58 protein-coding genes and 1 tRNA gene (1 of these 59 only partly in view) are annotated in these 53,661 nt (G+C 71.3%); 37 read left to right on the top strand and 22 right to left on the bottom strand.

The window, feature by feature from the left end; genetic code table 11:
• The 3 genes in view from ABZ911_RS34925 to ABZ911_RS34915 are tightly spaced (each overlapping or abutting the next) and all read right to left on the bottom strand, a layout consistent with a single transcriptional unit that may run on beyond the window.
• On the bottom strand, window positions 1–589 hold the 5' portion of the coding sequence (locus ABZ911_RS34925) for a hypothetical protein (protein ID WP_358066008.1). 254 nt of this gene lie to the left of the window's left edge; 589 of the gene's 843 nt are visible here — the first part of the coding sequence; the start codon lies at window positions 587–589; its stop codon lies off the left edge, out of view.
• Window positions 586–1,221 carry a hypothetical protein gene (locus ABZ911_RS34920; RefSeq protein WP_358066005.1) on the bottom strand — a complete coding sequence of 212 codons (636 nt, stop codon included), beginning with the start codon at window positions 1,219–1,221 and terminating at the stop codon, window positions 586–588. The genes ABZ911_RS34925 and ABZ911_RS34920 overlap by 4 nt, the downstream gene beginning before the upstream one ends.
• Entirely contained in the window at window positions 1,218–1,874 is a 657-nt protein-coding gene (locus ABZ911_RS34915) for a hypothetical protein (RefSeq protein ID WP_358066002.1), read from the bottom strand. The genes ABZ911_RS34920 and ABZ911_RS34915 overlap by 4 nt, the downstream gene beginning before the upstream one ends.
• Window positions 1,875–2,029: 155 nt before the next feature.
• Here ABZ911_RS34915 and ABZ911_RS34910 point away from each other — a divergent pair, with 155 nt between their 5' ends.
• The 4 genes from ABZ911_RS34910 (at window position 2,030) to ABZ911_RS34895 (ending at window position 8,996) form a co-directional block, all read left to right on the top strand.
• Window positions 2,030–3,967 carry a hypothetical protein gene (locus ABZ911_RS34910; RefSeq protein WP_358065999.1) on the top strand — a complete coding sequence of 646 codons (1,938 nt, stop codon included), beginning with the start codon at window positions 2,030–2,032 and terminating at the stop codon, window positions 3,965–3,967.
• A gap of 73 nt (window positions 3,968–4,040) precedes the next feature.
• On the top strand, window positions 4,041–6,971 hold the full coding sequence (locus tag ABZ911_RS34905; protein ID WP_358065996.1) for an ATP-binding protein: 2,931 nt from the start codon (window positions 4,041–4,043) through the stop codon (window positions 6,969–6,971).
• An 89-nt stretch (window positions 6,972–7,060) separates the two neighbouring features.
• Window positions 7,061–8,290 (top strand): MurT ligase domain-containing protein, encoded by a 1,230-nt coding sequence (locus ABZ911_RS34900; protein WP_358065994.1) that lies wholly within the window; start codon window positions 7,061–7,063, stop codon window positions 8,288–8,290.
• Window positions 8,280–8,996: a glutamine amidotransferase gene (locus tag ABZ911_RS34895; protein WP_358065991.1), complete on the top strand. Its 717-nt coding sequence runs from the start codon at window positions 8,280–8,282 to the stop codon at window positions 8,994–8,996. Before ABZ911_RS34900 ends, ABZ911_RS34895 begins: the two co-directional genes overlap by 11 nt.
• A 17-nt stretch (window positions 8,997–9,013) precedes the next feature.
• On the opposite strand, the gene ABZ911_RS34890 is transcribed toward ABZ911_RS34895, so the two are convergent.
• The gene (locus ABZ911_RS34890) at window positions 9,014–9,376 is read right to left on the bottom strand and encodes a DsrE family protein (RefSeq protein WP_358065988.1); all 363 of its coding nucleotides are present in this window, start codon (window positions 9,374–9,376) and stop codon (window positions 9,014–9,016) included.
• Window positions 9,377–9,455: 79 nt separating this feature from the next.
• Here ABZ911_RS34890 and ABZ911_RS34885 point away from each other — a divergent pair, with 79 nt between their 5' ends.
• The 7 genes from ABZ911_RS34885 (at window position 9,456) to ABZ911_RS34855 (ending at window position 14,481) form a co-directional block, all read left to right on the top strand.
• Entirely contained in the window at window positions 9,456–10,208 is a 753-nt protein-coding gene (locus tag ABZ911_RS34885; protein WP_358065985.1) for a metalloregulator ArsR/SmtB family transcription factor, read from the top strand.
• Entirely contained in the window at window positions 10,208–10,996 is a 789-nt protein-coding gene (locus ABZ911_RS34880; protein ID WP_358065982.1) for an SDR family oxidoreductase, read from the top strand. Before ABZ911_RS34885 ends, ABZ911_RS34880 begins: the two co-directional genes overlap by 1 nt.
• 1 nt (window position 10,997) lies before the next feature.
• Window positions 10,998–11,486 (top strand): FABP family protein, encoded by a 489-nt coding sequence (locus ABZ911_RS34875; RefSeq protein ID WP_358065979.1) that lies wholly within the window; start codon window positions 10,998–11,000, stop codon window positions 11,484–11,486.
• A gap of 6 nt (window positions 11,487–11,492) precedes the next feature.
• The gene (locus ABZ911_RS34870) at window positions 11,493–11,789 is read left to right on the top strand and encodes a DUF2470 domain-containing protein (RefSeq protein WP_358065976.1); all 297 of its coding nucleotides are present in this window, start codon (window positions 11,493–11,495) and stop codon (window positions 11,787–11,789) included.
• 103 nt (window positions 11,790–11,892) lie between these two features.
• Window positions 11,893–12,780, top strand: a complete 888-nt coding sequence (locus tag ABZ911_RS34865; protein ID WP_358065973.1) for an NAD(P)-dependent oxidoreductase — start codon at window positions 11,893–11,895, stop codon at window positions 12,778–12,780.
• Between the two features lie 339 nt (window positions 12,781–13,119).
• A complete protein-coding gene (locus ABZ911_RS34860) occupies window positions 13,120–13,533 on the top strand; it encodes a Fur family transcriptional regulator (protein WP_358065970.1) in 414 nt (137 codons plus the stop codon).
• A 9-nt stretch (window positions 13,534–13,542) separates the two neighbouring features.
• A complete protein-coding gene (locus tag ABZ911_RS34855) occupies window positions 13,543–14,481 on the top strand; it encodes a glycine cleavage T C-terminal barrel domain-containing protein (protein ID WP_358065967.1) in 939 nt (312 codons plus the stop codon).
• Here the strand turns inward: ABZ911_RS34855 and ABZ911_RS34850 are convergent.
• Together ABZ911_RS34850 and dtd are read right to left on the bottom strand one after the other, a co-directional pair.
• Window positions 14,474–15,331, bottom strand: coding sequence for a hypothetical protein (locus ABZ911_RS34850; protein WP_358065964.1), 858 nt, complete (start codon window positions 15,329–15,331; stop codon window positions 14,474–14,476). The genes ABZ911_RS34855 and ABZ911_RS34850 overlap by 8 nt on opposite strands.
• 14 nt (window positions 15,332–15,345) lie before the next feature.
• Entirely contained in the window at window positions 15,346–15,771 is a 426-nt protein-coding gene (gene dtd, locus ABZ911_RS34845; RefSeq protein ID WP_358065961.1) for a D-aminoacyl-tRNA deacylase, read from the bottom strand.
• Between the two features lie 59 nt (window positions 15,772–15,830).
• Between dtd and ABZ911_RS34840 the strand changes: the two genes are divergently transcribed.
• Window positions 15,831–16,739 carry an asparaginase gene (locus tag ABZ911_RS34840; RefSeq protein WP_358065958.1) on the top strand — a complete coding sequence of 303 codons (909 nt, stop codon included), beginning with the start codon at window positions 15,831–15,833 and terminating at the stop codon, window positions 16,737–16,739.
• 38 nt (window positions 16,740–16,777) lie between these two features.
• Here ABZ911_RS34840 and ABZ911_RS34835 read toward each other — a convergent pair whose 3' ends face one another.
• Together ABZ911_RS34835 and ABZ911_RS34830 are read right to left on the bottom strand one after the other, a co-directional pair.
• Window positions 16,778–17,362, bottom strand: a complete 585-nt coding sequence (locus ABZ911_RS34835; RefSeq protein WP_358065956.1) for an ankyrin repeat domain-containing protein — start codon at window positions 17,360–17,362, stop codon at window positions 16,778–16,780.
• 250 nt (window positions 17,363–17,612) lie between these two features.
• A complete protein-coding gene (locus tag ABZ911_RS34830; RefSeq protein WP_358065953.1) occupies window positions 17,613–18,212 on the bottom strand; it encodes a heme-binding protein in 600 nt (199 codons plus the stop codon).
• Window positions 18,213–18,360: 148 nt separating this feature from the next.
• On the opposite strand from ABZ911_RS34830, the gene ABZ911_RS34825 reads away from it, so the two are divergent.
• The gene (locus tag ABZ911_RS34825) at window positions 18,361–19,398 is read left to right on the top strand and encodes a sensor histidine kinase (protein ID WP_358065950.1); all 1,038 of its coding nucleotides are present in this window, start codon (window positions 18,361–18,363) and stop codon (window positions 19,396–19,398) included.
• Window positions 19,395–20,015 (top strand): response regulator transcription factor, encoded by a 621-nt coding sequence (locus tag ABZ911_RS34820; protein WP_358065947.1) that lies wholly within the window; start codon window positions 19,395–19,397, stop codon window positions 20,013–20,015. The genes ABZ911_RS34825 and ABZ911_RS34820 overlap by 4 nt, the downstream gene beginning before the upstream one ends.
• Before the next feature lie 29 nt (window positions 20,016–20,044).
• On the opposite strand, the gene ABZ911_RS34815 is transcribed toward ABZ911_RS34820, so the two are convergent.
• Window positions 20,045–21,649, bottom strand: a complete 1,605-nt coding sequence (locus ABZ911_RS34815; RefSeq protein ID WP_358065944.1) for a DUF2207 domain-containing protein — start codon at window positions 21,647–21,649, stop codon at window positions 20,045–20,047.
• A 147-nt stretch (window positions 21,650–21,796) separates the two neighbouring features.
• Here ABZ911_RS34815 and ABZ911_RS34810 point away from each other — a divergent pair, with 147 nt between their 5' ends.
• The 8 genes from ABZ911_RS34810 (at window position 21,797) to ABZ911_RS34775 (ending at window position 32,781) form a co-directional block, all read left to right on the top strand.
• Complete coding sequence (locus tag ABZ911_RS34810) at window positions 21,797–23,710, top strand: hypothetical protein (protein WP_358065941.1); 1,914 nt, start codon at window positions 21,797–21,799, stop codon at window positions 23,708–23,710.
• Window positions 23,703–25,556 carry a TOMM precursor leader peptide-binding protein gene (locus ABZ911_RS34805; RefSeq protein ID WP_358065938.1) on the top strand — a complete coding sequence of 618 codons (1,854 nt, stop codon included), beginning with the start codon at window positions 23,703–23,705 and terminating at the stop codon, window positions 25,554–25,556. The genes ABZ911_RS34810 and ABZ911_RS34805 overlap by 8 nt, the downstream gene beginning before the upstream one ends.
• Window positions 25,557–25,639: 83 nt before the next feature.
• The gene (locus ABZ911_RS34800; protein WP_358065935.1) at window positions 25,640–27,343 is read left to right on the top strand and encodes a SagB family peptide dehydrogenase; all 1,704 of its coding nucleotides are present in this window, start codon (window positions 25,640–25,642) and stop codon (window positions 27,341–27,343) included.
• 85 nt (window positions 27,344–27,428) lie between these two features.
• Window positions 27,429–29,765, top strand: a complete 2,337-nt coding sequence (locus ABZ911_RS34795; protein ID WP_358065932.1) for a lantibiotic dehydratase — start codon at window positions 27,429–27,431, stop codon at window positions 29,763–29,765.
• 52 nt (window positions 29,766–29,817) lie between these two features.
• Entirely contained in the window at window positions 29,818–30,900 is a 1,083-nt protein-coding gene (locus ABZ911_RS34790) for a thiopeptide maturation pyridine synthase (RefSeq protein WP_358065929.1), read from the top strand.
• Between the two features lie 31 nt (window positions 30,901–30,931).
• A complete protein-coding gene (gene ligD / locus ABZ911_RS34785) occupies window positions 30,932–31,885 on the top strand; it encodes a non-homologous end-joining DNA ligase (protein ID WP_358065926.1) in 954 nt (317 codons plus the stop codon).
• Between the two features lie 63 nt (window positions 31,886–31,948).
• The gene (locus ABZ911_RS34780; RefSeq protein ID WP_358065923.1) at window positions 31,949–32,566 is read left to right on the top strand and encodes a DUF2975 domain-containing protein; all 618 of its coding nucleotides are present in this window, start codon (window positions 31,949–31,951) and stop codon (window positions 32,564–32,566) included.
• Entirely contained in the window at window positions 32,566–32,781 is a 216-nt protein-coding gene (locus ABZ911_RS34775) for a helix-turn-helix transcriptional regulator (RefSeq protein WP_358065920.1), read from the top strand. The genes ABZ911_RS34780 and ABZ911_RS34775 overlap by 1 nt, the downstream gene beginning before the upstream one ends.
• Here the strand turns inward: ABZ911_RS34775 and ABZ911_RS34770 are convergent.
• A complete protein-coding gene (locus ABZ911_RS34770) occupies window positions 32,772–33,479 on the bottom strand; it encodes an SGNH/GDSL hydrolase family protein (RefSeq protein WP_358065917.1) in 708 nt (235 codons plus the stop codon). The genes ABZ911_RS34775 and ABZ911_RS34770 overlap by 10 nt on opposite strands.
• A gap of 30 nt (window positions 33,480–33,509) precedes the next feature.
• Here ABZ911_RS34770 and ABZ911_RS34765 point away from each other — a divergent pair, with 30 nt between their 5' ends.
• Window positions 33,510–33,728: a hypothetical protein gene (locus tag ABZ911_RS34765; RefSeq protein WP_358065914.1), complete on the top strand. Its 219-nt coding sequence runs from the start codon at window positions 33,510–33,512 to the stop codon at window positions 33,726–33,728.
• Window positions 33,729–33,769: 41 nt separating this feature from the next.
• On the opposite strand, the gene ABZ911_RS34760 is transcribed toward ABZ911_RS34765, so the two are convergent.
• From ABZ911_RS34760 to ABZ911_RS34740, 5 genes are all read right to left on the bottom strand, one after another.
• The gene (locus tag ABZ911_RS34760) at window positions 33,770–34,138 is read right to left on the bottom strand and encodes a DUF2516 family protein (RefSeq protein ID WP_358065911.1); all 369 of its coding nucleotides are present in this window, start codon (window positions 34,136–34,138) and stop codon (window positions 33,770–33,772) included.
• 113 nt (window positions 34,139–34,251) lie between these two features.
• Complete coding sequence (locus tag ABZ911_RS34755; protein WP_358065908.1) at window positions 34,252–34,659, bottom strand: hypothetical protein; 408 nt, start codon at window positions 34,657–34,659, stop codon at window positions 34,252–34,254.
• Between the two features lie 3 nt (window positions 34,660–34,662).
• Window positions 34,663–35,160, bottom strand: coding sequence for a helix-turn-helix transcriptional regulator (locus tag ABZ911_RS34750; protein ID WP_358065905.1), 498 nt, complete (start codon window positions 35,158–35,160; stop codon window positions 34,663–34,665).
• A gap of 72 nt (window positions 35,161–35,232) precedes the next feature.
• On the bottom strand, window positions 35,233–36,135 hold the full coding sequence (locus tag ABZ911_RS34745; RefSeq protein ID WP_358065902.1) for a M56 family metallopeptidase: 903 nt from the start codon (window positions 36,133–36,135) through the stop codon (window positions 35,233–35,235).
• Window positions 36,132–36,488: a BlaI/MecI/CopY family transcriptional regulator gene (locus tag ABZ911_RS34740; protein WP_358065899.1), complete on the bottom strand. Its 357-nt coding sequence runs from the start codon at window positions 36,486–36,488 to the stop codon at window positions 36,132–36,134. The genes ABZ911_RS34745 and ABZ911_RS34740 overlap by 4 nt, the downstream gene beginning before the upstream one ends.
• Before the next feature lie 55 nt (window positions 36,489–36,543).
• Here ABZ911_RS34740 and ABZ911_RS34735 point away from each other — a divergent pair, with 55 nt between their 5' ends.
• Window positions 36,544–37,050, top strand: a complete 507-nt coding sequence (locus ABZ911_RS34735; RefSeq protein ID WP_358065896.1) for an O-acetyl-ADP-ribose deacetylase — start codon at window positions 36,544–36,546, stop codon at window positions 37,048–37,050.
• Here ABZ911_RS34735 and ABZ911_RS34730 read toward each other — a convergent pair.
• The 3 genes from ABZ911_RS34730 to ABZ911_RS34720 are packed head-to-tail and all read right to left on the bottom strand — an operon-like array spanning window position 37,020 to window position 39,075.
• Window positions 37,020–37,547, bottom strand: coding sequence for a GNAT family N-acetyltransferase (locus ABZ911_RS34730; protein ID WP_358065893.1), 528 nt, complete (start codon window positions 37,545–37,547; stop codon window positions 37,020–37,022). The genes ABZ911_RS34735 and ABZ911_RS34730 overlap by 31 nt on opposite strands.
• 11 nt (window positions 37,548–37,558) lie before the next feature.
• Window positions 37,559–38,341 (bottom strand): class I SAM-dependent methyltransferase, encoded by a 783-nt coding sequence (locus tag ABZ911_RS34725; RefSeq protein ID WP_358065890.1) that lies wholly within the window; start codon window positions 38,339–38,341, stop codon window positions 37,559–37,561.
• The gene (locus tag ABZ911_RS34720; RefSeq protein WP_358065887.1) at window positions 38,338–39,075 is read right to left on the bottom strand and encodes an SDR family NAD(P)-dependent oxidoreductase; all 738 of its coding nucleotides are present in this window, start codon (window positions 39,073–39,075) and stop codon (window positions 38,338–38,340) included. Before ABZ911_RS34720 ends, ABZ911_RS34725 begins: the two co-directional genes overlap by 4 nt.
• Window positions 39,076–39,181: 106 nt before the next feature.
• Here ABZ911_RS34720 and mshA point away from each other — a divergent pair, with 106 nt between their 5' ends.
• From mshA to ABZ911_RS34705, 3 genes are read left to right on the top strand one after another with little or no spacing between them, the layout of a single operon-like run.
• Entirely contained in the window at window positions 39,182–40,459 is a 1,278-nt protein-coding gene (gene mshA / locus ABZ911_RS34715) for a D-inositol-3-phosphate glycosyltransferase (protein WP_358065884.1), read from the top strand.
• Between the two features lie 10 nt (window positions 40,460–40,469).
• Window positions 40,470–40,964: a YbjN domain-containing protein gene (locus ABZ911_RS34710; protein ID WP_358065881.1), complete on the top strand. Its 495-nt coding sequence runs from the start codon at window positions 40,470–40,472 to the stop codon at window positions 40,962–40,964.
• Between the two features lie 10 nt (window positions 40,965–40,974).
• A complete protein-coding gene (locus ABZ911_RS34705; protein WP_358065878.1) occupies window positions 40,975–41,718 on the top strand; it encodes a phosphoglyceromutase in 744 nt (247 codons plus the stop codon).
• Here ABZ911_RS34705 and phoU read toward each other — a convergent pair whose 3' ends face one another.
• Window positions 41,719–42,363, bottom strand: a complete 645-nt coding sequence (gene phoU, locus ABZ911_RS34700) for a phosphate signaling complex protein PhoU (protein WP_358065875.1) — start codon at window positions 42,361–42,363, stop codon at window positions 41,719–41,721.
• 146 nt (window positions 42,364–42,509) lie between these two features.
• On the opposite strand from phoU, the gene ABZ911_RS34695 reads away from it, so the two are divergent.
• A complete protein-coding gene (locus ABZ911_RS34695) occupies window positions 42,510–43,688 on the top strand; it encodes an ATP-binding protein (RefSeq protein ID WP_358065872.1) in 1,179 nt (392 codons plus the stop codon).
• Complete coding sequence (locus ABZ911_RS34690) at window positions 43,685–44,377, top strand: response regulator transcription factor (RefSeq protein WP_358065869.1); 693 nt, start codon at window positions 43,685–43,687, stop codon at window positions 44,375–44,377. Before ABZ911_RS34695 ends, ABZ911_RS34690 begins: the two co-directional genes overlap by 4 nt.
• Before the next feature lie 40 nt (window positions 44,378–44,417).
• Here ABZ911_RS34690 and ABZ911_RS34685 read toward each other — a convergent pair whose 3' ends face one another.
• On the bottom strand, window positions 44,418–44,996 hold the full coding sequence (locus tag ABZ911_RS34685; RefSeq protein ID WP_358065866.1) for a copper chaperone PCu(A)C: 579 nt from the start codon (window positions 44,994–44,996) through the stop codon (window positions 44,418–44,420).
• A 239-nt stretch (window positions 44,997–45,235) separates the two neighbouring features.
• Between ABZ911_RS34685 and ABZ911_RS34680 the strand changes: the two genes are divergently transcribed.
• From ABZ911_RS34680 to ABZ911_RS34665, 4 genes are all read left to right on the top strand, one after another.
• Complete coding sequence (locus tag ABZ911_RS34680) at window positions 45,236–45,718, top strand: CarD family transcriptional regulator (RefSeq protein WP_043624891.1); 483 nt, start codon at window positions 45,236–45,238, stop codon at window positions 45,716–45,718.
• 17 nt (window positions 45,719–45,735) lie between these two features.
• Window positions 45,736–46,200, top strand: coding sequence for a 2-C-methyl-D-erythritol 2,4-cyclodiphosphate synthase (gene ispF / locus ABZ911_RS34675; RefSeq protein WP_358065863.1), 465 nt, complete (start codon window positions 45,736–45,738; stop codon window positions 46,198–46,200).
• Between the two features lie 182 nt (window positions 46,201–46,382).
• On the top strand, window positions 46,383–46,652 hold the full coding sequence (locus ABZ911_RS34670; RefSeq protein WP_358065860.1) for a GlsB/YeaQ/YmgE family stress response membrane protein: 270 nt from the start codon (window positions 46,383–46,385) through the stop codon (window positions 46,650–46,652).
• 98 nt (window positions 46,653–46,750) lie between these two features.
• Window positions 46,751–47,017: a GlsB/YeaQ/YmgE family stress response membrane protein gene (locus ABZ911_RS34665; protein WP_358065857.1), complete on the top strand. Its 267-nt coding sequence runs from the start codon at window positions 46,751–46,753 to the stop codon at window positions 47,015–47,017.
• Here the strand turns inward: ABZ911_RS34665 and ABZ911_RS34660 are convergent.
• Together ABZ911_RS34660 and ABZ911_RS34655 are read right to left on the bottom strand one after the other, a co-directional pair.
• On the bottom strand, window positions 47,014–48,189 hold the full coding sequence (locus ABZ911_RS34660; protein ID WP_358065854.1) for a fumarylacetoacetate hydrolase family protein: 1,176 nt from the start codon (window positions 48,187–48,189) through the stop codon (window positions 47,014–47,016). The two genes, ABZ911_RS34665 and ABZ911_RS34660, sit on opposite strands and share 4 nt — an antisense overlap.
• 194 nt (window positions 48,190–48,383) lie before the next feature.
• Entirely contained in the window at window positions 48,384–50,015 is a 1,632-nt protein-coding gene (locus tag ABZ911_RS34655; protein WP_358065851.1) for a DUF2637 domain-containing protein, read from the bottom strand.
• A 52-nt stretch (window positions 50,016–50,067) separates the two neighbouring features.
• On the opposite strand from ABZ911_RS34655, the gene ABZ911_RS34650 reads away from it, so the two are divergent.
• The 4 genes from ABZ911_RS34650 to ABZ911_RS34635 all read left to right on the top strand — a co-directional run bounded on the left by ABZ911_RS34650 (window position 50,068) and on the right by ABZ911_RS34635 (window position 52,969).
• A complete protein-coding gene (locus tag ABZ911_RS34650; protein WP_358065848.1) occupies window positions 50,068–50,454 on the top strand; it encodes a PPOX class F420-dependent oxidoreductase in 387 nt (128 codons plus the stop codon).
• Window positions 50,455–50,497: 43 nt separating this feature from the next.
• Window positions 50,498–51,889: a cysteine--tRNA ligase gene (cysS, locus tag ABZ911_RS34645; RefSeq protein ID WP_358065845.1), complete on the top strand. Its 1,392-nt coding sequence runs from the start codon at window positions 50,498–50,500 to the stop codon at window positions 51,887–51,889.
• A gap of 21 nt (window positions 51,890–51,910) precedes the next feature.
• A complete protein-coding gene (gene rlmB / locus ABZ911_RS34640) occupies window positions 51,911–52,876 on the top strand; it encodes a 23S rRNA (guanosine(2251)-2'-O)-methyltransferase RlmB (protein ID WP_358065842.1) in 966 nt (321 codons plus the stop codon).
• Window positions 52,877–52,896: 20 nt separating this feature from the next.
• Window positions 52,897–52,969: transfer RNA gene (locus ABZ911_RS34635), tRNA-Thr, on the top strand.
• The last annotated feature ends 692 nt before the right edge of the window (window positions 52,970–53,661 follow it).

The raw sequence follows: 53,661 nt of genomic DNA, 5'->3' as shown, positions 1-53,661 counted from the left end.
GTTTGCCGGTCAGGACCGTGCCATCCTTGTCGACCGCGGTGCGGTCGATGGTGATCTTCACCCATTCCTTGGTGGGCCCGGTCGGCGTGGTTCCCACCGGGTCGTCCATCGGCTCGATGGCGGCCTTCCAGGTGACGTGCTCGAAGGTGTAGCTCTGGCCCGGGGGCACGAGGTGCACCTTGTCGTCGGGGCGGCCGCCCTTGAAGATGAGGTAGCTGTCCACGGTGGGCGCGCCGATGCCGATGAGGAAGGCCGCCAGGGTGCCGAGGCCGTACAGCAGGGTGCGGCGGCGGCGGGGCGGCGGGGTGGCGGTCGGCTCCTCCGGAGGGGCGGGGGGTTTTCTGGGCGGTAGCGGGCCCGCGCTGGGGAGTGCCGGGAGGGGCTGGGTCGAGCTGCCGACCGGCTCTTGGGACTTGGGGACGGGCGGCCAGACCTGCTGGTCGGGGTAGAGCGGCTGGCGGGGAGGGCGGGGCGGTCGCGGTGGCCCGCCCAGCGACGGGCGTGGGCTCCGCCTCGGCCTCGGGGGCGGCGACGGCTCGGAGTTCCGGCCGGTCCGAGGGGCGAACCAGTCGCGGTCGTCGTCGCTCATCGGCTCTTCTTCAGGGAGTGGACGTCCTTGGGGGGCTGCTTGGCCGTCGCCTCGTCGAGGCCGAGATCGATCTCCACCTCGGGCATGAGCGGCTCGCCGTACAGGGGGCTGTTCGGGATCTCGAACACCACCTTGGCGTCCGGGAGGGCGGCGGGCGGCACCTCGAAGAAGAAGTAGCCGTCGTTCCAGAAGCCCGGCTGCAGCCAGCGGTTGGCCAGCGTCGAGGTGGCCGGGATCCGGTCGGTGGCCTGGAACTTGAGCCCGTCGGCGGTGAGCAGGGTCGGCTGGCTGAGCTTGAGCGGTTCGCTCGGCACCGTGCCCATGGCACCGACGACGAGGAAAACCTGGTCGGTCTCGACGGTCTCCTGGTCGGTCTCGATCGATTTGGCGGTGGCGACCGAGGTCACCTTCACGGAGAAGCGGCCGCCGTCGACCGTGTCGTCCCTGTCGCCGACATAGGTCAGCGGGGCTTCCATCGCGTTGTTGTCGAGGGCGATGGACTGGAGCCAGATCGCCCCGGCGGCCAGCGCGAGGCCGAGCACGGCGCTCAGCACCCGGGAGTCCTTGCGGCGCGGCGCCCTGCGGCCGGTTCGGTCGGGCGCGGGAGCGGTCTGCTCCTGAGTGGCCGTCACGCGCCGTCACCCGCCTTGACCGGGATCGTCACCTGGGCCAGCACCTTGCGGACGAGCGGCCCCGGGCTGTCCTCGTAGACCGGCCACCAGCTCTCCCGCGTGTCGATGTGCCCTTCGGCCAGCTCCTGCCCTCCGACTTCGACGACCAGCTTCTCCGGCGGCTGGAAGGTCTGGTCCACCTGGTAGCTGACGATCACGGTGGAGGCGACGCCGGGATGCAGCTGGCCGCTCTGGCTCTGGCCCTTCCCGGCGACGTGGGCGGTGGCGAACTCCGACTTGATCGGGGGCGTGATCTTGAGCAACGCTCCCGCGAACGTGGTGCTCAGCGCCTTTCCGCCGAGGGGCGGCATCCCCACCGGGGTGGTCTGCTCGCCGACGTTCTTCACCTTGAAGGTCAGGTCGAGGAAGCGCTTGTCCTCGCCGAAGCTCGTGGTGGCCCGCTGGACCCGTACCTGCGAGCTCACGGCCTCGGCCTCGAACAGACCCATCTTGATGGTCCTGCCGGCCGCCACGTTCGGCGGCTTCAGGTCCGGCTTCTCGTTCAGGCCGCCCAGCAGGGCCGTGACGCCGAGGCCCGTCGCCAGCACCAGACCGATCACGGGCACGAGAATCGGACGTTTGGGCCTGTCGTCGCTGCCGGAGGGATCCGTCATGGGTAAGGATCGTAATAGGTGACGCTTGCACCATCTGCCGCATTCGTCCCAACAGTGGGGACGATTTCCCCTTGATTGGCGAGAACCCTGCCCCAATGGGCGGTGTAGCTTTTACGCTGTCACGGAGCAACGACATATCGCGGCCGGAGGGTCACGTGGCGGACGTGCATCCCGAGCATGCGCAGCTCCAGGCGGACCGCATCTACCTGGGCTGGCAGTATGTCCTGCTGCACCCGGATCCCGGCCCCCCGCCCAAACGCCCCTCGCCCGCCGAGGAGGACACCGATCCCCGCCGCCCGCCCGACCCGGAGCTGATCCGCCGCGAGCGCATGCAGGAGGACCTGCTCAACCGGCCGGTCAAGATCTTCCGCACGTTCATGGCCGTGCTCGCCGTCCTCATCCTCGTGCTCGGGGTGACCGGCACCATCGGCTGGTCCTTCGCGATCATCGGGCTGGTCGCCGCCGGTGGGGTCGCGATCATCTGCAGCTACGCGGTCATGCAGGGCGACCGGGCCGTGCGCTACCGCGTGCACGAGCAGCAGGCCAGGGACGACCGGCTGCGCGAGGAGCGCGACAAGGAGCTGTTCCGGGCGCAGGAGGAGCACGCGGAACGGTACCGGGCGTGGCAGGAGGTCAAGGACCGCCACGACCGGCAGCTCACCTGGTACGCGGTGGCCGTACCCGACGAGATCGACCGGATCGACGTGGCCGGAGGCACCCTGCCCGGATGGTCGGCGTTGATCACGCTGCTCGGGGCCACCCGGCTGTACAGCGGCGGGCACCTGACCGTGCTCGACCTGTCCGAGGGGGCGATCGCCAAGGATCTCATCGAGCTGGCCCGCCGGGGCGGCGACGACCCGCTCGTCTGGGTGCTGCCCGTGGACCTGCCCAAGCTCGACCTGGGCGCGACGCTCAAGCCCGAGGCGTTCGCCGACGTGCTCGCGCATGTGGTGAGCGTCAGCGAGGAGCACCGCAGCACCCGCGACCTCAGCTTCGACAACGCGATCCTGGAGCGGGTGCTGGAGGTGCTCGGCGAGAACGCCACGATCGCCCAGGTGACGGCCGCGCTGCGGGCGCTGGCGCAGGTCGGCGACCCGCGCGACGACCTGAGGTTCGGGCTGATCACCGCGTCCCAGCTGGAGCGCATCGGCACGCTGTTCGGCCGCGGCGTCAGCGACCGGGTGGTGATCGAGCGCGCCTGGGCGCTGGAGTCCCAGCTCCGCAAACTCGAAACCCTGGGCACCGAAGCGGTACGGCTACCGCCCGCCAGGCTCCGCGTGGTCAGCATGGACCGCCAGGCCGGGGTGTTCGGCAACCGGGTCCTCGGCACCTACGTGGCCACCGCGCTCACCCACATCCTGCGCCAGTCGCCCGCCTCCGACCGCCCCTGGTACCACACGATCATCGTCGCGGGCGCGGACAAGCTCCGCGGCGACGTGCTCGACCGGCTGATGGACGCCTGCGAGACCTCGCGGACCGGCCTGGTGCTGACCTACCGCAGCCTCACCCCGACCGTCCGCGAACGGCTCGGCCGGGGGCACGCCGCGGTCGCGTTCATGCGGCTGGGCAACGCCGAGGACGCCCGCGTGGCCAGCGAGCACGTCGGCACCGAGCACCGCCTGGAGCTGGCCCAGCTCACCGAGACGATCGGCGCGTCGATGGCCACCCTGAACGGCAACTACACCTCCACCATCGACCAGGCCGAGGAGGAGGGCGAGCACGAGCGCGAGGAGAGCCCCACCGACCTGGCCGGGGACATCACCGAGTCCACCGAGTGGGGCAGGACCGCCACCAAGATGGGCGAGACGGAGCGGGTGCTGCAGCGCTCGCGCGAGTTCCTCGTCGAGCCGCACCGGCTGCAGCAGTTACCCACCACCTCGGTGATCGTCACGGACGCGACGGCCAGCGGCCGGCGGGTCAGGCTGGCCGACGCCAATCCGGCGATCCTCACATTTCCGAAGACGACGCTCGGAGAGTTCGAGGATGTCCGCGAGGCCGTACTCGCGCTTGAGCAGACGGATCGGGCCGCGGACGAGCCGCCGCCCAACCTCGGACCGCCGCCGCCACGCCTGGACTGGCGCAAGCAGAGGTAATGACATGGCCAATGCCAGGGTGATGCCTTGATCGTCGGCGGACGTTACATGAAGCCGCCTTTGGAGGGTTGAAATGCAGCCAAGCGTGTCGGCGGGGGCGCCGCGCCCGCTCAACGGCCCCTGGTACCTCGTCCAGTCGATCGCCGCGCCGTCCCGCGGCTCGTCGGCCGAGTGGGACTTCGTCACGGTCCTGCCCGCCGTCCTGTCCGCCGCGCAGCGCGGCCGGTCGTTCGTGATCGGCTGGCTCTCGCGCGGTTCCGGGGCGCCGCTGGAGCTGATCAGCAACTCCGGACCGCTGAGCGCGCCGCACGCCGCCCGTCGGGCCGGGGAGCAGGAGCCGCTGCTGTTCCCCGGGGGCGCGCGGGGCGTCGAGGTGAGCGAGGAGTACCTGACCGAGCTCAACAGCCTGGTCTGGACCCCGTGCCCGGGCCGGCAGGCGCCGCCGCTCGGCCGCCGCGGCGAGGCCGACCCCGACGAGCTCAGGCGGCCCACGCTGTTCGAGTCCACGCTCGTCACGCTCATGTCGCGGCCGTTCGCGTGGCTGGTCGTGGCCGAGCCGACCGACCTGCTCGACGCCGAGGTGGCCCACCTGCGCACCCAGCTCAACGTCCTGCGGCAGTACGGCGACGCCTCCGAACGCTCCCGGTTCGACGCCGAGCGGGCCGAACGCCGCATGCAGGAGCTCGACGCCTTCCGCGAGGCCGGCCTGTGGAACGTCCGGGTGCTGGCCGGCGCCGCGACCCCCGACGAACTGCGGCAGATCGCGCCGGTCCTGGTCGGCTCGGTGGAGCTGAGCCACCACCCCTACCGCCTGCGCAGCGCGCTGACCGCCACCTACACGCTGTCGGAGGTGCTCGGCCTGAGCACCCAGGACCCCGGCGACGGGGCGGCGGCGCCGTTCGCGGCCACGGCGGGCGCGCTGGCCGCGCTGGCGGGGTTGCCGAGGCGCGAGGTGCCGGGCGTGCGGGTGCTGGAGTCCGGGTTCTTCGACGTGACCTCCGAGGCGGGGACGGGCGGGCTTGAGCTGGGCGCCATCCTCGACAGCCAGGACCGCGCCGTGGGCACCTTCAAGGTGCCGCTGTCCACGCTCAACCGGCACGCCTTCATCACCGGGGCGACAGGCTCGGGCAAGTCGCAGACCGTACGGCACCTGCTCGAACAGCTCAGCAAGGCGGATATCCCGTGGCTGGCCATCGAACCGGCCAAATCGGAGTACGCCGCCATGGCCGGGCGCATCGACGCCCCCGTCACCGTGATCAACCCGTCGGCGCCCGACTCGGTGCCGTTCAGCGTCAACCCGCTGGAGCCCGAGCCCGGCTACCCGGTCCAGGCGCACATCGACATGGTCCGGGCGCTGTTCATGGCCGCCTTCGACGCCGACGAGCCGTTCCCGCAGATCATGTCGCTGGCCCTGCAGCGCGTCTACGAGGCCAACGGGTGGGACGTCGTCACCGGCGGTGCCGTACCCGGGTCCAAGGTGCCGCCGAGCGTGCCCACGCTCAGGCAGCTCCAGGAGCAGGCGATGGACGTGATCAAGGAGATCGGCTACGGCCGGGAGGTGCAGGCCGACGTCGAGGGCTTCATCTCGCTGCGGCTGCGCTCGCTGCGGGTCGGCTCGGCCGGGCGCTTCTTCGAGGGCGGCCACCCCGCCGACATCGGCGGCCTGCTGCGCCGCAACGTGGTGCTCGCCATCGAGGACGTGGCCAACGACGAGGACAAGGCGTTCCTGATGGGCACGCTGATCATCAGGATCGTGGAGCACCTGCGCCTGCGCGCCCGCCAGGAGAAGACGGCCGAGCTGCGGCATGTCGTCGTCATCGAGGAGGCGCACCGGCTGCTGCGCGACCGGGGCGCCGGCCGCGCCTCCACGCACGCGGTGGAACTGCTGGCCGGCATGCTCGCGGAGATCCGCGCGTACGGCGAGGGCATCGTCGTGGCCGAGCAGATCCCCACCAAGCTCGTCTCCGACGTGGTGAAGAACACGGCGCTGAAGGTCGTCCACCGCCTGCCCGCCGAGGACGACCGGCGGCTGGTCGGCGCCGCGATGAACCTCAGCGACGAGCAGTCCAGGCAGGTCGTGTCGCTGCGGCCGGGAGCGGCCGCGGTGTTCGCCGACGGGATGGACCGCCCCCTGCGCGTCCTGGTGCCTCTCGGCGAGGACCGGGAGGCCACCAAGGCCAGTCCCGCCCCGCCGATCAGGGGCAGGCGCTCGGCCGCGTGCGGCGCCCAGTGCCGTACCGGGCAGGCGTGCACGCTGTTCGAGCTGCGCGAGGCCGACGTGCTCGCCGACGCGCCCGAGTGGGCGTGGCTGCGCCTCTGGACCGACACCGTGGTGCTCGCCTACGTCAGCAACCGGCCGCTGCCGGGCGTGCCCCGCCTGCTGGCCGCCCAGTGGAACGAGCTGCCCGCCCGGCGCCGCGAGTGCCTGGTCGCGACCCTCATCGAGCGGGCGGTCAGCCGCCGCGCCTGGTCGCTGCGGACCTGGTTCGATCCCGCGCTGCTCACCGAGAAGGCCGCCGAGAGCGCGAGCCGCCTGCTGGGCTCGGTGGAGGGCGGCGGCGAGCGCCCCGGCCCCTCGTGGGTGATCCCGCAGGTCCGCTGGCTGCACGAGGTCGACCGGCTCTTCCCGTACGGCCGCCCCGCGCCCGACCTGCGCAGCCCCGCCCCGCCGATGGAGTACGCCCTGTTCTCCGCACCCGCCCGGCACGCCGTCGAACTGCTCGGCCACCGGGCCAAGGCGCTGCGCCACCACCCGCTGTCCATGGAGGCGGGGCACAACCGGGCGCTGGCCTGGCGGGTCATCCTCGGCGACGACGAGAACGAGGGCGTGCAGCGGGACCTCACCGCCGTGGCCATGGGCGTGGAGGCCGCGGGCAGGGTCAGGCATGTGGGCCAGACCATGGGGGCGGGGTGGCTGGAGGGGGTGCTGGCGTGGCCGCGCCGGTTCGTCCTGCCGTTCGACGGGGACGGGCCCGTGGAGATCACTTTCGCGGAGCCCGGGTAGGGATCGGGCCGCCCTCGTTCGGGGCAGTGATGGAAACAAGACCGCGTTCGCGGAGGGACGCCCGGCCAACCGCGGCTAGGATCCCTCTCATGACCCAGCTTCCGCTGCGGGCTCAGCTCGCGAGTGCCCTGGGGCGCACCGCCGCCACCTTGTCGAGGGTCACCGGGCGTGGTGACGGGTCCGTGATCGGCGGGCGTGTCGGCCTGGTGCTCGAACCCGACCTCCTCCGCCAACTCGCGCGTGACCGCAAGCTCGCCCTGGTGAGCGCGACCAACGGCAAGACCACGACGACGCGCCTGATCACCTCGGCGCTGCTGGAGCTGGGGGAGGTGGCCAGCAACGCGTTCGGCGCCAACATGCCCGCCGGGCATGTCTCCGCCCTCTCGCAGAACAAGACCGCTCCCTACGGGGTCCTCGAGGTCGACGAGAAGTACCTGCCCGAGGTGCTCGACACCACCGGCGCCGACGTCGTCTGCCTGATGAACCTCAGCCGCGACCAGATGGACCGCGCCGCCGAGATCTGGCTGCTCGCCCAGAAGTGGCGGCGCGCCCTGTCCGGCCGGCCCACCCATGTCATCGCCAACTGCGACGACCCGCTGGTCACCTGGGGCGCCTCCACGGCCGCCCAGGTCACCTGGGTCTCGGGCGGGCAGCGCTGGAAGGAGGACTCCTGGTGCTGCCCCGAGTGCGGCGGCCCGCTGGAGCGCAAGGACAACGACTGGGCCTGCCGCGAGTGCACCTTCCACCGGCCGGAGCCGCACTGGGTGCTCGACGACGACGCGGTGGTGGACCCGCGCGGGCAGCGCTGGGTGCTCGACATCCAGCTTCCCGGCCTGGCCAACCGGTCCAACGCGGTGATGGCGCTGGCCGTGGCCGAGGCGCTCGACCTGCCGGTGCAGCGGGCGCTGCCCAGGCTGCGCGAGGTCACCTCGGTCGCCGGGCGCTACACCACGGTGGAGCGCGAGGGGCGGCAGGCGCGGCTGCTGCTGTCGAAGAACCCGGCCGGGTGGCTGGAGGCGTTCGACGTCGCCGACCCCGCGCTGCCGATCATCCTGTCGGTCAACGCCCAGGGGCCGGACGGGCGGGACACGTCGTGGCTGTGGGACGTCGACTACCGCATCCTGCGCGGCCGTCCGGTGTTCGTCACCGGGGAGCGGCGGCTGGACCTGGCCCTGCGGCTCGAAGTGGCGGACGTGCCGTTCCAGCTCTGCGCGACCTTCAGCGAGGCCCTCGCGGCGCAGCCGCCCGGGCGGGTCGACGTGATCGCCAACTACACCGCCTTCCAGCAGATCCGATCGGAGTTCGGTCGTGCAGTCTGACAGCGCCCTTCGCCTTGTCTGGATCTACCCGGACCTGCTGAGCACGTACGGCGACCAGGGCAACGTGCTCGTCCTGGAGCAGCGCGCCCGCCGCAGGGGCATCGAGGTGGAGACCGTGCACGTGCGCTCGGCCGACCCCGTGCCGGAGACGGGCGACATCTACCTCATCGGCGGCGGCGAGGACCGTCCGCAGATCCTCGCGGCCGAGCGGCTGCGCAGGGACGGCGGCCTGCACCGCGCCATCGCCCGCGGGGCGGCCATGCTGGCCGTCTGCGCCGGGTACCAGATCATGGGCAGCACCTTCGGCGGCGAGGAGGGCCAGCCCGTCGACGGCATCGGCCTGCTCGACATCTCCAGCTCCCGGGGGCCGGCCCGCGCGGTCGGCGAACTGGTCGCCGAGGTGGACTCCGCGCTCAACCTGCCCACCCTGACCGGCTTCGAGAACCACATGGGCATCACCCATCTGGGCCCCGGGGTCAAGCCGCTGTCCCGGACGATCGTGGGGACGGGCAACGGGGACGGGTTCGAGGGCTGCTACGCCGGTCACGTCGTCGGCACCTACCTGCACGGCCCCGCCCTGGCCCGCAATCCCGCCCTGGCCGACCTGCTGCTGAGCTGGGCGGTGGGCGAAACCCTGACCATGATCGACGACAGCTGGTACGAACGCCTCCGCCAGGAGCGCCTGGCGGCGGTCCTCCCGCGCTGACCTCGCCCGCCCAGGGGCTAGTAGACCAGCGCCTGGGCGCCGTCGGCGACGGCCTCTTCGACGAACGCGGAGGCCCCGGCGATGCGGACGCCCGAGATGAGGTCGTCGACGGTGATGTCGCGGCGGGCCGCGCACTGGGTGCACACCGTCACCTGGCCGCCCGTCAGCACCGCGTCGAGCAGGTCGCTCAGCGCGGCGGCGTGCGGGAGGCTGAACTCCTTGGCCCGGCCCGGCAGGGCGAACCAGGAGGCTTCTCCGGTCAGCCACAGGGACACGGGAACACCGCTCGCCAGCGCGGCGGCTGCGACCGTGAACGCCTGATTGCAGCGCTCGGGGGCGTCGGCCCCGGCGGTCACCTTGATCACCAGTGATCGTGCCATGTCCGTCAGCCTAGACCGAACCCACACCGTTCGGGCTACCGGGTTGACGGTCGGCCAACATGTGACTAGAAAGTCACATATGCGGGTTGTTCCTGACTCTGAGCCGATCTGGCGGGCGCTGGCCGATCCGACCAGGCGGGCGATCCTCGACGAACTGCGCCGCGGGCCACGCACCACGGGCACGCTCGCCGAGGCCTTCCCGACCACCAGGTTCGCGGTGATGAAGCACCTGGCCGTCCTGGTCGAGACCGGGCTGGTCACGGTGGAGCGGCGGGGCAGGGAGCGGCTCAACCATCTCAATCCGGTGCCACTGCGGCAGGTCTACGAGCGGTGGGTGAGCCCCCACGCGGACGCCGCCGCCGAGGTCGCGCTGCGCCTGGCCGACAACGCGGAGGCGAGCATGAACTACGGGCTGGACGTACGTGCCGTGCACACGGTGAAGGCGGACGGCGGCCGCACCTGGGCGGCGCTGCTCGAACTGCCCGCCTGGTGGCCGCCCTGCTGGCCCGAAGGGGGGCGGCTGACCTTCGAGCCGAGGGTGGGCGGGCACCTGGCCCTCACGTTCGAGGACGGGCCGCGGGGATCGCTGTGGGGAGTCGTCGCGGAGCTCGATCCCGGCAGGGAACTGGCCGTGGACGGCACCATGGGCATGCGCGGCCCGGTCACCGGCCGGTGGACCATGCGCCTGGAGCCCGACGGCGCGGTCACCACGGTCACCGTGGAACACCGCGTGCTCGGCGAGGTCGACGAGGAGATCCGCGCCGGATTCACCAGCGGCTGGGACAACACCCTGACCCGCCTGGAGGCCTACCTGAGCGAAGGAGACGCGTGATGGAGAGGACGGCGGTCGTCACCGGAGGGGCGCGGGGCGTCGGACGAGGGGTCGCGCTCGTGCTCGGCGAGGCGGGCATGACCGTGTACGTCACCGACAAGGAGAGCCGCGCCCGCCGTACCTCGGAGTTGCCCGGGACGGTCGAGGACACGGCCGAGCAGGTCACGGCGCGCGGCGGGCGGGGGATCGCGGTGCCGCTCGACCACGCCGACGACCAGGCGGTGGCCGCGCTGTTCGAGCGGGTGCGCGCCGAGCAGGGCGGGCTCGACCTGCTGGTGGCCAACGCGTGCGACGGCAACGCGCTGCCGTTCGCGAACGGGCCGTTCTGGACGCTGCCGCTCGACCACTGGCACAACATGGTGCACATCGGCGTGCGCAGCCACCTGGTGGCCGCCTGGCACGCCGCGCCGCTGCTGATCGAGCGGGGCGGGCTCGTCGTGCTGACCGGGTACGCCGACACCGACTCCGAGGTGATCGGCGGGCACGTCTTCTACGACCTGGCGATGACCTCGGTCAGCCGCCTGGCCAGGACCCTCGCGCACGACCTGCGCCCGCACGGGGTCACCGCGCTCGCGCTCTCGCCCGGGTTCACCAGGACCGAGGCGATCGTCGCCGCGATCGGTGACGAGATGCCGCCGGGCAGCGACTCGGTGGAGTTCCCCGGCCGGGCCGTCCTGGCGCTGCTGCAGGATCCCGAGGTCGGGCGGCACGCGGGCGGTACGCTGCCGGTCGCCGACCTGGCCGGAGAATACGGGTTCACCGACCCCGGCGGTAATAGGGTTGGGTGACATGGAAGAACCTGAAGTACATCCCGACCTGGAGCCGATCGCCTTCCTGCTCGGCCGGTGGGAGGGCGCCGGGGTGGGCGGCTACCCGACGATGGAGAGCTTCAACTTCGGTCAGGAGATCGAGTTCGGGCACATCGGCAAGCCGTTCCTGACGTACACCAGCCGCACCTGGCTGCTCGACCAGGCGGGGAACCGGGTCAAGCCGCTGGCCACGGAGACCGGCTACTGGCGTCCGCAGCCGAACCGGCAGATGGAGGTGCTGCTCGCGCACCCGACCGGCATCGTCGAGATCTACGTCGGCGACGTGGCGTTCCACAAGATCGAGCTGCACACGGACGTGGTCGCGCGCACGGCGAGCGCGAAGGAGTACACCGCGGGCCGCCGCCTCTACGGTCTGGTCAAGGGCAATCTCATGTGGGCCTACGACATGGCCGCCGTGGGACAGCCGCTGACCTCGCACATGTCCGGTGAACTGAAAAAGGTAGCCTGAGCGGCTATGAGCACCCCTTTCACCCCTGACGTGGTCGACGCGATCAAGCGTCACATGAACGACGACCACGCTGCCGACGCCCTGCTGATCGTGCGGGGGCTCGGCGACCGCCCGGACGCGACCGAGGCGACGACCAGTGACGTCGACGCCGAGGCCATCGAGTTCACGATCGACGGCGGCGAGCGGGTCAGGGTGCCGTGGGGCGAGCGGCTGACCGAGCGGCCCCAGGTGCGCAAGGCGGTCGTCAGGCTCTACAACGAGGCGTGCGCCAGGCTGGGCGTGCCCGCCCGCGGCGAGCACTGATCGTCCGTGCCGGGTACGGCGGGCCGTACCCGGCACCACACTGGGTCTTCTCACTCCGGGCGGGTCGGTGCATGCTAGGGACACCCTGCGGAGGGAGATCGCGGTGAAACCACGGGCCCTGGTGCTCGCGCCCATGCGGGGAGCGGCGTGGGAGCGCTTCCAGGAGCTGGCGGAGGTCGTCTACGAACCCGGCGCGGAGCCGTATCCCGCGCGGGAGCTCGCGGACCGGCTGGCCGAGCTGAGGGCGCGCGTGCTGATCACCGAACGCGACGAGGTCCGCGGCCCGGTCCTGGACCAGCCCCTGCTGGCGGTCGGCTGCCCGCTGGACGACCTGTCCCATGTGGACCTGGCGGCGGCCACGGCGCGCCGCGTCCCGGTGCTGTGCGCGCCGGGGCGTGACGGCGACGCGGTGGCCGAGTTCGCGCTGTCGCTGCTGCTCGCGGTCAGCCGCCGGCTGGTGGTGGCCGACCGGATGGTACGGCAGGGCCTGCCGTACGCCATGGACCACAAGGCCTGGGAGCTGGCCGGCCGGACGATCGGCATCCTCGGCCACGGCGCCGCGGCCCAGGCGCTGGCCTGGCGGATGACCGGGCTGCGGATGCGGGTGGTGAGCCAGGACTCGGGGCACTCGGTGGACACGGTGCTGGCGGTCTCCGACATGGTCGTGGTGATCTCGCCGGGCGTGCCGGTGGACTTCGGGCTGATGAAGCCGGGGGCGGTGCTGGTGCACACGGCGGCGCCGTACGACCTGGAGGGGCTGGTCGGCGCGCTGAAGACCGGGCATCTGGGCGGGGCGGCGCTGGATCGGCCGGTCGAGCCGCGGCATCCGCTGGCCGACATGGACAACGTGGTGCTGGCGCCGGGGATCGGCGGGGCGACCTACGACACCGAGCTCAATCAGTCGCGCATGATCTGTGAGGATCTGGTGCGCATCTTCGGCGGGGAGACGCCGGTGCACTGCGCCAATCCCGAGGCGCTGGCGGGGGAATGAGAAGGGCCCCTGGCGCACTCCGCCTGTGATCAGGCGGGCTGGATGGACCACGGACGGATTCGATGATCCGCCCTCCAGCTACCAGGGGCCCCGGTGGTTGCCTCGTATTCGCCGAACGGCGCGAGACGTCCAGACCAGGTCCGGCATCCGCATCCGGTTAGCGGACAGCCACCTCGCTAGTCCAACTATGAATAACCATTTCTTGGACCACCTCCTTTCGGCGTGCTTGTACGCTATGAAACATCCCGAAGCCGCGCAAACGCTTTTTAGACGCGCTTGGCAGCAAGCTGTCTCATTCTGAACGGGTAACCGATTGATGAGCGGCCGTAGACTCAAGGCATGACCGAGACGTCGTGGCACGAGGAACTCCGCGCCAAGGGGTATCGCGTGACCCCACAGAGGCAGCTGGTGCTCGAAGCGGTCAAGGAGCTCGAACACGCCACCCCGGAGGAGATCTGCGCCAAGGTCCGGCAGACCGCGCGCGGAGTCAACATCTCCACCGTCTACCGCACCCTGGAACTGCTCGAAGAGCTCGCCATGGTGACGCACACGCATCTCGGGCACGGCGCGCCGACCTATCACCTGGCCGCCGACGCCGACCACGTGCACCTGGTCTGCCGGGGCTGCGGCGAGGTGGGCGAGGTCGGGCCGGAGATGGTCGAGGGGCTGGTCAAGGGCCTGGACGACCAGCTCGGCTTCGCCGCCGACGTGCACCACCTGACCGTCTTCGGGCTGTGCCGCGACTGCAGATAGCCTGAGGGCATGCGTAGCCCTCTGCTCGATCTTCCCGGCGCCGTCGCGGCCGACGGTCCGGACGCCGATGTCGCCGGGCACTACGGTGACCTGTTCGCCGAGCAGCGTGCGCTGCTCAAGGACGAGGCGGTCGTCGACCGCAGCAACCGCGAGATCATCCGCGTCACGGGGGCCGACCGGCTGAAATGGCTCAACGACCTCACCTCGCAGAAGCTCGACGACCTCGCCCCCGGGGTGTGGACGCAGACGCTCGTCCTCGACCTGCAGGGCCGCGTGGAGCACCACCTGACGCTGGTGGACGACGGCAGCGCCGTGCTGGCCCACGTCGATCCGGGCACGTCGGCGGCGCTGATCGACTACCTCGACCGGATGCGGTTCATGCTGCGCGTGGAGGTGTCGGCCGCCGACGACCTCGCGCTGCTGTCCACCGCTACCGAGGACCTCTTCGTGCCGCGCGCCGAGCTGGCCGAGCACCTGGGACGGCCGCTGGCGGGGCTGTGGGCGTACGAGGCGCTGCGGATCGAGGGGCACCGGCCGCGGCTCGGGTTCGAAACCGACCACAAGACGATCCCGCACGAGGTGGGCTGGATCGGCGTGGCCGTACACCTGACCAAGGGCTGCTACCGGGGGCAGGAGACGGTCGCCCGCGTGCACAACCTCGGGCACCCGCCGCGTCGGCTGGTCTTCCTGCACCTCGACGGCAGCGTCGACACCCTGCCGCCGCACGGCGCGCCCGTCACCTACGACGGCGTGCAGGTGGGGACGGTCGGCTCGGCGGCCCGCCACCACGAGTTCGGGCCGATCGCGCTGGCCGTGGTCAAGCGGACGGTTCCGGTGGACGCTCCGCTGCTCGCGGGCGGGGTGGCGGCGGCTCAGGAGGTCATCGTGCCGCCGGACGCCGGGCGCAACGTGTCCATCGACCCGGCGCTGCGCCGCCGCATCAAGTAGCCGCCCGCAGGTAGTGGGCCCAGTAGCCCTGCCACGGGCCGTAGTGGTCGGCGAGCGCCCTCAGCCGCTCGTCCGGCAGCGGGCCGTAGATCCGGCTCGCCGACCGCCGCAGCTCCTTGTCCACGAGCGTCTCCTCCATCCTGCCGAGGCCCCTGACCAGGATGAAGGAGGCCGACCAGGCGCCGATGCCGGGCAGGCCCAGCAGGAACGCCCTGACCTCCGGGTGCGGGGCGGTCCGCAGGAACGTCTCGTCGACCTCGGCCCAGCCGCGCAGCGCGGCGTGCAGGCGTTGGGCCTGCCGGGCGTTGCGGACCAGGGCGGCCAGCCGGTCGGCGGGCAGCGACAGGAGCTGCTCCAGGTCCGGGAAGGCGTGGTACGTCACGCCGTCGAGCTCCAGGGAGTTGCCGAACTCCGCGACGATCGACTGCTTGGCCTTGGCCGCGACCGGCAGGGCGGTGCGCTGGCACAGGATCGACCAGACCAGGTTCTCCAGCGGGGAGGGGAACTTGACCTGGTGGTAGCCGTACAGCTCGTCGATCACCGGCGCGAACGCCTCGTCGTCCTTGCCCAGCTCGTAGAAGGCGGCGAGGTCGTCGGCCAGGCTCAGGTGGAAGCTCAGCCGGTCGGCCGCCTCGGCCTCCGGGAACGGCGTGGCGGCGTGCAGTTCGCAGGCCAGGCCGTCCTGGCCGTCGGCGGTGAGCCTGGCGACCACGGTGGTGCCGCCCGCCCGTAGCGCCTTGGTCAGGTCCGTCGTCGTGATCCGCTGCTCGCCCGCGGTCGGGGGGAAGCGGTTGAGGAATCTCAAGGAGGCGGAGAAGTCGAAGGGGGCGGACGCGGGGAGAGTGGTCATCGATCCTCCATCTGTCAGAGGTCGAGGACCAGGGTGATCGGGCCGTCGTTGACCAGGGAGACCTTCATGTCGGCGCCGAAGCGGCCGGTCTCGACGTGGGCGCCCAGGGCTCTCAGTTCGCCGACCACCGCGTCGACCAGCGGTTCGGCGACCGGGCCTGGGGCGGCGGCCTGCCAGGTGGGGCGTCTGCCCTTCCTGGTGTCGCCGTACAGCGTGAACTGGCTGATCACCAGCAGTGGAGCGGAGATGTCCGAGCAGGACTTCTCGCCGTCCAGGATGCGCAGGCCCCAGAGTTTGGCGGCCAGCTTGCGCGCCTCGGCGGGGGTGTCGGTGTGCGTGACGCCGACCAGGACGAGCAGCCCAGGCTCGCTGATCGCGCCGACCGTCTGGCCCTCGACCACCACTGACGCGGAACTCACCCGTTGTACGACTGCTCGCATGACATCCCATTCTGGCGTAGGCGGCGACGTCCGTAGACTCATCGCGAAAGGGGAGTGTTATGTCGCTTGTTGTCGAGGTTGTCCGGTCGGGGTTCGTGGAGTCGACCCATCGGGCGAGGATGCTCACCGTGGACGCGGCGGGTACTCCCGTCCGGGTGCACGGGCCCGTGGACGCCATCGCCTCGCCGCGCTCCTCGATGAAGCCGCTCCAGGCGCTCGGCATGCTCCGTCACGGGCTCGACCTCGACGGTGAGCTGCTCGCGCTGGCCTGCGCGTCGCACGCCGGGGAGGTGTTCCACGTCGAAGGGGTCAAGAGGATCCTCGTGGGGGCCGGGCTGGACGAGGGCGCGCTGCGCTGCCCCGAGGACTACGCCGAGGACCGGGCCGCTTCCGGCAAGGCGCGGATCTTCATGAACTGCTCGGGCAAGCACGCCGCCATGCTCGCCACCTGCGCCGCGAACGACTGGGCCCTGGAAACGTACCTCGACCCGGGGCACCCGCTGCAGCGCGCGATCCGGGGCACCGTGGAGGAGCTGACCGGTGAGCGGGTGGCCGCCACCGGGGTCGACGGCTGCGGCGCGCCGCTGTTCTTCGTCTCGATGGTCGGGGTCACCCGGGCCTTCCGGGCCTTCCCGCTCGGCGGGGGCGAGGAGCGGCGGATCTTCGACGCCATGCGCGCCCACCCCGAGTGGACCTCCGGCACGCGCCGGCCCGAGGCGGCGCTCATGCGGGCGATCCCCGGGCTGATGGTGAAGGCGGGCGCGGAGGGGTTCGACGCGTTCGTCCACGAGGACGGCAGGGCCGGCACGGTCAAGATCGAGGACGGCTCCTCCCGCGCCCGCGTCCCGGTCACGGTCGCCGCCCTCCGCACTCTCGGCCTGACCGCCCCCGGCGACCTCGCCACCACCCCATTGCTCGGCGGCGGCCACCCGGTCGGCGAGGTACGCCTGGCCCTCGCCGACTCCTGAGCCACAGCCGTACGCGAAATCCCGGCCGACAGCCGGGATCAGGCTGCTCGTAGGATCCTGGCGACCTCGGTCTGGCCCTTGCTCTCCGCGTGCTCCAGGGCGGTCACGCCGTCCTTGTCGGCCAGCGCCGGGTCGGCGCCCGCGGCGAGCAGCAGCTTGACGATCTCCTGGTACGGCTCCGAGCCATCTCCCAGGATGACCGCCTCCAGCAGCCCGGTCCACCCCAGGTTGTTGACGTGGTCGACCTTGATGCCGGTCTTGAGCACCTCGCGGACGTAGTCGACATGACCCCGCTCGCACGCCGGGATCAGCGAGATGCCGCCGTAGCGGTTCCTGATCGTCAGGTCCGGCTTGGCGGGCAGCAGTGCCCGCATCATCGCCACGCTGCCCGTCACGCCGGTCACCAGCCACGGGGTGTCCTGCTGGGCGTCCTGGGCGTTGGGGTCGGCACCGGCGGCGACCAGGATCTCGGCGACCTCCACATGGTCGGCGGCGGCGGCCAGCAGCAGCGCGGTGCGCCGCTGGCTGTCACGGGCCTCCAGATCGGCCCCCTCGGTGACGGCCTCCCTGACGGCAGCGGCGTCCCCAAGGGCGGCAGCGGTGAGTAGTTGTCCGTTGAGCACAGTTGATCCTTTCATGCTCGTCCTGACCGCTTCTGCGGGGGGACTGACCGGCCTGCCCGCTTCCTCGGCAGGAGAGGCACACGCCGCCGCGGCCAGAACGAGCGCCACCAGAAGGGCCGCGCTTCGGTACATGCCGCTCCCCTTTCCGTGGTGTGGCCGGGCTGGTCGCCCTTCCATAGTGCGTGGTCAGGTCCACTGCCCGGTCCGTGATAGGGGGTCGGTCCGGCTGCCGCTGGGGTCCGGTTTGGGGTTAGCCGAGTTGTCCGGCGACCGCCTTCAGGCCGGCCTGGGCGATGGTCTCGTCGATGGCGCCGCTGGGCGCGCCGCCGACGCCGATGCCCGCGATCGGCGCGCCGCCGGACACGACGGGGACACCGCCGCCCAGGAAGAGCGTGCCGGGAATGTCGGAGATGTTCGGCGCGTCACCGCTGGCCCCGCCGCTCAGCTCGCTCGTCGCCTTCCCGAACGACACGGCAGTGAACGCCTTGCGCCTGGCCGACTCCTCGGTCTGCGGCCCGGCGCCGTCACCCTTGAGGATCAGGCGGGTCGCCCCCGACCGATCCACGATCGCCACCGTCACCCGCTGCTTCTGCTTGGCGGCCTCCTGCTGCACGGCCTCCGCGATCTTGAGCGCGGCATCGGCGGTCAGGACACTGCTCTGGGTGACGGCGGACGCCGCCGCCCCGGCCTGCGCGACCACGGCCGTCCCACCCTGCGTGGCGGCAAGGGTAACCCCGGCCTGGGCGGCGCCGGGCGTGGCAGCAGTCGCGCCGGTCTGGGTGGCGGTCACCCCGCCGACGACGGCGAGGGCGGCAAGGGCGGCAGTAGCGGTACCGATCTTGAAGTTCATGGGTTACTCCAGTTCAGGGCGTTGTCGGTACCTTCAGGTTGGCGGCCGAAGAGGTGCCCGCCATCGGGCCACCGGTCGACGGGCAGGTCAACCGATCGGTTGATGTGACCCCAGACCGGGCGGGGTATCTCTTGGACGGGGAGGGCAAATGGAACGCATCTGGCTGAACGGCGCCATGCACGCCGGCTTCTTCCTGCTGCTCGCCGCCTCAGCCTCCCGCCTGGTCGTCAGGCACCAGCTCGACGCCAGGACGATCGCCTCCCTCGCCCTCGCGGGCCTGCTCGCCGCGCTCTACGCCGCCGGAGTCGCCCTCTGGGACCGCCTGGGGCACCGGGGACGGCTGGTCTGGCTGGCCATGGTGCTCGCCGGATGGCTGGTGCTGGTCGAGCTGGCCCCGTCGTTCAGCTGGTGCGCGGTGCCGCTGCTGTTCGTCTGCCTGAGGTTGCTCACGTTGCGGACGACGATCCTGGCGGCGGCCGTACTCACGATGGCCGTGATTGTCGCCCAGATCAGCCTCGCCGACCGGTTCGACCCCAGCCTGGTGCTGGCGCCGATCGCGGTGGCCGCGATGACCGTGGTGATCTTCTGGGAGTTGCGCAAGGCGGGCATCCTGCAGGAGCGGGAACGGCTGTCCCGGGAGATCCACGACACTCTCGCCCAGGGCCTGACCAGCCAGCGCATGCTGCTGCAGGCCGCCGACCGGGTCTGGGAGGGCAACCCGGGCCAGGCCCGCGAGTACGTCAGGAAGGCCACCGAGGCCGCCGGGGAGAACCTCGACGAGGCGCGCCGGTTCGTCAGGGACCTCGGCCCGGCCGACCTGGCGGAACGGTCGCTGCCCGACGCGCTGCGGGCGATGGCCGGGGAGTTCCGCCAGGAGGGCAGGGAGTATCCCTTGGAGCCGAAGACGCAGGCCGTACTGCTGAGGGTGGCGCAGGGGGCGCTGGCGAACACGCGGGAGCACGCGCGGGCGGGCCGGGTGATCGTCACCCTGTCGTACCTCGAAGGGGAGGTGACGCTGGACGTGTTCGACGACGGGGTCGGTTTCGACCAGGCTCGGCGCGAGCCGGGACGTGGGTACGGGCTGCGCGGGATGCGTGACCGGCTGGCCGAGGTCGGCGGCACACTGGTGGTGGAGAGTGTGCCCGGTGAGGGCACCGCGGTGGCGGCGAGGATCCCGACGCGATGAGGCTGTTCCTGGTCGACGACCACCCGGTGGTCAGGGCGGGGCTCGCGGCGCTGGTCGGCGGCGAGCCCGACATGGAGATCGTGGGCGAGGCCGCCAACGCCGCCGACGCGCTCAGGGGGATCGCGCTCCGGCGGCCCGACGTGGTGCTGATGGACCTGCGACTCGGCGACGGCCCCGACGGTGTCGAGGCCACCAGGAAGGTGCGCGAGCTGCCGGACCGGCCGCAGGTCCTGGTGTTGACCACGTACGAGACCGACGCCGACATCGTCCGCGCCATCGACGCCGGAGCCACCGGGTACGTCCTCAAGGCCTGCCCGCCCGACGAGCTCTTCCAGGCGATCAGGACCGCGGCCAGGGGAGAGACCGCGCTCTCGCCGAAGGTCGCCACCCGCATGCTGCGCCGCCTGCGCGACCCGGGACCCGCGCTGACCGCCAGAGAGATCGAGATCCTCCAACTACTGGCCAAGGGCGCGGGCAACAAGGAGATCGCCAGAACCCTGTACATCACCGAGGCCACGGTCAAGACCCACCTCGTGCACGTGTACGGCAAGCTCGGCGTCGACACCCGCACCGCCGCCGTCACCGCCGCGGTCGAACGCGGCCTCATCCGCCTATGACGGCACGATGGGCCGCCACCGACGAAGTGCTAAAGCGAGCGGAACTGCCTGGTCGAGGAGATCGCCCCCGAGGTCGTGGTGGTGAACGTGCGCATCGACCCGGCGAACTTCGACAGGTCCCACTCGGCCGGACCGTGGTACCAGTACAGGTTGTCGGCCGGGCGGCCGTTGCCGGTGACCGAGGCCACCACCCGCGACCAGTGCTCCACCCCGTCGAAGATCACCGCGTACGGCAGGTAGCGGGAGAACAGCTCCACCCGCTGCGCCTCGGGCACGTGACCGAGCTCACCGGAGAGCAGGTACTGCCGGAAGCCGAGCGTGTGCGCCAGCGCCGCCGAACCCTTGGCGGTCTTGGCCGGCATGTACTGCCCGCCCACCGCCAGCCCGGCCCCCGCGATGATCACGCCGAGCCCGATCAGCGCGTAGGTGGTGAACCAGGCCAGCGCCACGGTCCCGGCCAGCCCGAGCACGCACAGCACGACGCCGACGGTCGTCCAGCGCCCGCGCACGGTGTCCGGGCGGCGGGCGAACCAGCCCTGGCGGACCACGTCGGCGTACAGCGCGTCGCGCACCTTGCCGAGGTGCTGGGCGAACGAGCCGGACAGCTGCGACAGCAGCACCGCGTCGCGTCCCTCGAAGATGGCGTCATAGAGCGCCCGCTCGTAGGGGAGCAGCGCGTCGACCGGCGCGGCCGGCTTCTTCACCAGCAGCCAGTCCGGGGCGTCGTACGTCTGCCGGGGCTGCTCGTCGATCAGCAGGTAGCCGCGTACCGCCAGGTCCACGATCGTCGCGGTCACGTCGACCACGTCGGCCTGCTCGTCGACGAGGGTGCCGATCTGGCCTGGCCGTACCCCGTCCGGTGGGGAGAAGTGGCCGTTCTGCAGGCCGTCGATCGCGCTTGACTCGTGGCCGACCACGCGGGCGTCCCGGCCGCGGGTCCAGTAGACGACGCCGAAGGCGCCGAGCAGCAGCACGAGCAGGCCGCCGAGGGCGCCGCCGGTGACCGGGGTCAGCGCGAAGGCGCCGAGCAGGGAGAAGCGGCGCTCCAGGATCGGGGTGCCGCCGCTGGCGCCCTTCGGGTAGCCGACCACCACGGTCAGCGCCTGGTTCGCGGCCAGGCCCTGCTGCTCGAAGTCGGCCTGGGTGCCCGTGTGGTCCATCGACGCCGCGGTGCAGCCGATGGCCGAGGTCAGCTCGCCGGCGAAACAGGACAGGTTCTGGATCATGCCGGGGCCGGTGACCTTCACCGTGGCCTTCTCGACGGGGACGTTCCAGCCGGAGACCGCGAACCAGCGCAGCTCCTCGATGTCGCCGAGCTGCGCGACCGCGCCCTTGACGTCGTACTCGACCGTGCCGTCCTTCGTGGTGAGCACGTCGCCGGTCAGCGTGCCGCCCTTGACGCCGGAGATCTGGTAGAGCCGGTCGCTGGTGTCGTCGTGGCGGGTCCTGGTGAAGAAGGTGCGCTTGATCTCGCCCCCGGCACCGCTGATCTTCTCCGTCACGTGCAGCACGCCACCCTTGCCGAGCTCCAGCGTCACTTCGGCGGTGATCGCTTCGGCGGCGTGCGCGGGGGAGGCGGTCATCGCCAGTGCGGTGGCGCAGAGAGCGGCCAGCGCGAGCCTGATTCCCGTCATGGCCGGAAATCGTATCGGTTGGAGTCTCTCGCGGAAGTGGTACCGGTCTGACCTGGCCGTTTCACCAGCCGTTTACCTCAGCCGCAGATTGTGGCTGGAGGGGGTCGGGCAGGTGTGCTGTGTCCAGTGGGGCTTGAGGGGAGAACGATGCGGCCACGTCTGCTGGAACACGTGCGATACGTGGAGTCCGAGGACGGCGTCTACGTCCAAGGGGATCACGGCGCGTGCACGATCGTGGGGCGGCACAGCTACGCGTGGATGTCCCGGCTCGCGCCGCTGCTGACCGGCGAGCACACCCTGGGCGAACTGGTCGCGCCGCTGTCGGCGGAGCGGCGGGAGATGGTCGAGCGGCTGGTCGAGGCCCTGGTGGAGCAGCGGCTGGTGACCGACGCCCAGGACGAGGAGCCGCACACGCTGGCGGCCGACGAGTGCGAGGTCTACGCGCCGGAGATCGCGTTCGTCCGGTACGCCGCGGGGTCGGCCGAGCGGAGGTTCGAGCGGCTGCGGGAGGCGCGCGTCGCCCTGTTCGGCGGGGGGCCGGTGCTGGCCGCGCTGGTGGAGGCGGGGGTGCGGTCGGGGTGGCGGGACGTGCGGGTGATCGATACCGGGGAGGTGCCCGCCGATCTGGTGTCGGCCGCGGAGCGCGGGCGGCGGGACGCGGCGCAGGCCGTACGGGTGCTGGAGGGTGTCGATCCGCGGGCGATGTTCGCGGACGCGGACGTGGTGTTGCACGTCTGCGAAGGCGACGAGGTGGGGGAGCCGGCCCGGGTGGGGCGGGCGTGCGCGCGGCAAGGGGTGGCGCTGGGGCAGGTCTGGGTGCGGCGGGAGGAGGCCTGGCTCACGCCCGTGTCGGCCGCGGAGACCGAGTCGTGCTGGCGGCGGCTGGCCGCTCTGCCGTACCAGGAGTCCGGCGAGGACGGCGCCTGGCTGACCGGCGCGGTGCCCGCCGTTCTCGCGGCCCAGCTGGCTCTGTCGTGCTTCGAGCACCTCACCGGTACGGCCCGCGCGGCGAAGCAGCCCCACCTGACCCGCGTGGACCTGCGCACCCTGGACACCCGGCGGCATCGGCTCCACACCTGCTCACTCGCCGCACCTCAGGGAAAGGCCGCCTCCGCCGAGGCCGAGCGACTGGCCGGTGCCGCTCCGGTCGCCGCTGCGGACCTGCTCGACCAGGTGTCCCGGTATGTCGATCCGCGGACCGGGGTGCTGGGCTCGCTGGACGAGGAAGGGCTGGTGCAGACGCCGCTCGCGGTGTGCCGGAGCACCGTCTCCGACCCGGGCGGCGTGCTGCCCGCCTGGTCGGCCGCCCCGGCCGTGTACGGCTGGGGCCACTCGCGTGAGGAGGCGCGGCTCCGGACGACGCTCGCGGCCCTCGCCACCTACCAGTGGCTGGCCACCGGCGGCCGTGACCCGTGGTGGGGCGTGCACCCGGTCAGCGGCCACGCACAGGCCGTGCCCGCGCCGCTGAGGGGACCGGCTGAGGAGGAACCGGCAGAGGTGCCCACGCTGCTGCGGGGGTCGGGTGTGTGTCGGCCGCCGCTGGCGGGCGTGTACCGGGCGCCGGTCGGGGTGGCCGCCGGGTTGTCCTGGGCGGAGGCGGTCGCGGCTGGGCTGGCGCAGCACTGCGACGCGTACCTGAGGGAGGTGGACCACGCCGCGTTCCCCGTCGTCGCGCCCGTGGCGGAGGTCTCGGACCTCGTGGAGCTGCTGGAGGCGGCTGGGGAGCGGGTCGAGATCCGCGATCTCACCCAGGTGCTCGGCCTGCCCGCCTACGCCTTCCTGGCCGGGGGGCGGGCTCGTACCGCCTGCGCGATGACGGCGGCCGGGGCGATGCGGCGCGGGCTGGAGCGGGTGCTGCTCGCCTGGCAGTCGCGTACCGAGCGGCAGCCGTCCTACGCGGACCCGCCCGCCCTATGGCCGGAGGACGACCTGGACGGCAAGGCCCTGGCGGAGGCGTTGGCCGGGGTGGGGCGCGTGCCCGTGGCGGTGCCCCTGGGCGGGGATGCGGAGGTGGCGCGGCTCCTGCCGTTCACCGCCTGGGTGGTGTGCCGCGATGCCTGACCCTCAAAGCCCACCGGCAGGACTGCTCGGCTCGGGGCGGTTGCGCGATGCCCTGGCGGTGGCTCTGCCGTCGGTCGTGCCCCAGGGGGACGCGCTGGTCGTGGCCGCCGACGACGCGGGGGGCGACTATCGCGAGGCCCGGGCCCGCGGTCTGCCGTGGCTGCCGGTGCGGGTGGAGGAGGGCTGGGTGCTGGTCGGCCCTGCCGTACACCCCGCCGAGCCGGGGTGCGCCACCTGCGCGGCGCGGCGGCGGGACGGCAACTGGCCGCACGCCGCCGCCCGCCGGGCGCTCGGGCAAGGCCGGCCGAACGGTCTGCTGACGCCGGTCCTGACCGCGACGGTCGCCGCGCTGGTGGCCGGGGAACTCGGGTCCGGCTTCGCGCGCACCCGTGGCGCGCTGCTGCGGATGTCGGTACGCACCGGCGCGATCACCCGGCACCCGCTGGCACCCGACCCGCTCTGCCCGGACTGCGCGGACCTGCCCGAAGACCGTCCGGTACGGCTGTGCCTGGGCCCTTCCCCCAAGCCGGACCCGAAGATCTTCCGCACCCGGCCCCTGCCCGACGGCCTGGAGGAGCGCTACGTCGACCCGGAGACCGGGCTCATCGGATCGATGGGAGTGACCATTCGAGGGAGCCTGCCCACGGCGGTCGCCCGGCTCACCCCCGGCAGGAGAGGGGACGACAGCCGGCACGGGTACGGGCGGGCCGGGGACTTCCGTTCCGCTCGCCGTACCGCGATCGCCGAAGCGCTGGAACGGTACGCGGGAGCGCGCCCGCGCGGGCGGGGCGGCGCCGTACGGGCCAGGTTCGCCGACATCGCCGGTCACGCGCTCGACCCGCGCACGCTGGGCCTCTACCCGGACGAGTGGTACGACCAGCCGGGCTTCGGCTGCACCCGGTTCGACCCCGAGCAGCAGGCGCGGTGGGTGTGGGGCTACTCCTTCGCCGCCCAGCGCCCCCTGCTCGTGCCGCTGACCTGCGCCTACCACGGCACCGAACCCGGCTGGGCCTACGACTGCTCCAACGGCGCGGCACTCGGCGGCGACCTCACCGAAGCGATCTTCCACGGCCTCCTGGAGATCGCCGAACGCGACGCCTTCCTGATGACCTGGTACGGCATGCTGCCCCTCCCCAAGGCGGACCTGAACTCGGCGCAGGACCGGCGCATCCCCCTGGCCGCCGCCAGGGCCCTGCGGGTGGCGGGGTACGAGCTGATGGCCTTCGCGATGCCGATGGAGCAGCGGGTGCCCGCGTTCTGGGCCATGGCCGTCGACCGGGTCGGCGGTCCTGGACGCCCGCACACCCTGTGCGCGGCCGGGGCCCACCCCGACGCGGAGCAGGCGCTGCGCTCGGCCCTGTACGAGCTGCTGCCGTCGGTCGGGGCGCTCACCGGCCGATATGACGCCGAGGCCGCGGCGGCCATGCTCGCCGACCCCGACCTGGTACGCGAGATGGACCACCACCGCCTGCTCTACTGCCACCCGGACGCCTATCCGCGCCTGAGCTTCCTCCCGGCCGACGACCCCGGCCACCCGCTGGAGCGGCTCACCGACCCGTGGCCGGACCACGACGATCTGGCGGACGACCTGACCGAACTGCTGAGCCGCTACCTGTCCACCGGTCTCGACGTGATCGCCGTCGAGACCACCACCCCGGAACTGCGCGCGGGCGGTTTCGCCTGCGCCAAGGTCATCGTGCCGGGCACGCTCCCGATGACCTTCGGCCACCGCTACCGCCGCACCCACGGCCTCTCCCGCCCCCTGACCGTCCCCCACCTCCTCGGCCACCGCCCCCACCCCCTCACCCCAGCCGACCTCAACCCACACCCCCACCCCTTCCCATGATCACCAACCCACACCACGAAGAGTGGGGAAAGGCGATCTCTCACGACGAGTGTGGTGAGGCGACTCGTCGCTACCTCAAGGCCGTGGATGAGCGCGAGCCGCTCCCGATCGACTGGACCGCGGCCCCGCCCCGCTACAAGCGCTACCCGGGGGCCGCCCGCATTGTCTTGAACGACCCGAGTGCCCCCCGCGTCGGCTTGGCCGTCCCCTCGGCTGTCCGTGCCGACCTGGAATGCGCGGAGGCCAGCCGTTCCGGCAGGGCGTGGGTAGGTGAAATGCTGCGCGGACTGCTCGGCCTGACCCGGATCGGCTGGCGGCACCCGCACGACGAGATCGGTCGGCCCTTGGACGGACGGTCGTCGGTGACCATCGGCCGTCCGGTGCCCTCGGGTGGGGCGCTCTATCCGATCGAGGCATACCTGGCGACCGCCACCGCGCTGTGCCATTACGACGTGGTTCACCACGCTCTGGAGGTCGTCCGCGACGGCGACCACCGCAATACCCTCGGCGGCCTGCTCGCCCAGCCCCCGGCAGCGCTGCCGGAAGTGGTGCTGGTGCTGAGCGCGGTGTTCTGGCGGAACGGCTTCAAGTACGGCGACTTCGCCTACCGACTGCACTGCCAGGAGGTCGGCGTCCTCACCGCCCAGGCCCTGGCCCTGTCCGAGCCCCTCGGCCTCCAAACCACCGTCCACCTCGACTTCGACGGCCACACCACTGACCACCTCCTCAACCTGCCCCCATCCACCGAAAGCACCCTCGCCGTCCTCACCGTCTCCCCCCGCCCCACCGTCCTCACCGTCTCCCCCCGCCCCACCGTCCTCACCATCTCTCCCCGCCCCACACCGAAGCCCCCCACCGGCCCAGCGCCGGGGGCCGTTCGGGTGTCGGCTGGTCCTGCGCGCACAGTCGGGGAAACTCCCGGCACACCCAGCGGCCCGCCGCAGGCATTGGCCTCCCGGCTGCCGCATCTCGCCGCCCTGCACGCTGCCGCCCGGCGTACTCCTCACGCGCGCGCCGTTCCGCCGGCCGACCCGCTGCCGCCTCTGCCCGCGGGTCCCACCGTGATGCTGCCCGAGGCGGAGCCGGTGCGATTGGCGGACGGCGTCACCCGCCGGGCCTCGCCGGTGAACGGGTTCCGGCCGGAGGCACTGAACACCTCCGAACTGAGCCGGATTCTGGCCGCCGCCCATCCATCCCATCCAGCCCATCCGATCCAGCCGGTCGGCCTCGAACAAGACGGCCTCGGACGAGACGGTGTCCCGCAGGGCGGTGGCGGGGCGGGGTGGGCGACGGCCCCGTATGTGTTCGTGTTGCGGGTTACCGGTGTGGACTCCGGCGCCTACCGCTACGACCCCGGTCAGGGCGCGCTGCTAGGCGTCGGAGACCCGGACGCGGTGGCCATGCTCTCCGGCGGACGGTTCAACGCCAACACCCGCCACGGCCTGCGCACCGCGGCGGCGGCGATCGTCCCTGTGGGCGATCCACTCGCCGGAGTGGGGAGCTTCGGCGACCTGTGGTACCGCATCCAGCAGGCCGAGGCGGGTCTGGTCGTGCACCGCGCCGCACTCGCCGCAGCCGCGCTCGGCCGTACCGCGCGGATCCACTCCGACGGAGCCGCCCCCGCCACGGACGCGGCGCTGCGCCTGGCGGGCACGTCGTGGCGTGCTCTGAGCTTCCTCCTGGTAGGCGCCCCCCGCATGAACGGGCCGGTGCTCGGCATCGGCCGGACCGCACAGGGCGTGGAGACCACACCGGATCAACGTCGACCACCACCGGTCACGGCATGACCGAGATCGACGCGTCCCGCGCCGACCGCCAGTGAGCTGAACAACGCGGGTACGGCGTACCCGCCCCGAGGGAAAGGGGAGGCCGATGCCGGATGAGGTGTGCGGCGTCAGGGTGGCGGGGCTGCCGGTCGAGGCGCTCGACGGGCTGCGGTTCCGGCGGACCTGGACGCTGGTGGACGAGCTGGCCCACACCGGCGGATGGCTCGCCGGAGAGGGCGAGGCGATCTCCAAGGCGCTGCACCGCGTCATCGAGGAAGGCGAGCGGCCCGAGCTCAGGGCGCCGCTGGTCGCGTTGCGCCGGGCGGTGTACGCGGGCAGGCGGCCGGACACCCTGGAGCGGGTGCGGGACGCGCTGCCGGACGAGCTGGCCGGGCGGATCGCCACCTGGCGGGCGCGGCTGGAGCGGCAGGAGAGGGTGGCGGAGCTGCTGCCACGGGTGCTCGCCGACGAGCTGGCCGAGCGTACCGGCACGCTGCGGGAGGTGGTCGCCGACGAGGCGTTCCGGCGCGGCCTGGCCTTCTCCAGCCCCTACCTGTCGGGCGAGCTGGGCAGGTGGCTCGACGACCCGGCCGCGGTGCCGGGCAGGCCGGAGCTCCTGCGGCTGGCCAGGTATGTCGCGCGGGTGAGCGCCAAGACCAGCCCGTACGCCACCTTCACCGTCAGCGGGCTGGGCCGCTGGGGGTCCGGCGGCGAACCCGGCGAGCTGAGCTGGCGGGCGGTCGGCGAGTTCGATCTGGGTACGGTGCGCCGGATCTGGGAGCGCCTCGCCCACCGCCCGGAGCTGCGCTACGCGGTCGAGGTACGGGTCAACCCGAGCCTCGTCCACGACGAGGGCCGCCTGTGGTTCCTCGGCCCCGCGCCGGGCGAGCAACTGCTGAGCGTGCCCGCCGAGCCTGCCGTACTCGACCTGCTGGACCGGGTTCGAGGCGCCTCGCGGCCGACGCTCGGGATGGCGCCGGGCCCGCTGGACCAACTGCTGGAGATCGGGCTGGTGGAGCGGCGACGCCCGTTCGACGACCAGGCGGCCGATCCGCTCGGGGCGCTTCTGGCCTGGCTGGAGGGCGCGCTGCCCGAGCTGCCGGAGTTGTCCGGCCTGCGGGAGTTGCACGAGAAGGTGGCGGCGGGAGCCGTACCGGATCCAAGGCTGATCCGGGAGCTGACCGGCAGCATGCCGGTCAAGAACGTGTACCTGGACACCGCGGTCTGCCCGGAGGATCTGGCCGTCCGCGATCCTCAGGCGTGGCTGCCGGATCTGGACGCCGTCCGCCGCCTCCTCGGCCTGCTCGACCCCGACCTGCCCGCCAAGATCGCCGCGGCCGAGCTCTTCCTGCGCCTCCACGACTCCCACGACGAGGTCCCGTTCCTGCGCTTCTACCGCCAGGCCCAGGCCGTCTGCCCGGAGCCGCCCGACGCCCTCCCGGACCTTCCGCGGGTGCGCGAGCTGACCGGCCTGCGCCGGCACCTGTGGCAGACGCTGTACGGCATGCCCGAGGACGCCCGCGGCGTGATCACCGTCGAGAGCGAGCTGGTGGACAAGATGGCGTCCTCCTGGCCGGAGTACGTCCGCCCGCCCGGCTCGATCGCCTGCTACGGCCAGCCCGCCGGACCGGACTTCGTCCTCAACACCGTGTACTCCGGCTACGGCCGCCACGTCGCCAGGGTCCGGCACCTGCTCGGCGCTGAAGCACCGCCGGGCGGGCCGTTCCCGATCATCGAGTGCCTGGGCTCGTTCGGCAGGAACCTCAACCTGCGCCCGGCGTCGGCGAGGGGACTCGACTACCCATTCACCGTCACCGAGAATCCCCAGCTCAGCCTCGCGGACCTGCGCGTGACCCACAGCGGGGGTCGGCTGGTGCTGCGCGACGCGCACGGCGCCGAGGCACGCCCCGTCCACCTGGGCATGACCAGCCGGCTCATGCTGCCGCCCGCCTGGTCCTTCCTGATCAGCGTCTTCGGCGAGCCGCCCGTCGCGCTGCCGCCCCTCTGGCGACTCGACGCCGCGCCGGGCCAGGACCGGGTACGGCGCAGACCCCGGCTCCAGTTGGGCCGGATAGTGGTGACCCGCGCCCGCTGGACCATGCGCGCCGCCGAACTGCCCGTCCCGGACAAGGGCGAGCCGGACGCCGCCTACCTGGTCCGCCTGGCGAGCTGGCTGCGACGGCACGGCATCCCGAAGCGCTTCTTCGCCCGCGTCCTGCCATCGCGCCGGGACGCCGCCCGCAAGAACCGCAAACCGCTGTACATCGATGTCACCGACCACTTCCTGCTGCTGTCCCTGACCCGCTCGACCCGCGCCCCGGACGACCTGGTGGTGCTGGAGGAGGCGCTGCCCGACCCGGCCGCCGCCCCCGGCTACGGCCGGTACGGCCGACGGGTGACCGAGTACGTCCTCGCCGTGGACGACGCCGAGGACAGCCCGTGAACGACGCCGGACCGGCACGCACCGGCGACCTCGACACCACCGGAGACCTCAGATGATCTGGCACACCGCGCACGTCTACTACTACGAGCCCGACAAGAACGCGCTGCTGCTGGACGCGGTGCGGCCGCTGCTGCACCGCCTGCGCGACATCGCCCCGGCCGCGCACGTACTGCGGCACTGGCGCCAGGGGCCCCACCTGCGGCTCAACTTCCGCACCGACCCCGCCACCTGGACCACCGCCGTCCAGCCCGCGATCGAGGAGGTCGTCGGCGGCTACCTGCGCACCCGCCCGTCCACCGCGAACCTGGACCAGCAGGCCCTGCTCGCCCAGCACAGGCTGCTGGCCGAGCAGGAGGACGAGCGCGGCCCGCTGACCCCGTGGTACCCGGACAACAGCATCCGGTACGCGCCCTTCGACTCGCGGCCGCACACGCTGACCGACCCCGAAGCGCTGGACCTGCTCACCGACTTCTATACCGACTCCACCCCGCTGCTGTTCCAGATGCTGGAGCACGCCCGCTTCGGGCACGACACGCCCGAACTGCTCGCGCTGGGCCTGATGCTCGCCAACTCGGTGACCGCGCTCCCGCCGATCACCCGCAGCTATGTCTCCTACCGCTCCCACGCCGAGGGCTTCATCGCCCGCTGCGGCGACCCTTCGGCGACCCGAGCCCGGTTCGAGGCCTACTACCGCGATCACCGTGACGACGTCGTCGACCGGGTCCGGGCCGTCATCGCCACCCTGGAAGGCCACGCGTCCATCGCGGTGCCGTACGTGCGGGAGTGGGCCGAGCTCATCGCCGGGTTCCGGCAGCGGGCCACCCCGCTGATCGCCGCGGGCAAACTGATCCGCCCGCCCGTCTACGACGCGGACGCCGCGCGGGCGCTGCCCAGCGAGTTCCACCGGCTGATCTTCGGCAACCGCGCCTACCACCGCGCCGTCTTCGGCGACCCCGACTTCAGCCGCTACCGCCTGCTGATCGACTACACCTGCCTGCAGATCGACCGGCTCGGCCTCACACCGCCGCAGCGCTTCCGGCTCTGCCACCTGGCGGCCAACGCGGTCGAGGAGATCTACGGGCAGAACGCGATCGAATCGATCCGCCGGTACGTGGCGGCGCACCCCAACGACTGAGCGGGTATACCTCTGACCAGGGGGAATACTCATGTCGCTACCCGCTTACTCGCCCATGCTCGCCCAGGCGGGCAGGCTGCCGGTCGGCGACGGCTGGGCCTTCGAGATGAAGTGGGACGGCGTCCGCGCGCTCGTGTACATCGAGGACCGGGCGGTCCGCGTGCTGTCCCGCAACGGCCGGGACGTCACGGTCGCCTACCCCGAGCTGCGGATGATGGGCGGCGCGGTGGGCGGGCACGACGTGGTGCTGGACGGCGAGGTGGTGGCCTTCGACGAGGCGGGCCGGCCGTCCTTCGGCGCCCTGCAGCCGCGCATGCACCAGCGCAACCCGGCCAGGATCGCCGAGCTGGTCAGGACGGTGCCGGTGACGTTCATGGCGTTCGACCTGCTGCATGTGAACGCGGCCTCGGCGGTCGGCCTGCCGTACACCGGTCGGCGCGAGCTGCTGGAGGCCACGCTCACGCCGGGCGCCAGGTGGCAGGTGCCGGTCTGGTTCCCCGGCGACGGCGAGCGCGCGGTACGGCTGAGCCACGACCTCGGCCTGGAGGGCGTGGTCGCCAAACGGCTCGACTCCCTCTACCGCCAGGGCCGCCGCTCGGCGGACTGGACCAAGGTGAAGCACGTCACGGTGCGCGAAGTGGTCGTCTGCGGCTGGAAGCCGGGGGAGGGGCGGCGCACGGAGACGATCGGGTCGCTGCTGCTCGGCGTCTACGACCGGGGGCGGCTGGTGTACGCGGGGCATGTGGGCACCGGCTTCACTGACCGGATGCTGCACGAGCTGGCCGGCCTCCTGGCGCCGCTGGAACGCCGGGACCCGCTCCTCGAAGGCGTCCCGCCCGAGCAGGCCCGGCAGGCGCACTGGGTGGAGCCGGTGCTGGTGGGCGAGGTGGAGTTCGCCCACTGGACCAAGGACGGCGTCCTCAGGCACCCGTCCTGGCGCGGTCTGCGCCCCGACAAGACCGTCAACGACCTCCGCTCGGCCTAGACATATCGATTCTCGTTATTTACGATAATCGTTAATAACGACAATCGATAAGAGGAGCCGGGTATGCCGCATCCCCCCATCCGCTGGCTCACCCGCCTGGAGACCCTGTTCTCGGTGGGGCTCGTGCTCGGCCTGCTGGGCTGTGCCGCCCGGCTGCTCGCCACCGGATTCGTCACGGCGGGCTTCGGGTCCGGGTTCGGCGTCGACCTGCTCGCGCCCGAGGTCCAGGCCGTGACCCAGGGTCTGCTCGCTCCGGGCGTCGAGGTCGTCGGCACCCGCGTCACGGTGACCGTCCTGCCGGGCGGGCCGTCCGCCGTCGTCGGCGCGCTGGACCTGCTGAGCTGGCTGCCCGGCACGGTCACCTGGCTGCTGGCTGTCTACCACCTCATCCGCGCGCTGCGCCGCGGGCGGGCGGGCGACCGGGCGCTGTTCTCCACGGTCACCGCGGACCACCTGCGGCGGATCGGCTGGATCCTGATCATCGGCACGCTGGTGTCGGGCGTCCTGGAGATGGTGGCCAAGCCGCTACTCTCGACCGTGTTGCTCACCCGGGGCTACCCGTTCCACATCCCGTCGACGAACCTCGCCGTCGGGCTGGTGACCGGCTGCGCGGCCCTCGCCGTCGCGGAGATCGTCCGACGAGGTCTGAGGCTGCTGGAAGATGTGGAGGCGACCATCTGATGACGTCGCCCGAACCCGTGATCCGGGTGCGCCTCGACGAGGTGCTCAAGGAGCGTGGCATGACGCTCACCGAGTTGTCCGGCGCGGTCGAGATCACCGTGGTCAACCTGTCGATCCTCAAGAACGGCCACGCCAGGGCCGTCAGGTTCTCCACGCTGGCCAGGCTCTGCGAGGCGCTCGGCTGCCAGCCGGGCGACCTGCTGCGCTACGAGTAGACGGGCAACCGCCGGAGCGAGCCCGCCAGCCAGCGGGCCAGGGCGGTGTGACCCTGGAACGTCGGGTGGGTGCCGTCGGGGAGCACGACCTCCGAGCGCCTGCCGGTGACCCAGCGCTGGCTCATCGGATCCAGGAAGGCGAGCCGGTCCTGGGCAGCCACCCCGGCCAGTGCGTCGCGGATCGCGTACGCCTTCGGCGGGGCCTGGTCCAGCCAGATGGGGCCGACGATGACGATCCTGGTGGACGGCCAGTGTGACCTGACCGTCCAGACCAGCCTGGCGGCGGCCTGCCGTACCTGGTGGGGGGTCCAGCGGTGGTCGTTGTGGCCGCCGGAGACGACCAGCAGGTCCGGGGCGGGGCGCCAGGACAGCTCCTCCTGGAAGGAGCGCTCGAAGTCGCGCCCGACCCGCCCGGGGTTGACGTAGCCGGTGCCGCCCGCCCCCGCGATGACCGGCTGCCAGCCGAGCAGGCGGGCCGCCCCGGTCGCGTAGGTCTCCCACGGGCGCACCGGGCCCGAGCCGACGGTGAAACTGTCGCCGATGACCATCATCACCGGCGTGCGTGGCGCGGCCTTCTGGGTGACGGCCTGCGGCGGCGGGGTGGCCTCGGCCGAGGCCCCACATCCCGTTATGGTGTGGAAAATCCCCAGAATCGCGGCGGCCGGTGCGATCAGGGGACGACGCGACAGGCCGCGCAATGACCACCTCGCGGGCTCTAGGCTTCAGACATGAGCTTCGATCTCCACGGGCGAACGCAGCGGCTCGAACTGGCCGACCAGAACCTGCGCTCTTTCGAGGCCGTCGTCCTTGAGGCGACGCCCGAGGGGATCGTGTTGAGCAGGTCGGCATTCTATCCAGGAGCCAACCGGCGGATCAGGGAGTTCTCCGGTGGCAGGGCGCGGAAACCCGGATCGCGGGGGTACGCAAAGGGGATGATCTCTACCTGATTCCGGCAGAGGACGTGCGCATCGTGGTGTCGGACTAGGGCTTACCAGGGCCCGTAGGGGCCGTTGTTGCCGCCCCGGCCCAGGCCCTTGACGGCCGGCTTCACGTCCACCAGGTAGATCGTGGCGGCGATGACCGAGACGATGGAGAAGATCCCGATCGCGGACAGCCCGATGAACTGCTCGCCGCCGAAGAACAGGAACGCCTGGAAGTAGGACCAGCCGCCGCCCGCGGAGAACAGCGTCGCCAGCGCGAGGATCAGCAGCCAGAGGTTCTTCTTCAGCTTGCCCGCGGCGGGGAAGGCCTGGCCCGGTGTCTGGGCCGCGTGCCCCAGCGCCCACGCCGACATGCCGAAGATCGCGATCGAAAGCAGCAGGAAGAGAAGGTTCAGGCCGCCGTTGATCATGTTCATGTTCGCTCCGCCCAAGGTCGCGATGACGAACCCAGCCTAGTGCGATTCGTCGCCATGCGGGGAATCCCAGGGGAAAGGCCCGCCTCACCGAGGCGGGCCTGCCTGGGGAGTGGTCAGGACTCGGGGCTCGTGGCGGGCTTGGTGGCGCGGGTCCTCTTGACCGGCGTCGCCACGGGCGGCTCGGCGGCCACGGAGACCTCCTCCAGCTCCAGCGCGGCCTCGCCGCTCACCTTGCTGACGACCTTGCGGCCACGGGAGGCGAACTCCTCGTAGACCTCGGTCGCCCGGTGGCTGAGCTGGCCGGCGTACTCGCGGGCCTTCTCGGGGAACACGCGGGCGATGCCCTCGGCCTTGTCCGCGTAGGAGCGCGCGTCCTGGGCGATCTCGGTGCGCCGCGACTGCAGCTTCTGCAGCTGCTCGGGCAGCTCGCGGAGCTTCTCCACGGCGTAGTCGCCCGCGCCGGCGACGGCGTAGAACGGCTTGGACTCGGTGAGCTTCTTGACCTCGGTGGCCAGCGTCATGGGTTAACCTTCCTTGGTTTCCTGGGTGACGGTGCTGTTGCCCGAGGGCGCCGCGAAGGGCTCAAGCGCGGCGAGAAACTCCTCGGGCAGCGGCCGATCGTCGTCCGTGACGGGGTCGTGTCGGGGATGAGCATTCTGGGAGGTCTGCTCGTCTCCGGCGCGGTTCTCCTTGCGGAACGACTCGTAGATGTCGATCAGCACCTGGCGTTGCCGCTCGGTGATGAGGGTGTCGGCCCGGATCGCGGCGACCACGTCGCCGGTGCTCTCGCGGTCCTCGTCGATCAGGCCCGCCTGCACGTAGAGCGCCTGCGCGGAGATGTGCAGACCTTTGGCGATCTGGTTGAGGATCTCCGCGCTCGGCTTGCGCAGGCCCCGCTCGATCTGGCTGAGGTAGGGGTTGGACACCCCCGCCTGGGCCGCGAGCTGGCGCAGGGAGATCTTCGCCTGCGTCCGCTGCTCGCGGATGTACTCGCCGATCGAGCCGACCTTCGGTAGTGCCATGCCTTCAGTCTGCCTCGCCGTGCTTGCAATTGCAAACGGGGGGCTAGCAGGTGCAAGCAGAGAAGGGCGTGGTCAGAGCGGGATCGTCCACAGGGCCGGGGCGGACGTGGTCAACGTCACAGCCAGCGCGAGCAGGGCGTAACGGAAGGAGAAGGGCAGCTCGGGGCTTGGCTTGATGAGCCGGTCGACCCTGGCCATCACGTTGGACTGCATGCCGAGCATGCCGCTGGGGGTGGGGACGGCGCCTGCCGTACCGAATCTGAGCAGGGCGGTGGCCAGGCGGCGGGGGGAGACGTAGCGGCGGGCGCGGTCGTCGGCCGCCATCTCCACCAGCAGCTCCACCTGTGCCTGCGCGTCGCGCACGACCTTGGACCAGGGCAGCGCCCTGCGCAGCGCCGCGAACGGCAGCAGCACCAGGTCGTGGCGCTCGCGGACGTGGGCGGACTCGTGCGCGAGCACGGCCGCCAGCTCGTCGGCGGACAGCAGCTCCATCGCCCCCGCGCTCACCACGACCTGCGACCGCAGGCCGGGCACGCAGTAGGCGGCCGCGGCGGGATGGTCGAGGACGCGCACGCCGGGGACGCCGGGATCGTCGCGCGCGATCAGCGCGAGCAGCGTCCGGTGCCGCCGCCGGGCCCGCAGCGCCTGCACCCCCGCGGTCACCAGCACCACGACGAGCACCGCGAACGTGGTCAGCCCCGCCACCATCGCGAGAACGTGCACCAGGTCGTACGGCTCCGCGGGCGCCTGGCCGCGGACGAACGCGAACAACCCGTGCAGCACACCGCGGTCATAGGGCTGCAGCGCGTACGCCAGCAGCGCGCCCGTGCTGGCCAGGCCCCACGCCAGGCCGAGCGCCTGCCACAGGAAGATGGCCAGCCGCGGAGCACGGGAGGTCCACCGCGCGCTGGTGAAGCGCCAGGCGCCGATCGCGCAGGCCAGGGCGAGCGCCGTCAACGCCGCCGCGGTGATCACTCTTCCTCCAGCTCCGTGAGCGCTCTGCGCAGGATCTCCGCCTCAGGCCCGGAGACGGCCTGGGCGAAGCGGGTGAGGGCGGCCGAACGGTCGCCTGTCATGCCCAAGGCTTCCAGCATAAGGTCGGCGACATAGCTGTCGCGGCTTTCCGCGGGTTCGTAGCGCCACGCCCGGCCGTCACGGGTTCGCTGGAGGAAGCCTTTACGGGTGAGCCGGTCCAGAACGGTCATCACCGTCGTCGGGGCAAGGTCGCGGTCGGCGATGAGCCTGCCGACCTCGCGGGCGGTCAGTGAGCTGCTCTCCGCCCAGAGGATGTCCATGATGCTGCGTTCAAGCTCGCCGAGACCCTTCACACGCATCAGCGTAGTACTACAGGTTGTCGAGCTGCGATCCGGGAAGGTTGGTGAGATGGACATCACGCTCGTTCAGGGTGACATCACCCAGCAGGCGGTCGACGCCGTCGTCAACGCCGCGAACTCGTCCCTGCTCGGCGGCGGGGGCGTCGACGGCGCGATCCACCGGCGCGGCGGCCCGGCCATCCTGGAGGAGTGCCGCAGGCTGCGCGCCTCCCGGTACGGCAAGGGCCTGCCCACCGGCCAGGCGGTCGCGACCACGGCCGGTCTGCTGCCCGCCCGCTGGGTGATCCACACGGTCGGCCCGGTGTACTCGCCCACCGAGGACCGCTCGGCCCTGCTCGCCTCCTGCTACCGCGAGTCCCTGCGGGTCGCCGACTCGCTGGGGGCGGCGACGGTCGCCTTCCCCGCGATCTCCACCGGCCTCTACGGATGGCCCATGGACGACGACGCCCGCGTCGCGGTCGAGACCGTGCGGGAGTCCGGCTCCGGCGTGGCCGAGGTCCGTTTCGTGCTGTTCGACGCCGCTGCCTACGCGGCGTTCAGCGCGGCCACCATGTAGATCTCGTCCCTGTCGTCCCCGGGGGCCACCCTGATGGCCTGCGGGATGCGGCCGACCTCGGCGTAGCCCAGGCCCGCGTAGAAGGCGTCCACGCCCGTGCCGCCCCGGCAGGTCAGGTGCAGGGCCTCCAGGCCGAGCCGCCGACCCGCGTCCGCCGCGGCCCGCATCAGCTCGCCGCCGTACCCCTTGCCCTGGTGCTTGGGGTGCACCATCACGCGGAACACCCAGCGCCAGTGCGCACGCAGCCACGACCCGCTGTCGGCGAGCACCAGCCAGCACGCCGCCCGCCCGTCGTCCCCGAAGCCGACCAGCAGGCGGTCGGGCCCGCCCGGAACGCACCTGGCGAACGTCTCCTCGGCCGTCGGCCTGATGTCGTCCGCCGTCACGGGCGCGACGAACCCGACCGCGCCGCCCGTGTTCGTGACCTCGGTCCAGCAGGCGACCAGATCGTCGACGAGGTCCTCGGTGATCTCAGGCGATAGGACAAATCGGAGCATAAGCGGCAAGGTTATCCGACGGCCGACCACGGCAGCGTAAGCTCCCCCAGCCGCCAGCGACCCCGCCCGCCGAGCGGCGGACGCACCGGCACCGGCCAGCTCCCGGCCAGCGACTCCACCGCGGCCAGCCACCGCTGGCGCAGCCCGTGCGCCCCGTACGGCGCCGCCGACGCCCAGGCCCGGTCGAAGTCCCGCAGGAACGCGTGCACCCGCTCACCCGGCACGTTGCGGTGGATGAGCGTCTTGGGCAGGCGGTCGGCCAGGTCGGAGGGGCGCTCGAAGGCGTCGAAGCGAGCCGAGAAGGTGATCGTCCGCGGCCCTTCCGCGTCCAGCCCCACCCACACCGCCCGGTGCCCCACCTCGGAACAGGTCCCCTCGACCAGCACGCCCCCGGGAGCCAGCCGGGCACGCAGCACCTCCCAGTAGTGCCACGCCTCAGCTTCGCCGTACTGCCGCAGCACGTTGAACGCGCGCACCACCACCGGCGCCCGCGACACCGGCAACTCGAACCCGCCGAGCACGAACGACAACCCCTCCCGCCCGTACGGCAGAGCCGCCGCCACCCGCACCGGATCGATCTCGATCCCGACGACCTCGACGTCGGCCCGCACCTCGCGCAGCCGGGTGAACAGCTCCAGCGTCGTGGCGGGGGACGCGCCGTACCCCAGGTCCACCACCAGTGGCCGGGACGCGGTCCGCAGCAGGCCGCCGTGCACGGCGGTGAGCCAGCGGTCGGCGCGGCGCAGCCGGTTGTGCCCCGTCGTCCCCCTGGTGATCGTCCCTACTGGTTTCAAACCCTGTGCACCTTGTGCTGGGCGGCCTGGGCGCGGGGGCGGATCACCAGGCGGTCGATGTTCACGTGCGCGGGCCTGGTCACCGACCAGACGATCGCGTCGGCCACGTCGTCGGCCGACAGCGGGTCGGGCACGCCCTCGTACACCCGGGCGGCGGCCGTGGCGTCGCCGCGGAAGCGGGTCAGCGCGAACTCCTCGGTGCGCACCATGCCCGGCGCGATCTCCACGACCCGCACCGGCTGCCCGACCAGCTCCAGGCGGAGCGTCTCGGTCATCGAGGTCTGGGCGTGCTTGGCCGCGCAGTAGCCGCCGCCGCCCTCGTAGGAGGTCAGACCGGCCGTCGAGGTGAGCATCAGCAGCACCCCGTCGCCCGAGCCGATCAGCAGCGGCAGCAGGGCCTGGGTCATCCGCAGCGAGCCGAGCACGTTGGTGTCGTACATCCGCTGCCAGTCCTCCAGCAGCGCCGAGGCCACCGGTTCGAGTCCGAGCGCGCCTCCGGCGTCGTTGACCAGCACGTCGCACCGCTCCAGCGAGGCGACCAAGGCGTCCACCGACTCCTGGCTGGTGACGTCGAGCGTCACCGGCCTGATCCCCTGTACCTCGTCCGCCAGTTTGTCCAGCCGCTCACGCCGCCTGGCGGCCGCCACCACGTTGAACCCCTCGGCGGCCAGCCGTCGCGCGGTCGCCTCGCCGATCCCGCTGCTCGCCCCGGTCACCACTGCCGTCTTCCTCATGCCCCACATCCTGCCAGGACGCCCTAAGGACACCCCCGCCGTGCCGACATGTCGGGGAATGTCGCAAAGATCTGGGGAGTTACAAGCCTTTTGGAGGTGATGTCCGGTGAGGCGACGACGGGTCAACCGGGTCGCGACGATCAGCATGCACACATCCCCCCTGGACCAGCCGGGCACCGGCGACGCCGGTGGGATGAACGTGTACATCGTCGAATCCGCCAAACGTCTGGCGCAGCTCGGCGTCGAAGTCGAGATCTTCACCAGGCAGACCGCCCGCGACATGCCTCCCGTCGCCGAACTCGCCCCCGGCGTACTGGTCAGGCATGTGACCGCGGGGCCGTACGAGGAGCTGGACAGGGGAGACCTGCCCGGTCAGCTCTGCGCGTTCCTGTCGGGCGTGCTGCGCACCGAGGCGATGTACGACCCGGGCCGCTACGACGTCATCCACTCCCACTACTGGCTGTCCGGCCAGGTCGGCTGGCTGGCCAAGGAACGCTGGGGCGTGCCGCTGGTGCACACCATGCACACCATGGCCAAGGTGAAGAACCTGCTGCTGGCCGACGACGACAAGCCCGAGCCGCAGGCCCGCGTGATCGGCGAGGAACAGGTCGTGGAGATCGCCGACCGCCTCGTCGCCAACACCGACGCCGAGGCCCAGGAGCTCATCGACCTCTACCACGCCCCCGCCGACCGGGTCGCCGTCGTCAACCCCGGCGTGAACCTCACCGTCTTCCAGCCCTCCTCCCAGGGCGCCGCCAGGCAACGGCTCGGCCTGCCGCAGAACGCCCACGTGCTGCTGTTCGTCGGCAGGATCCAGCCGCTCAAGGCCCCGGACGTGCTGCTGCGCGCCGCCGCCCGGATGCTGATCGAGGACCCGTCGCTGCGCGAACGGCTCGTCGTCGCCTGCGTGGGCGGCCCCAGCGGCAACGGCCTGTCCCGCCCCAGCCTCCTCGTCGACCTGGCCGCCGAACTGGGCATCTCCGACGTCGTACGGCTCGCGCCGCCCGCCCCCCAGCACGAGCTGGCCGACTGGTACCGCGCCGCCGACGTCACCGTCGTCCCCTCGCACAACGAGTCCTTCGGCCTGGTCGCCCTGGAGTCCCAGGCCTGCGGCACCCCCGTGGCAGCCGCCTCGGTCGGCGGCCTGCGCACCGCCGTCAGCGACGGGATCTCCGGCGTGCTCGTCGACGGCCACGACCCGCACGAGTGGGCCACCGTCCTGCGCCGGTTCGTCACCATGCCCCGCTGGCGCGACAGCCTCTCCTCCGGCGCCCGCGCGCACGCCGCCGCCTTCGGCTGGTCCGCCACCGCCGCCAGGCTCATGGACACCTACGCGGGCGCCCTGGCGAACCTCCACCGGATGCCCGTCGCGGTCAACTCGTAGGCTGTACGGCATGCGAGACGTCGTCGAAGCAGCGCTCAGGGCCGCGGAGGTCTCCTACGAGGAACCGCGCCCCGGCGCCTTCCTGGTGAGACTGCCCGGCCAGCACAAGCTGGCCACCATGGCCTGGCTCATCGTCGGCGACCAGGTGCTGCACGTCGAGGCGTTCTTCTGCCGCCAGCCCGACGAGAACCACGCCGAGTTCTACAAGTGGCTGCTGGGCAGGAACGGCGGCATGTACGGCGTGCACTTCTCCGTCGACCCCGCCGGCGACGTCTACCTCGTCGGCCGGGTGCCGCTCACCGCGATCACCGAGGACGAGGTGGACCGGCTGCTCGGCTGCGTGCTCACCTACTCCGACGAGTGGTTCGACCGCGCGCTGGAGCTGGGCTTCGCCTCCTCGATCAGGCGCGAGTGGGAGTGGCGGGCCAAGAACGGCGAGTCCCTGGCCAACCTGCAGGCCTTCGCCCGCTTCGCCGACCCGTCCAGGGACCGAGGCCCCCACTAGGATTGTCCGCATGGCGACTTTGGTGCTGCTGCGGCACGGCGAAAGTGACTGGAACGCGAAGGGCCTGTTCACCGGTTGGGTGGACGTCAGCCTGTCGGCGAAGGGCGAGGACGAGGCCAGGCGCGGCGGGCGGCTGCTGATCGACGCGGGCGTACGGCCCGACGTCGTGCACACCAGCCTGCTGACCCGCGCGATCCAGACGGCCAACCTCGCCCTCGGCGAGGCCGACCTGCAGTGGCTGCCGGTCACCCGCTCGTGGCGGCTCAACGAGCGCCACTACGGCGCGCTGCAGGGCAAGAACAAGGCGCAGACGCGCGAGGAGTTCGGCGAGGACCAGTTCATGCTCTGGCGCCGCTCCTACGACACCCCGCCGCCGCCGATCGCCGACGACGACGAGTTCTCCCAGGCGGGCGACGCCCGCTACGCGCTGCTGCCCGGTGAGCTGATGCCGCGCACCGAGTGCCTTAAGGACGTCGTCGACCGGATGCTGCCGTATTGGTACGACGCGATCGTCCCCGATTTGGCCGCCGGGCGGACCGTGCTGGTCGTGGCGCACGGCAACTCGCTGCGCGCGCTGGTCAAGCACCTCGACGGCGTCGGCGACGAGGAGATCGCCGGGCTCAACATCCCGACCGGCATCCCGCTGCGCTACGAGCTCGACGCGGGCTTCAGGCCGGTCCGCGCGGGCGGCGAGTACCTCGACCCGGACGCCGCCAAGGCCGCCATCGAGGCCGTGGCCAACCAGGGCCGCTAGTCAGGCCGGGCGGGAGCCGGTGACCAGGTAGACGACGTCGCGGGCCACGCGTACCGCGTGGTCGGCGTAGCGCTCGTAGTAGCGGCCGATCAGCGTTATGTCGATCGCCGGCTCCACGCCGTACTTCCAGTCCTTGTGCAGGATGGTCTTGAACAGCTTGCGGTGCAGGCGGTCCATCGCGTCGTCGTCCTGCTCCAGCTCCAGCGCCGAGTCGACGTCGCGGGTGGCCACGCAGCTCCCGGCCTTGGTGACCAGGTTCTCGGCGATCTGCCCCATCTCCAGGATCGCGGAGCGCACCTCCGGCGGTATCGCCGAGTCGGGGTGACGCAGGCGCGCGATCTTGGCCACATGCTCGGCCAGGTCGCCCATCCGCTCCAGGTCGGTGCCCATCCGCAGCGATGTGATGATCATCCGAAGGTCCACGGCCACCGGCTGCTGCCGGGCCATCAGGTCGAAGATGCTCGCCTCGATCTCCGAGAAGAGCCGGTTGACCTCCTCGTCCCGGGAGATCACGCTCTCCGCGAGCTGGAGGTCGGCGTCAAGCAGGGCGGTGGTCGCCCGCGAGATGGCCGAGCGGACGAGCCGGGTCATCTCCACCAGCTTGTCGGTGAGGGAATCGAGATCCTCGTGGTAGGCGTCGCGCATGCCGCCACCGTACGTGCGCGCCGATGAACGAACCTCTACCGCGAGATGAACTTTACGGGAAAGAGGTCGTTTGTGCCCTGGTGAGGGGTCTGTTACCAGGAACCGGCCGCCTACCATCAAGGGCGTGAGGAGCCGGGGGAGGAAGCATGGGTGAAATGGCCTTGAGCCTTGCCGCTCTGGCCGGGTTCGTGGTGGGGGCCATCGCGGTCCTGGTCTACCGCAACCAGATCGAGACGCCGAGGAGAGCCGAGTCAGGAGACGACGGAGATGCCGGCGCCCTGCCCCAGGGCGTGGCCTCGGTGCTGGCCGTCCTGCCCTCGTCGGCCGTCGTCCTCGACGCCCACGACCGGGTGCTCCGGGCCAGCTCGGCCGCCCGCGCCTTCAGCCTGGTCAAGGGTGACCGGCTGATGGCCGCCGAACTGCTGGCCCTGGCCAGGCAGGTACGCAGGGACGGCGAGATCCGGGAGAGCGAGATCGACGTGGCCGGCCACAAGTTCGGCCAGGAGACGACCAACTTCGCCGTACGGGTGGCACCGCTCGGCTCCTACGGCCAGGTGCTGGTCCTCGCCGAGGACCAGACCGAGCGCCGCAGGGTCGAAGCCGTGCGCCGCGACTTCGTGGCCAACGTCAGCCACGAGCTGAAGACCCCGGTGGGCGCGCTCAGCCTGCTCGCCGAGACCATCCAGGACGCCGCCGACGACCCCGAGGCGGTCACCCGCTTCGCCGGGCGCATGCAGCACGAGGCGGCCAGGCTCAACTACCTGGTCCAGGACCTCATCACGCTGTCCAGGATCCAGGGCGCCGAGCCCATCCCCACCCCTGGACAGGTGCTGATCGACGCCGCCGTGAGCGACGCGATCGACCACTGCAACACCAAGGCCGCCGCGAAGGACATCTCGCTCGTCGCGGGCGGCACCCCGGGGCTGCGCATCTGGGGCGACGACGAACTGCTCGTCACCGCGCTGCGCAACCTCATCGACAACGCCATCGCCTACAGCCCCGAGCACACCCGGGTCGTGGTCAGCGCCCGACCGGCCAACGAGTCCGTCGAGATCAGCGTCAGCGACCAGGGCATCGGCATCCCCGAGGAATCCCTGGAGCGCATCTTCGAGCGCTTCTTCCGCGTCGATCCCGCCAGGTCCCGCGCCACCGGAGGCACGGGGCTCGGCCTCGCCATCGTCAAGCACGTCGCCGGCGCCCACGCCGGAGAGGTGACCGTCTGGAGCAAGGAAGGATCCGGTTCCACCTTCACGCTGCGGCTGCCCGCCTTCGGCGGCACCGCGCTGGCCGTACCCCCCTCGATTCCCCTGGAGGTCGCCTCATGACCCGAGTGCTCGTCGTGGAGGATGAGGAATCCTTCTCCGACGCCCTGTCCTACATGCTGCGCAAGGAGGGCTTCGAGGTCTCCATCGCCGTGACGGGGCCCGAGGCGCTGGAGACCTTCGACCGCAACGGCGCCGACCTGGTGCTGCTCGACCTGATGCTGCCCGGCCTGCCGGGCACCGAGGTGTGCAGGTCGCTGCGGCAGCGGTCCAAGGTGCCGGTGATCATGCTGACCGCGAAGGACAGCGAGATCGACAAGGTGGTCGGGCTGGAGCTCGGCGCCGACGACTACGTGACCAAGCCCTTCTCCTCGCGTGAGCTGGTGGCCCGGATCAGGGCCGTGCTGCGCCGCCAGGGCGACGCGATCGAGGAGATGGAGACCGCGGTGCTGGCCGCCGGGCCGGTCAGGATGGACGTCGACCGGCACATCGTGGCCGTGCGCGGCGAGCAGGTGCAGCTACCGCTGAAGGAGTTCGAGCTGCTGGAGGTGCTGCTGCGCAACGCCGGGCGGGTGCTGACCCGGGGGCAGCTCATCGACCGGGTGTGGGGGGCCGACTACGTCGGCGACACCAAGACCCTCGACGTGCACGTCAAGCGGCTGCGGGCGAAGGTAGAGGCCGACCCGTCCAACCCGCGCTGCATCCTGACGGTGCGCGGGCTGGGCTACAAGTTCGATCCCGTCGAGGACTGAACAGGTTCTGGTACGGCGGGTGCCGTACCAGAACCTCCGCTCAGTGGCCGGTGCCCTCGGAGGCGGATGGCGACGGCGTGGGGGTCGGGGGAGCCGGAGTGGCGCCGGGGGCGGGCGGCAGCGAGCTGAACTCGCGGCTGCGGGTGACCACGGGGACCTTGACGGACACGGTGCCGGCGTTGGCGAACTGGAGGCTCACCGGGATGCTCTCGCCGCCCCTGAGGGCCTTGGTGAGCCCCTCGATCATGATCTGCGGCGCCGGCTTGCCGGTGTTGACGGCATCGTTGGCGGGCAGCGCGATCGGCGCGGTCAGCTTGACCGTGCCGAGGCCCTCGGCCGTGACGGCCTGCAGGGTGTCGGGCGCCTCGGCGGTGTTGACCAGATGCAGGTAGAGCGGCGCGGAGCCGCCCGCGGCGAGCTGCGCGCCGGAGTCGGGGCCGAGCACGAAAGCCTGAGGGATCTTGACGCCACGGGCTCCGTAGGCACCGTCCTGGATCAGGACGGCGGCCTCGTTGGGCGCGTAGGGGAGGTTGGTGTCGGCGCTGAATCCGGCGGAACAGCCGGCCAGTACCGGGGCTGCCAGGAAAGCGGCGGCGACAATCCAGCGACGGCTGGTCACGAGCGAGTTCTCCTTGGGGCGCGCGTGCGGGTGGGGCAGCGCCCACCATATCCACCAGGTTGCGTGGTCATATCCGCACCCCTGCAGGTCATTCGCTATGTCAGATTATGCGATTCATAGAGTCTTACTCTTGTCAAGCCCTAATATGCGGCTTTGACCTGCAGTTATGGTGATTTCACTGTTCCGGGAGGCTGTGGACACGTGGTACCCTGGAGTACAGCGGAAGGGGTACTTGTCACATGACTTTCCAGGTCGGCGACACTGTCGTCTACCCCCACCATGGGGCTGCTCGGATCGAAGCAATCACCAAGCGATCCATCAAGGGTGAGGAAAAGACCTACCTGGTGCTCAAGGTCGACAAGGGCGACCTTACCGTCCAGGTGCCAGCTGAGAACGCAGAACTCGTCGGTGTGCGCGATGTTGTCGGCCAGGAAGGCCTCGAGCGCGTTTTCGATGTCCTCCGCATGCCGCACACCGAGGAGCCTACAAACTGGTCCCGGCGTTACAAGGCGAATCTTGAGAAGCTCGCCTCCGGCGATGTGAACAAGGTCGCCGAAGTCGTCCGTGATCTTTGGCGACGTGACCGCGAGCGCGGTTTGTCGGCCGGTGAGAAGCGTATGCTCGCGAAGGCCAGGCAGATACTGGTGAGCGAGCTGGCCCTCGCGGAGAAGACCAACGAGGACAAGGCCGAGGCCCTTCTCGACGAGGTCCTGAACTCCTGAACGCGATATTTCCCAGGGTGGGCGTCGGAGTCGACGTCCACCCTTTCGCATCAGGGCGCGAGCTCAACCTCGCAGGTCTGCACTGGCCCGGTGAGACCGGGCTGGCCGGGCACTCCGACGGTGACGCCGCCGCCCACGCCGCCTGCGACGCGCTGCTGTCGGCCGCCGGACTCGGCGACCTCGGCGGCCTGTTCGGCACGTCCGATCCCCGCTGGGCGGGTGCCTCGGGCGTGACGCTGCTGGCGGAGACCGCCAGGCGGGTGCGGGCGGCCGGATACGAGATCGGCAACGTGGCGGTCCAGGTGATCGGCAACCGTCCCAAGCTGGCCCCGCGGCGTACCGAGGCCGAGAAGGCGCTCAGCGCCGCCGTGGGGGCGCCGGTGAGCGTCAGCGCGACCACCACCGACGGCCTCGGCCTGACCGGGCGCGGCGAGGGAGTCGCCGCGATGGCGACCGCGATCGTGGTCAACCTGCAGGGCTGACCGCGCGTCTTACCTGCGGGATGCGTTGAGGGTATCCCGGCGGGCGGTGCCGAAGGCCCGCCGAGTCACAGAGACGGCGGCCTGTCACTGGCGCGGTGCAGGCCGCCGTCTTCTCATGCGTATACACGGTGATGCCGGGTAGATCCCCTCATGACATGTCAACGTCACGGGGGGAGTTCGACATGATCGGTTCCATCGTGTGGGCGATCGTCTTCGGCATCGTCATCGGTGCCCTCGGCAGGCTGGTCGTGCCAGGCAGGCAGAACATCTCGATCGCACTGACGTTGGTCATCGGCATCGTGGCGGCCCTGGTGGGCACCCTGGTCGCGGCCATGTTCGGACTCGCCAACACGCCCGGCTTCAACTGGTGGGAGCACATCATCCAGGTCGTGTTCGCCGCGGTCGGCGTGTTCCTCGTCGTGCGCATGCAGGCGAACAAACGCCCGACCTGAGCTGACCTGCGCATTCGCGATCAGCACGGTAAAGCCCGGGAAACGGGGTAGCCATCTCCTCGTGATGGTGAAGGTCTCACCCTCACGGGGAGGTTCTCATGACCATTCAGTCCATTCTCGGCGCCATCGTCATCGGAGCCGTGATCGGCGCCCTCGGCCGTCTCCTGCTGCCCGGCAGGCAGGCGATCGGCTGGATTCTCACCATCGTCGTCGGCATCGTGGCCGCCCTCATCGGCACGGCCATCGCCCAGGTGATGAACGTCGAGACGACCTCGGGCATCGACTGGATCGAACTCGTGATGCAGGTCGTGCTCGCCGTGGTCGGCGTCGGCATCGTCGCCGGACTACGCCGCGGCAGAGCCTAAACGGCTGGACATACCGTCCCCCGCACCTCGCCGAACCCCAGGCGAGCACCGCCAGGGGCAGGAGCGGAGGCGGTGACCAGCACCGTGTCGCCGTCCTCCAGGAAGACCCGCTCGGAGCCGCCAGGCAGGCCGAGCGGGTCTCGCCCGTTCCACGTCAGGTCCAGCAGCGTCCCAGCGCCCCCCACAGGGCCGGAGGCCAGGAGATCGCCCGTCCGGAGCGGGGCGCCCGTCACGGACGCCTGGGCGAGCAACTGAGGGCCCGTCCAGTACTGCCCCGCGTACTCGGACTCGGCCACCAGCGTGCCGTTCAACTCCACCGCCACCGTCACATCGAGGCCCGACGGGTCGTCCACGACCAGGTACGCCGCCGGCTCATGAGGCGGCTGCGGCAGCCTGGCATGGTTCAACGCCGACAGCGGCACCACCCACGGGGAGATCGACACCGCGAACGACTGGCCCAGGAACGGGCCCAGTGGACGCGACTCCCAGGCCAGCAGATCCCAGGCCCGCCACACGTTCATCAGCACCACGCCGAACACGTGATCCGGGAAGTCCGCCGTGCACAGGCGGCCCGTGGACGGAACCCCCACGACGTAGCCGATCTCGGCCGACAGGTCCAGCTTCCTGGACGGGCCGAGCGCGCCACCCAGGTGCTGGCCCAGCGGGCGGGCCACCGGCGTGCCCGAGACCGACACCACGCCCGCCCGGCCGTACTGGCCGATCGGCATGTGGGGCCACGTTCTCGGCAGCGGGTCGCGCTTCGGGGGCAGGAACAGGCGGCCCTGGTTCGCGGCGTGCTCGATCGAGGTCTGGAACAGGAACAGGTCGGCGACGTCGAACGGCAGGTGCAGGCGGACCTCTTCGCGGGGGAGGAGGAACGGGAGGATTGCCGGGCGGTGGCGTTCGTCGGTGAGCAGGCGGGTCAGGTCCGCCCGCACGCCCTGCCAGGCGGGCGGGCCCGCGGCCAGGAAGGCGTTCAGGGAGCCCGAGGCGAACCAGTGGGCGGTGGGGAGGGTGCCGGTGGCGGACAGCAGGTGCAGGTCCAGGACATTCGCGCCGATGGCGACGCCTACGCGGGGCAGCTCGCCTCGACGGGAGAAGATTCCGTAGGGGAGATTCTGGACGGGGAAGCCGCTCCGCTCGGGGACGGCCACCCAGGACGCGATCGCCACGGCAGGCTGATGCCCGCGATCGAGTCACTTCGCCATGCCCGGAAAGTCAAGATTTCCCCCTTCGCCCCGAGTTTTTCCGCGTCCCGAGTTTTTCCTCACCTCGGGACCCCTGTGCTTCGGGCCCCCGCGTTCCGTCGGATTCGGCGCCTCGCGGGCCAGGCCCGTCCGGGCGCTGTGGGTTTCGGGCGGGGTGCTCAGTCTTCGGGGGGGAGGGGGGTGCTGCGCCGACGGCCGGAAGGGGGGTCCTTGTGGGGTGGGTGGTGTGCGATCTTGCCGTCGGGAGACGGCTCGTGTGCTGTGGGGGTGTCCTCGTCGGGGACGGGGGCGGCGAGGACGCGCTCGTGCTCGTCTCCCGCCTCGGGGCCGTGTTCGGGATCGGGGCCGTCCGCACGGCCCATGGCCGCCGCCGTGGAGCGGGGACGCGGGGTGTCAGCGAAGACCCGTACCGGCTGGGTGTCGGCGTCCTTGGCGCTGATCGTCGCCTGCTCGGGCCGCGGGTGCACCAACACGTCGGTCGGCTTCGTACGGTCACCCCAGCGCACCGGCCGCCGCTCGTCCTCGGCCCCACGGTCACGACCCTCGGCGTTGACGCCGTCCTCATGCTCGCGGAGATCGGCGACGCCGCTGTGCTCCTGCTCGCGGTAATCGGCGATGCCGTCCTCGCGGGCGTCAGCGGTACTAATGTGCTCGCGGAGATCCGCGACACTGCCGCTCGCGCGGACGTCGGTGATGCGGCTGCGGTCATCCTCGTGAACGTCGGCGTCTTCACGGTCGCGGGCGTGGCTCCCCGGCTCGCGGAGGTCGTCCTCGTGCTCGTGAACGTCGCCGTCGTTCGCGTCGGCGACGCCGCGCTCCGCAGGGGACTCGGCGACCGGGCTCCCCGGTGTCGAGTAGTCGTCGGCGGTTTCCCAGGTCGTGGGTGTGGTGGATGTCTCCCGGATCGTCGGCATGGGGGCGGTGTCGGAGTCGTGGAGCAGCGGTCGGCCCGGAGTGGTCAGGTCTTCCGGGGAGCGTCGGGGCGCGGGGGGCGTGGGGTCCTGCACGAGGGAGTGAGGGGGCGTCGAGGGAGGAAGCGGGGGTTCCAGTTCCCAGCGGGTGACGCGTTCCGAGACCGGGATCGTGAAGACGGGCGGGGTCTCGGGGGCGGGAGTGGGGCCGACCACAGGGGTGGACTCCAGGTCCTGCCTCGATGTGCGTTCCAGTTCGTGCCTGGCGTGCTCGAGATCGCTCTCAGGGGTGCGTGCCGGTCCGGGCTTGCGACTGCCGTCGGGAGTGCTGCCGTCCAGGTCGGGCTCAGGAGTGCGGTCCAAGGGGAGGGCGGGGGCGCGGTCTGCGGGCGGGGTTGGGTGGGGGCCGTGGAAGGGGACGATGTCGTCCTCGGCTTCCCGCTCGTCGACCGTGACTCTGCGCGACTGTACGTGCTTGATCAGGACGAGCCAGAGCCACAGCGCCACCGCCAGCATGACCCACGGCGCGACCGCCACGCCGATGGCCGCCTGCCGTACCTCGACCTGGATCTGCAGGGGTGTCATCACGTTCACGGTCGCGGCGGCGAGGATCAGCAGGATCAGCACCACTCCGGCCTGGGCGCGTACGAGCAGGCGACCGGAGCGCAGCAGCAGGACGCTGATCAACGCCACGGCCAGCAGGGCGTCGAAGGCCGCCGGGTACAGGTAGGCGAGGTCGGTGCGGGCCCGCCCGTGTACGGCCAGCGCGCGCAGGCCGTCGAAGGAGAGCGCGCAGGCGGCGAAGGTGAGCGCGGCGACGGCGAGGCCGGCGAGGGCGATTCCCAGGCGGCGCAAGGTGGAGAGGGGAGTCACGTCCATGGCTTTTCGAGCCTACAGAAAGAATGGGAGGCACACCGATCAAGGAGGATTCATGGCAGAGCTCGGCGAGGGTGTCCGGAAGCTGTTCGACGACCCCAACTACGCGACCGTGACCAGCCTCAACACGGACGGCAGCCCCCAGTCGACGGTCGTCTGGGTACGCACCGACGGGGACGATGTCCTGTTCTCCACCGTTAAGGGCAGGCGCAAATCGCGCAACTTCGAGCGCGACCCGAGGACCAGCATCCTGGTGATCGACCCGGACAATCCGTACCGCTACGCGGAAGTACGCGGGACGGTGGTGTTGGAGGATGACCCGTCGGGCGCGTTGATCCAGGAGCTGGCGCACAAGTACACGGGGCAGCCGTGGGCCGATCAGCCCGGGACGGAGAGGCTGATCGTCCGCATCCGTCCGGAGAAGGTGACATTGAGGGTCTGATTAATCGGCCTCTGAGGGTGGGTAAGGCGTTAGCCTTTCCCTTGTGAGCCTGCACCTTTACGACACCAGCACGCGCGCCATCCGTGAATTCGTTCCGGTCGAAGCCGGCCGGGCGTCGATCTACCTGTGTGGGGCCACCGTGCAGGCTCCTCCCCATATCGGGCACATCCGCTCCGGGGTCAACTTCGACGTGCTCCGGCGCTGGCTGATGCGCTCGGGCTACGAGGTCACGTTCTGCCGCAACGTGACCGACATCGACGACAAGATCATTCGGGTGTCCGCGGCGGAAGGCGTGCCGTGGTTCGTCGTGGCCGAGCGCAACCAGCGCGCCTTCACCTGGGCGTACGACACGCTGGGCTGCCTGCCGCCGACCGTCGAGCCGCGCGCCACGGGCCACGTCCCGGAGATGATCGAGCTGATGCAGCGGCTGATCGAGCGCGGCCACGCGTACGCCTCGGACGGCGACGTCTACTTCGACGTGCGTTCGTACGCCGACGAGTACGGCTCGCTGTCCAACCAGAAGATCGAGAACATGCGCGCGGCCGCCGACACCGACGACGAGTCGGCCAAACGCGACCCGCGCGACTTCGCGCTGTGGAAGAGCGAGAAGCCCGGCGAGCCGACCTGGCCGACCCCGTGGGGTCCCGGCAGGCCCGGCTGGCACCTGGAGTGCTCGGCGATGGCCACCAAGTACCTCGGGCCGACGTTCGACATCCACGGCGGCGGGCTCGACCTGATCTTCCCGCACCACGAGAACGAGATCGCCCAGTCGCAGGCGGCCGGAGACGGCTTCGCCCGCTACTGGATGCACAACGGGATGCTGAAGATCGGCACGGAGAAGATGAGCAAGTCGCTCGGCAACTCCCTGCTGATCCCCGACATCACGCAGCAGGTCCGGCCGGTAGAGCTGCGCTACTACCTGGCCGCGCCGCACTACCGCTCCTCGATCGACTACTCCGAGGAGTCGCTGCTCGAAGCCGCCGCCGCCTACCAGCGCATCGAAGGCTTCGTCACCCGGGCCGCCGAGGTGATCCACGACGTGGACGCCGACGCGCCGCTGCCGCAGGCCTTCGCCGACGCGCTCGACGACGACCTGGGTACGCCCCAGGCGCTCGCCGTCGTGCACGAGGTGGTCCGCGAGGGCAACGTGGCGCTGTCACGGGGCGACAAGGAAGCGGTTGCCCGCCTGCTCGCCGAGACGCAGAACATGCTCGACGTGCTCGGCCTCGACCCCCGCTCGGCCCAGTGGCGTACCACCGGCTCCGACCTGCGTGACGTGGTCGACGCCCTGGTCGCGGTCGCCCTGGACCAGCGCAAGGCCGCCCGCGCCCGCAAGGACTACGCCGCCGCCGACGCCATCCGTGACCAGCTCACGGACGCCGGAGTCGTCGTCGAGGACACCCCTTCCGGGCCGCGTTGGGAATTGGCCCGCTGATGACCCCGTACCCTAGGTGTCATGGCAGCTGGGGGAAGGGCATCGGGCAGGCCCGCTAAGAAGAAGGGCCCCGCCAAGGGCACCGGTGGCAACGTGCGCCGTGGCCTGGAGGGCAAGGGGGCGACCCCGCCTGCGCACATGCGGCACTGGTACAAGGACAAGGCCAGGACCGAGCGCATCGAGCGCGAGGAGCGCGGCGGGTCGCCCAGGCGCGCCGCCGCGCCCAGACAGAAGCGTTCCGAGGACGCGCCCGAGCACATCAGCGGGCGCAACCCCGTACTGGAGGCGCTGCGCGCCGGCGTGCCCGCGAACGCGCTGTACGTCGCCACCCGCATCGACAACGACGACCGCGTCCGCGACTCGATCAAGATCGCGGCTGAGCGGGGGATCGCGCTGCTCGAAGTAGGGCGCGAGAAGCTCGACCGGCTCACCGAGGGCGCAGTCCACCAGGGCCTGGCCCTGCAGATCCCGGCCTACGACTACGCCCACCCCACCGACCTGATCACACTCGCCGAGGACGCCGCCGAGGTGCCGCTGATCGTCGCACTGGACAGCGTGACCGACCCGCGCAACCTGGGCGCCATCGCGCGCTCGGCGACCGCGTTCGGCGCGCACGGGCTGCTCATCCCGTCCCGCAGGTCCGCCGGGGTCACCGGTGGGGCCTGGAAGACCTCGGCGGGGACGCTGGCCAGCCTGCGGGTCGCCCGTGCGGCCAACCTGACGGCCGCGCTTCGGGAGTACCGGGAGGCGGGGCTGTTCGTGATCGGGCTGGATGGTGAGGGGCGTACCGACATCGGGGACGTGGATCTGCTGTCCTCGCCGCTGGTGGTCGTGGTGGGGTCCGAAGGGAAGGGGTTGTCGCGGCTGGTGCGGGAGCACTGTGATGTGGTGGCTCGCATTCCTATGCATGCTGCGGCTGAGTCGTTGAACGCTGGGGTGGCGGCTGGGGTGGCGCTTTATGAGGTCGCTCGTCACAGGCGTGTCTAGCGTCTAGACTGTGAGGCCGTGCCGACGTAGCTCATTCGGCAGAGCAGCTGTCTTGTAAACAGCAGGTAAGGGGTTCGATTCCCCTCGTCGGCTCTGCGTCAGAAAGCCCCTGAACAGGCGTTATGCCGTCAGGGGCCTTCTGTTTGTCGGGATAAAGTGGTGATCTTGCTAACGCCCTTGCTAACAGGCGTCCAGCATCTTGGCGAAGGTCTCCGCCGTGCTGGCGGCCTGCTTGTGGATGACGTGGGCGTATACGGAGGGTGACAGCCGGATCCGTGTGGCCGAGCCGGGTGGCCACCACGTGAACGGGTAGCGGCCAGGGCACTCGATGTCCTGGGATAGGCGGTGTGTGGCGACGGGCGGACTCCAGGGGGCGTTGCAACGCCGGTGGTAGATGATCGCGGGGACCTTCTCGGGGTCGTACGACAGCAACGTGCTGAGCCGTCGAGGACCTGTCCAAGGGGTCCAGCCGGACCGTTTCGGTGCGGCTTTGTGATTCCGGGCGGCTCCATCGCGGTCGGCCATCGCGGGGGAGCTACGGCAACAGAGTGAAGGCGCTGGTGTGCTTGGGCTTCACTGCGTGGAAGTGCCGGCGGTCCAGGGTGGCGACCTCACGGGTGTTGAGCCGTTCGGCTACTGCGATCACAGAGGCGTCGGCTGCACCCAGTGGGAAGTTCGCATAGGTCCGAACCCTCCCTGTCAAAATGGATAGAGGTAGCAAACAGGCATAAAACTCTGTGCTGAGGGTGGGGAAGGAGTCATCCCTTCGTGGGAGCAAGTGAACA

It is taken from the genome of Nonomuraea sp. NPDC046570, assembly GCF_040645915.1.
GTDB lineage: Bacteria > Actinomycetota > Actinomycetes > Streptosporangiales > Streptosporangiaceae > Nonomuraea.
The sequence above is the reverse complement of the archived record's forward strand: the minus strand, read 5'-3'. Positions and strand labels throughout refer to the sequence as shown.

Excerpts from the sequence above, each read along its gene's own strand:
- ABZ911_RS34915 (WP_358066002.1), bottom strand. The coding sequence starts at position 1,874 with ATGACGGATCCCTCCGGCAGCGACGACAGGCCCAAACGTCCGATTCTC.
- ABZ911_RS34905 (WP_358065996.1), top strand. The coding sequence starts at position 4,041 with ATGCAGCCAAGCGTGTCGGCGGGGGCGCCGCGCCCGCTCAACGGCCCC.
- ABZ911_RS34900 (WP_358065994.1), top strand. The coding sequence starts at position 7,061 with ATGACCCAGCTTCCGCTGCGGGCTCAGCTCGCGAGTGCCCTGGGGCGC.
- ABZ911_RS34890 (WP_358065988.1), bottom strand. The coding sequence starts at position 9,376 with ATGGCACGATCACTGGTGATCAAGGTGACCGCCGGGGCCGACGCCCCC.
- ABZ911_RS34885 (WP_358065985.1), top strand. The coding sequence starts at position 9,456 with ATGCGGGTTGTTCCTGACTCTGAGCCGATCTGGCGGGCGCTGGCCGAT.
- ABZ911_RS34880 (WP_358065982.1), top strand. The coding sequence starts at position 10,208 with ATGGAGAGGACGGCGGTCGTCACCGGAGGGGCGCGGGGCGTCGGACGA.
- ABZ911_RS34875 (WP_358065979.1), top strand. The coding sequence starts at position 10,998 with ATGGAAGAACCTGAAGTACATCCCGACCTGGAGCCGATCGCCTTCCTG.
- ABZ911_RS34870 (WP_358065976.1), top strand. The coding sequence starts at position 11,493 with ATGAGCACCCCTTTCACCCCTGACGTGGTCGACGCGATCAAGCGTCAC.
- ABZ911_RS34860 (WP_358065970.1), top strand. The coding sequence starts at position 13,120 with ATGACCGAGACGTCGTGGCACGAGGAACTCCGCGCCAAGGGGTATCGC.
- ABZ911_RS34855 (WP_358065967.1), top strand. The coding sequence starts at position 13,543 with ATGCGTAGCCCTCTGCTCGATCTTCCCGGCGCCGTCGCGGCCGACGGT.
- ABZ911_RS34850 (WP_358065964.1), bottom strand. The coding sequence starts at position 15,331 with ATGACCACTCTCCCCGCGTCCGCCCCCTTCGACTTCTCCGCCTCCTTG.
- dtd (WP_358065961.1), bottom strand. The coding sequence starts at position 15,771 with ATGCGAGCAGTCGTACAACGGGTGAGTTCCGCGTCAGTGGTGGTCGAG.
- ABZ911_RS34840 (WP_358065958.1), top strand. The coding sequence starts at position 15,831 with ATGTCGCTTGTTGTCGAGGTTGTCCGGTCGGGGTTCGTGGAGTCGACC.
- ABZ911_RS34830 (WP_358065953.1), bottom strand. The coding sequence starts at position 18,212 with ATGAACTTCAAGATCGGTACCGCTACTGCCGCCCTTGCCGCCCTCGCC.
- ABZ911_RS34825 (WP_358065950.1), top strand. The coding sequence starts at position 18,361 with ATGGAACGCATCTGGCTGAACGGCGCCATGCACGCCGGCTTCTTCCTG.
- ABZ911_RS34820 (WP_358065947.1), top strand. The coding sequence starts at position 19,395 with ATGAGGCTGTTCCTGGTCGACGACCACCCGGTGGTCAGGGCGGGGCTC.
- ABZ911_RS34815 (WP_358065944.1), bottom strand. The coding sequence starts at position 21,649 with ATGACGGGAATCAGGCTCGCGCTGGCCGCTCTCTGCGCCACCGCACTG.
- ABZ911_RS34810 (WP_358065941.1), top strand. The coding sequence starts at position 21,797 with ATGCGGCCACGTCTGCTGGAACACGTGCGATACGTGGAGTCCGAGGAC.
- ABZ911_RS34805 (WP_358065938.1), top strand. The coding sequence starts at position 23,703 with ATGCCTGACCCTCAAAGCCCACCGGCAGGACTGCTCGGCTCGGGGCGG.
- ABZ911_RS34795 (WP_358065932.1), top strand. The coding sequence starts at position 27,429 with ATGCCGGATGAGGTGTGCGGCGTCAGGGTGGCGGGGCTGCCGGTCGAG.
- ABZ911_RS34790 (WP_358065929.1), top strand. The coding sequence starts at position 29,818 with ATGATCTGGCACACCGCGCACGTCTACTACTACGAGCCCGACAAGAAC.
- ligD (WP_358065926.1), top strand. The coding sequence starts at position 30,932 with ATGTCGCTACCCGCTTACTCGCCCATGCTCGCCCAGGCGGGCAGGCTG.
- ABZ911_RS34780 (WP_358065923.1), top strand. The coding sequence starts at position 31,949 with ATGCCGCATCCCCCCATCCGCTGGCTCACCCGCCTGGAGACCCTGTTC.
- ABZ911_RS34775 (WP_358065920.1), top strand. The coding sequence starts at position 32,566 with ATGACGTCGCCCGAACCCGTGATCCGGGTGCGCCTCGACGAGGTGCTC.
- ABZ911_RS34765 (WP_358065914.1), top strand. The coding sequence starts at position 33,510 with ATGAGCTTCGATCTCCACGGGCGAACGCAGCGGCTCGAACTGGCCGAC.
- ABZ911_RS34760 (WP_358065911.1), bottom strand. The coding sequence starts at position 34,138 with ATGAACATGATCAACGGCGGCCTGAACCTTCTCTTCCTGCTGCTTTCG.
- ABZ911_RS34755 (WP_358065908.1), bottom strand. The coding sequence starts at position 34,659 with ATGACGCTGGCCACCGAGGTCAAGAAGCTCACCGAGTCCAAGCCGTTC.
- ABZ911_RS34750 (WP_358065905.1), bottom strand. The coding sequence starts at position 35,160 with ATGGCACTACCGAAGGTCGGCTCGATCGGCGAGTACATCCGCGAGCAG.
- ABZ911_RS34735 (WP_358065896.1), top strand. The coding sequence starts at position 36,544 with ATGGACATCACGCTCGTTCAGGGTGACATCACCCAGCAGGCGGTCGAC.
- ABZ911_RS34730 (WP_358065893.1), bottom strand. The coding sequence starts at position 37,547 with ATGCTCCGATTTGTCCTATCGCCTGAGATCACCGAGGACCTCGTCGAC.
- ABZ911_RS34720 (WP_358065887.1), bottom strand. The coding sequence starts at position 39,075 with ATGAGGAAGACGGCAGTGGTGACCGGGGCGAGCAGCGGGATCGGCGAG.
- ABZ911_RS34710 (WP_358065881.1), top strand. The coding sequence starts at position 40,470 with ATGCGAGACGTCGTCGAAGCAGCGCTCAGGGCCGCGGAGGTCTCCTAC.
- ABZ911_RS34705 (WP_358065878.1), top strand. The coding sequence starts at position 40,975 with ATGGCGACTTTGGTGCTGCTGCGGCACGGCGAAAGTGACTGGAACGCG.
- phoU (WP_358065875.1), bottom strand. The coding sequence starts at position 42,363 with ATGCGCGACGCCTACCACGAGGATCTCGATTCCCTCACCGACAAGCTG.
- ABZ911_RS34695 (WP_358065872.1), top strand. The coding sequence starts at position 42,510 with ATGGGTGAAATGGCCTTGAGCCTTGCCGCTCTGGCCGGGTTCGTGGTG.
- ABZ911_RS34690 (WP_358065869.1), top strand. The coding sequence starts at position 43,685 with ATGACCCGAGTGCTCGTCGTGGAGGATGAGGAATCCTTCTCCGACGCC.
- ABZ911_RS34680 (WP_043624891.1), top strand. The coding sequence starts at position 45,236 with ATGACTTTCCAGGTCGGCGACACTGTCGTCTACCCCCACCATGGGGCT.
- ABZ911_RS34670 (WP_358065860.1), top strand. The coding sequence starts at position 46,383 with ATGATCGGTTCCATCGTGTGGGCGATCGTCTTCGGCATCGTCATCGGT.
- ABZ911_RS34665 (WP_358065857.1), top strand. The coding sequence starts at position 46,751 with ATGACCATTCAGTCCATTCTCGGCGCCATCGTCATCGGAGCCGTGATC.
- ABZ911_RS34655 (WP_358065851.1), bottom strand. The coding sequence starts at position 50,015 with ATGGACGTGACTCCCCTCTCCACCTTGCGCCGCCTGGGAATCGCCCTC.
- ABZ911_RS34650 (WP_358065848.1), top strand. The coding sequence starts at position 50,068 with ATGGCAGAGCTCGGCGAGGGTGTCCGGAAGCTGTTCGACGACCCCAAC.
- rlmB (WP_358065842.1), top strand. The coding sequence starts at position 51,911 with ATGGCAGCTGGGGGAAGGGCATCGGGCAGGCCCGCTAAGAAGAAGGGC.